This window comes from Phyllobacterium sp. YR620 (assembly GCF_900104165.1).
GTDB classification, from domain to species: domain Bacteria; phylum Pseudomonadota; class Alphaproteobacteria; order Rhizobiales; family Rhizobiaceae; genus Phyllobacterium; species Phyllobacterium pellucidum.
In genome coordinates, this window is record NZ_FNJP01000002.1 from 57,672 (window position 1) to 115,342 (window position 57,671).

The 57,671-nt window shown below is 59.9% G+C and carries 48 protein-coding genes and 2 pseudogenes (1 of these 50 only partly in view); 36 read left to right on the forward strand and 14 right to left on the reverse strand.

Features of this window, described 5'->3' with window-relative positions; all coding sequences use genetic code 11:
- Positions 1 to 78 precede the first annotated feature (78 nt).
- Entirely contained in the window at positions 79 to 780 is a 702-nt protein-coding gene (locus tag BLR72_RS07150) for a GntR family transcriptional regulator (RefSeq protein WP_244506653.1), read from the reverse strand.
- Entirely contained in the window at positions 777 to 2,159 is a 1,383-nt protein-coding gene (locus tag BLR72_RS07155; protein ID WP_091946826.1) for a formimidoylglutamate deiminase, read from the reverse strand. The genes BLR72_RS07150 and BLR72_RS07155 overlap by 4 nt, the downstream gene beginning before the upstream one ends.
- Before the next feature lie 84 nt (positions 2,160 to 2,243).
- On the opposite strand from BLR72_RS07155, the gene hutI reads away from it, so the two are divergent.
- From hutI to BLR72_RS07240, 17 genes are all read left to right on the forward strand, one after another.
- Entirely contained in the window at positions 2,244 to 3,437 is a 1,194-nt protein-coding gene (gene hutI / locus BLR72_RS07160) for an imidazolonepropionase (RefSeq protein ID WP_091946827.1), read from the forward strand.
- A gap of 2 nt (positions 3,438 to 3,439) precedes the next feature.
- Complete coding sequence (gene hutH / locus BLR72_RS07165; protein ID WP_091946830.1) at positions 3,440 to 4,981, forward strand: histidine ammonia-lyase; 1,542 nt, start codon at positions 3,440 to 3,442, stop codon at positions 4,979 to 4,981.
- The gene (gene hutG, locus BLR72_RS07170) at positions 4,978 to 5,781 is read left to right on the forward strand and encodes an N-formylglutamate deformylase (protein ID WP_027230606.1); all 804 of its coding nucleotides are present in this window, start codon (positions 4,978 to 4,980) and stop codon (positions 5,779 to 5,781) included. The genes hutH and hutG overlap by 4 nt, the downstream gene beginning before the upstream one ends.
- Positions 5,781 to 7,451: a urocanate hydratase gene (gene hutU, locus BLR72_RS07175; protein WP_091946833.1), complete on the forward strand. Its 1,671-nt coding sequence runs from the start codon at positions 5,781 to 5,783 to the stop codon at positions 7,449 to 7,451. Before hutG ends, hutU begins: the two co-directional genes overlap by 1 nt.
- The gene (locus BLR72_RS07180; RefSeq protein ID WP_091946836.1) at positions 7,451 to 7,996 is read left to right on the forward strand and encodes a HutD/Ves family protein; all 546 of its coding nucleotides are present in this window, start codon (positions 7,451 to 7,453) and stop codon (positions 7,994 to 7,996) included. Before hutU ends, BLR72_RS07180 begins: the two co-directional genes overlap by 1 nt.
- A gap of 78 nt (positions 7,997 to 8,074) precedes the next feature.
- Positions 8,075 to 8,455: a hypothetical protein gene (locus BLR72_RS07185; protein ID WP_027230608.1), complete on the forward strand. Its 381-nt coding sequence runs from the start codon at positions 8,075 to 8,077 to the stop codon at positions 8,453 to 8,455.
- Between the two features lie 81 nt (positions 8,456 to 8,536).
- The gene (locus BLR72_RS07190; protein ID WP_091946839.1) at positions 8,537 to 9,898 is read left to right on the forward strand and encodes a PepSY-associated TM helix domain-containing protein; all 1,362 of its coding nucleotides are present in this window, start codon (positions 8,537 to 8,539) and stop codon (positions 9,896 to 9,898) included.
- A 23-nt stretch (positions 9,899 to 9,921) separates the two neighbouring features.
- Positions 9,922 to 10,446, forward strand: a complete 525-nt coding sequence (locus BLR72_RS07195) for a copper chaperone PCu(A)C (RefSeq protein WP_091946842.1) — start codon at positions 9,922 to 9,924, stop codon at positions 10,444 to 10,446.
- A 1-nt stretch (position 10,447) separates the two neighbouring features.
- A complete protein-coding gene (locus BLR72_RS07200) occupies positions 10,448 to 11,038 on the forward strand; it encodes an SCO family protein (protein ID WP_091946846.1) in 591 nt (196 codons plus the stop codon).
- A 429-nt stretch (positions 11,039 to 11,467) separates the two neighbouring features.
- Positions 11,468 to 11,974, forward strand: a complete 507-nt coding sequence (locus BLR72_RS07205; protein WP_091946848.1) for a hypothetical protein — start codon at positions 11,468 to 11,470, stop codon at positions 11,972 to 11,974.
- A 12-nt stretch (positions 11,975 to 11,986) separates the two neighbouring features.
- Positions 11,987 to 12,181, forward strand: coding sequence for a hypothetical protein (locus BLR72_RS07210; RefSeq protein WP_091946851.1), 195 nt, complete (start codon positions 11,987 to 11,989; stop codon positions 12,179 to 12,181).
- Positions 12,182 to 12,481: 300 nt separating this feature from the next.
- Positions 12,482 to 13,513: a sulfate ABC transporter substrate-binding protein gene (locus BLR72_RS07215; protein WP_091946853.1), complete on the forward strand. Its 1,032-nt coding sequence runs from the start codon at positions 12,482 to 12,484 to the stop codon at positions 13,511 to 13,513.
- 4 nt (positions 13,514 to 13,517) lie between these two features.
- Complete coding sequence (gene cysT, locus BLR72_RS07220; protein ID WP_027230615.1) at positions 13,518 to 14,378, forward strand: sulfate ABC transporter permease subunit CysT; 861 nt, start codon at positions 13,518 to 13,520, stop codon at positions 14,376 to 14,378.
- On the forward strand, positions 14,362 to 15,252 hold the full coding sequence (cysW, locus tag BLR72_RS07225) for a sulfate ABC transporter permease subunit CysW (RefSeq protein WP_051614651.1): 891 nt from the start codon (positions 14,362 to 14,364) through the stop codon (positions 15,250 to 15,252). The genes cysT and cysW overlap by 17 nt, the downstream gene beginning before the upstream one ends.
- An 11-nt stretch (positions 15,253 to 15,263) precedes the next feature.
- Positions 15,264 to 16,301, forward strand: a complete 1,038-nt coding sequence (locus BLR72_RS07230; protein WP_091946855.1) for a sulfate/molybdate ABC transporter ATP-binding protein — start codon at positions 15,264 to 15,266, stop codon at positions 16,299 to 16,301.
- A gap of 282 nt (positions 16,302 to 16,583) precedes the next feature.
- Positions 16,584 to 25,217 carry a GH36-type glycosyl hydrolase domain-containing protein gene (locus tag BLR72_RS07235; RefSeq protein WP_091946857.1) on the forward strand — a complete coding sequence of 2,878 codons (8,634 nt, stop codon included), beginning with the start codon at positions 16,584 to 16,586 and terminating at the stop codon, positions 25,215 to 25,217.
- Positions 25,218 to 25,346: 129 nt separating this feature from the next.
- Positions 25,347 to 25,769, forward strand: coding sequence for a Fur family transcriptional regulator (locus BLR72_RS07240; protein ID WP_228017347.1), 423 nt, complete (start codon positions 25,347 to 25,349; stop codon positions 25,767 to 25,769).
- Positions 25,770 to 25,848: 79 nt separating this feature from the next.
- On the opposite strand, the gene ptsN is transcribed toward BLR72_RS07240, so the two are convergent.
- The 6 genes and pseudogenes from ptsN to lptC all read right to left on the reverse strand — a co-directional run bounded on the left by ptsN (position 25,849) and on the right by lptC (position 31,216).
- On the reverse strand, positions 25,849 to 26,313 hold the full coding sequence (gene ptsN, locus BLR72_RS07245; protein WP_027230619.1) for a PTS IIA-like nitrogen regulatory protein PtsN: 465 nt from the start codon (positions 26,311 to 26,313) through the stop codon (positions 25,849 to 25,851).
- Positions 26,314 to 26,376: 63 nt separating this feature from the next.
- Positions 26,377 to 26,970: a ribosome hibernation-promoting factor, HPF/YfiA family gene (gene raiA, locus BLR72_RS07250; RefSeq protein WP_036813481.1), complete on the reverse strand. Its 594-nt coding sequence runs from the start codon at positions 26,968 to 26,970 to the stop codon at positions 26,377 to 26,379.
- Between the two features lie 215 nt (positions 26,971 to 27,185).
- Positions 27,186 to 28,823: an RNA polymerase factor sigma-54 gene (gene rpoN, locus BLR72_RS07255; RefSeq protein WP_091948532.1), complete on the reverse strand. Its 1,638-nt coding sequence runs from the start codon at positions 28,821 to 28,823 to the stop codon at positions 27,186 to 27,188.
- A 155-nt stretch (positions 28,824 to 28,978) separates the two neighbouring features.
- Positions 28,979 to 29,707, reverse strand: a pseudogene (gene lptB / locus BLR72_RS07260) (LPS export ABC transporter ATP-binding protein); the annotation flags it as partial.
- Positions 29,708 to 29,825: 118 nt separating this feature from the next.
- The gene (locus BLR72_RS07265; protein WP_027230622.1) at positions 29,826 to 30,422 is read right to left on the reverse strand and encodes an LptA/OstA family protein; all 597 of its coding nucleotides are present in this window, start codon (positions 30,420 to 30,422) and stop codon (positions 29,826 to 29,828) included.
- A 56-nt stretch (positions 30,423 to 30,478) separates the two neighbouring features.
- The gene (gene lptC, locus BLR72_RS07270; RefSeq protein ID WP_091946859.1) at positions 30,479 to 31,216 is read right to left on the reverse strand and encodes an LPS export ABC transporter periplasmic protein LptC; all 738 of its coding nucleotides are present in this window, start codon (positions 31,214 to 31,216) and stop codon (positions 30,479 to 30,481) included.
- A 258-nt stretch (positions 31,217 to 31,474) separates the two neighbouring features.
- Here lptC and sppA point away from each other — a divergent pair, with 258 nt between their 5' ends.
- The 15 genes and pseudogenes from sppA to BLR72_RS07345 all read left to right on the forward strand — a co-directional run bounded on the left by sppA (position 31,475) and on the right by BLR72_RS07345 (position 47,984).
- On the forward strand, positions 31,475 to 32,461 hold the full coding sequence (gene sppA, locus BLR72_RS07275) for a signal peptide peptidase SppA (protein WP_027230623.1): 987 nt from the start codon (positions 31,475 to 31,477) through the stop codon (positions 32,459 to 32,461).
- A gap of 85 nt (positions 32,462 to 32,546) precedes the next feature.
- Positions 32,547 to 32,831: an integration host factor subunit beta gene (locus BLR72_RS07280; RefSeq protein WP_027230624.1), complete on the forward strand. Its 285-nt coding sequence runs from the start codon at positions 32,547 to 32,549 to the stop codon at positions 32,829 to 32,831.
- Positions 32,832 to 32,872: 41 nt separating this feature from the next.
- A complete protein-coding gene (locus BLR72_RS07285) occupies positions 32,873 to 33,205 on the forward strand; it encodes a lipopolysaccharide assembly protein LapA domain-containing protein (RefSeq protein WP_027230625.1) in 333 nt (110 codons plus the stop codon).
- A gap of 33 nt (positions 33,206 to 33,238) precedes the next feature.
- A complete protein-coding gene (locus BLR72_RS07290) occupies positions 33,239 to 34,216 on the forward strand; it encodes a bifunctional Delta(1)-pyrroline-2-carboxylate/Delta(1)-piperideine-2-carboxylate reductase (RefSeq protein WP_091946863.1) in 978 nt (325 codons plus the stop codon).
- Between the two features lie 72 nt (positions 34,217 to 34,288).
- Complete coding sequence (locus tag BLR72_RS07295) at positions 34,289 to 35,395, forward strand: class I SAM-dependent rRNA methyltransferase (protein ID WP_175492307.1); 1,107 nt, start codon at positions 34,289 to 34,291, stop codon at positions 35,393 to 35,395.
- On the forward strand, positions 35,392 to 36,261 hold the full coding sequence (locus BLR72_RS07300; RefSeq protein WP_091946866.1) for a TrmH family RNA methyltransferase: 870 nt from the start codon (positions 35,392 to 35,394) through the stop codon (positions 36,259 to 36,261). Before BLR72_RS07295 ends, BLR72_RS07300 begins: the two co-directional genes overlap by 4 nt.
- A gap of 12 nt (positions 36,262 to 36,273) precedes the next feature.
- Entirely contained in the window at positions 36,274 to 36,777 is a 504-nt protein-coding gene (gene lspA / locus BLR72_RS07305) for a signal peptidase II (protein WP_091946869.1), read from the forward strand.
- 303 nt (positions 36,778 to 37,080) lie between these two features.
- Positions 37,081 to 37,866, forward strand: a pseudogene (locus tag BLR72_RS07310) (GNAT family N-acetyltransferase); the annotation flags it as partial.
- A gap of 175 nt (positions 37,867 to 38,041) precedes the next feature.
- Positions 38,042 to 40,699 (forward strand): DNA mismatch repair protein MutS, encoded by a 2,658-nt coding sequence (mutS, locus tag BLR72_RS07315; RefSeq protein ID WP_091948538.1) that lies wholly within the window; start codon positions 38,042 to 38,044, stop codon positions 40,697 to 40,699.
- A gap of 87 nt (positions 40,700 to 40,786) precedes the next feature.
- Positions 40,787 to 43,600, forward strand: a complete 2,814-nt coding sequence (locus BLR72_RS07320; protein ID WP_091946875.1) for a [protein-PII] uridylyltransferase — start codon at positions 40,787 to 40,789, stop codon at positions 43,598 to 43,600.
- A complete protein-coding gene (gene murJ, locus BLR72_RS07325; RefSeq protein ID WP_091946878.1) occupies positions 43,601 to 45,199 on the forward strand; it encodes a murein biosynthesis integral membrane protein MurJ in 1,599 nt (532 codons plus the stop codon).
- Positions 45,196 to 45,594, forward strand: coding sequence for a VOC family protein (locus tag BLR72_RS07330; protein WP_091946881.1), 399 nt, complete (start codon positions 45,196 to 45,198; stop codon positions 45,592 to 45,594). Before murJ ends, BLR72_RS07330 begins: the two co-directional genes overlap by 4 nt.
- 90 nt (positions 45,595 to 45,684) lie before the next feature.
- Entirely contained in the window at positions 45,685 to 46,764 is a 1,080-nt protein-coding gene (gene trpS / locus BLR72_RS07335; RefSeq protein WP_091946884.1) for a tryptophan--tRNA ligase, read from the forward strand.
- Positions 46,765 to 46,818: 54 nt separating this feature from the next.
- Positions 46,819 to 47,307 (forward strand): universal stress protein, encoded by a 489-nt coding sequence (locus BLR72_RS07340; RefSeq protein WP_027230636.1) that lies wholly within the window; start codon positions 46,819 to 46,821, stop codon positions 47,305 to 47,307.
- A gap of 98 nt (positions 47,308 to 47,405) precedes the next feature.
- Positions 47,406 to 47,984 (forward strand): NifU family protein, encoded by a 579-nt coding sequence (locus BLR72_RS07345; RefSeq protein WP_091946887.1) that lies wholly within the window; start codon positions 47,406 to 47,408, stop codon positions 47,982 to 47,984.
- Positions 47,985 to 48,029: 45 nt separating this feature from the next.
- Here the strand turns inward: BLR72_RS07345 and BLR72_RS07350 are convergent, their stop codons facing one another.
- The 5 genes from BLR72_RS07350 to xylF form a co-directional block, all read right to left on the reverse strand.
- Positions 48,030 to 48,449: a type II toxin-antitoxin system VapC family toxin gene (locus BLR72_RS07350; protein WP_091946890.1), complete on the reverse strand. Its 420-nt coding sequence runs from the start codon at positions 48,447 to 48,449 to the stop codon at positions 48,030 to 48,032.
- On the reverse strand, positions 48,446 to 48,694 hold the full coding sequence (locus BLR72_RS07355; protein WP_091946893.1) for a FitA-like ribbon-helix-helix domain-containing protein: 249 nt from the start codon (positions 48,692 to 48,694) through the stop codon (positions 48,446 to 48,448). The genes BLR72_RS07350 and BLR72_RS07355 overlap by 4 nt, the downstream gene beginning before the upstream one ends.
- Positions 48,695 to 48,797: 103 nt before the next feature.
- Positions 48,798 to 49,577 carry an ATP-binding cassette domain-containing protein gene (locus BLR72_RS07360; RefSeq protein ID WP_027230638.1) on the reverse strand — a complete coding sequence of 260 codons (780 nt, stop codon included), beginning with the start codon at positions 49,575 to 49,577 and terminating at the stop codon, positions 48,798 to 48,800.
- Between the two features lie 13 nt (positions 49,578 to 49,590).
- The gene (locus BLR72_RS07365; RefSeq protein ID WP_051614660.1) at positions 49,591 to 50,910 is read right to left on the reverse strand and encodes a sugar ABC transporter permease; all 1,320 of its coding nucleotides are present in this window, start codon (positions 50,908 to 50,910) and stop codon (positions 49,591 to 49,593) included.
- An 83-nt stretch (positions 50,911 to 50,993) separates the two neighbouring features.
- Positions 50,994 to 52,037, reverse strand: coding sequence for a D-xylose ABC transporter substrate-binding protein (gene xylF / locus BLR72_RS07370; protein ID WP_091946897.1), 1,044 nt, complete (start codon positions 52,035 to 52,037; stop codon positions 50,994 to 50,996).
- A gap of 213 nt (positions 52,038 to 52,250) precedes the next feature.
- Between xylF and BLR72_RS07375 the strand changes: the two genes are divergently transcribed.
- The 3 genes from BLR72_RS07375 to xylA are packed head-to-tail and all read left to right on the forward strand — an operon-like array spanning position 52,251 to position 56,279.
- A complete protein-coding gene (locus BLR72_RS07375; RefSeq protein WP_091948541.1) occupies positions 52,251 to 53,495 on the forward strand; it encodes an ROK family transcriptional regulator in 1,245 nt (414 codons plus the stop codon).
- 22 nt (positions 53,496 to 53,517) lie between these two features.
- Positions 53,518 to 54,972: a xylulokinase gene (gene xylB, locus BLR72_RS07380; protein WP_091946900.1), complete on the forward strand. Its 1,455-nt coding sequence runs from the start codon at positions 53,518 to 53,520 to the stop codon at positions 54,970 to 54,972.
- Positions 54,969 to 56,279, forward strand: a complete 1,311-nt coding sequence (xylA, locus tag BLR72_RS07385) for a xylose isomerase (RefSeq protein ID WP_091946903.1) — start codon at positions 54,969 to 54,971, stop codon at positions 56,277 to 56,279. The genes xylB and xylA overlap by 4 nt, the downstream gene beginning before the upstream one ends.
- Before the next feature lie 120 nt (positions 56,280 to 56,399).
- Here the strand turns inward: xylA and BLR72_RS07390 are convergent, their stop codons facing one another.
- Positions 56,400 to 57,149 carry an SDR family NAD(P)-dependent oxidoreductase gene (locus BLR72_RS07390; protein WP_027230644.1) on the reverse strand — a complete coding sequence of 250 codons (750 nt, stop codon included), beginning with the start codon at positions 57,147 to 57,149 and terminating at the stop codon, positions 56,400 to 56,402.
- A 120-nt stretch (positions 57,150 to 57,269) separates the two neighbouring features.
- On the opposite strand from BLR72_RS07390, the gene glpK reads away from it, so the two are divergent.
- Positions 57,270 to 57,671, forward strand: partial view of a glycerol kinase GlpK gene (gene glpK / locus BLR72_RS07395; RefSeq protein ID WP_091920331.1) — the start only. Its footprint extends 1,089 nt past the window's final position; only the first 402 of its 1,491 coding nucleotides appear in the window; it begins with the start codon at positions 57,270 to 57,272; its stop codon lies beyond the right edge, outside the window.

The following is a 57,671-nucleotide window of genomic DNA, read 5'->3' on the forward strand; positions in this document are numbered from 1 at the left end:
GTTCCTTGGGGACTCAAATAGTGCAGTTGGGACCAAACGCCAATGATCATTTGCATTCCAGCGACGCGGCGGCGCCGATCAGAGTTGTGTCACCATGCGGTGCGAGCCGGGATGGATCATGCGAACGAAAGTGATTGGCTTTTGCGGCAGGTAGGTCAGGCGCTCAATGACGAACACGGGATCGTTCACGCCAAGATCGAGCATTTCGGCTTCGTCCGGGTCGGCGAGCCCAGCATGGAACACGATTTCAGCCTGCGAAAACGGTGAGTGAGTGACAAGCCATTCGTTCGGGCTGACGGTCTCGAAAGTCTCGTGGCGAATGGCCGGCACTGCGTCCAGATTGATCCAGCGGTCTTCATACTGGTAGGGCTTTTCATCGGAAAGGTGCAGACAGCGCACATGCAGCATGTCCTTGGCCTTGGTGATGCCAAGGCGCTTCGTCACGCATGCCGGCGCCTTTTCCACGGCATTGGAAACGAGGCGAAACTGATAGGCGCCGCCCTTGTTCTCGATCTCCTGGCGCACGATCGGGATGACGAAACGTGCCTCGCGCATGGGATGCAGCGCAACACGCGTGCCGGCCTTGCGCTTGCGCACCAGAACGCCGCCGCGCGCCAGCTCCTGCAGCGCCCGGTTTACGGTGGCACGGGCACAGCCAAACTCGATTGCAAGCACCTCCTCGCCGGGTATCAGCGCGCCTGGCGCCCAGACGCGCTCTGCAATGCGGCGCGCCATCTCAGCCTTGATCGCGTGGAACGATTTGCGCGCGGTTGCCGTCACACTCTCTCCAGAATCGACGCGAGGCGCGCCTTGTAGGACTTGAATATCGAAGCGCGATCGCGATGCCTGCCTTCGCGCACGACATGGCGTCCGGCCGACCAGACGTCGCTTACCGCATCTCTGTCGCCAGCAAATATCCAGCCGTCAAGCAGCCTGTCGCCGGTAAGGCCTAAAACCGCTGCGTTATCAACATCAAGGGCAATCATATCCGCCCATTTGCCGGCTTCAAGGCTGCCGCTCGCGCGCCCGAGTGCCTGAGCTCCGCCCAGCAAAGCGGCGTCGTAAAGCGTGCGGCCGCAGGATTTTCCGTCGCGCGAAAGCATGACGCGCGAGACGTCGCGCAGACGCTGGCTGTATTCGAGCTGGCGCAACTCCTCGGAAGGCGCAATACGAATATTGGAATCGGATCCGGTGCCGAACCGTCCGTCAGCGTTCAGATACTGGACGCCGTTGAAAATGCCGTCGCCAAGATTGGCTTCGGTGATCGGACACAGGCCGACCACCGCCCCGCTCGCCGCGACGCGCAGGGTCTCTTCCTCATTCATGTGGGTCGAATGGATGAGGCACCAGCGCTCATCGACGGGCAGATGATCAAGCAACCAGCTCATCGAGCGCTGGCCATAGGCGGCCTCGACTTCCTGAAGTTCCGGTATCTGCTCGGCAATATGGATATGGAAGGGAACGCCCGGAAAATGCTGTTCCAGCGCCTTCAAATCGCCTTCGTTCACAGCGCGGATGGAATGCGGCGCGACACCGAAACCGGCATCGGGGCTGACGCTGGCCGCAGCTTTCTTTGCCTCTTCAGCCAGCCGCTCATAGCGGTCGAGATCATTTCCGAACCGAAGCTGACCGCCGGCGAGCGCACGGCCGTCGACGCCGCCCTGCATATAGGCGACCGGTAAAATCGTCAGCCCGATGCCGGTTGCGCTGGCGGCGGCGGCGATGCGTTCCGACAATTCCCCGAGCTTTGCATAAGTCGCGCCGCCGGGCTGATGGTGCACATAATGAAACTCGGCGACGCTGGAATAACCGGACTCCAGCATTTCGACGAAAGCGAAGGCGGCAATCGCCTCAATCTCCTCAGGATCAAGAATATCGAGAAAGCGATACATGACTTCGCGCCACGTCCAGAAGCTGTCGCGTCCGGCGGGGCTGCGTGCTTCCGACAAGCCCGCCATAGCGCGCTGAAAGGTGTGACTGTGCAGGTTGCTTTGCGCGGGGAGCAACGTGTCGACGGTATAAGCATCTGATTCTGCGATGGTTTCCGGTGTCGCCGACGCGATGCGTCCAATCGCGTCGACGCGGATGAGCACGTTGTTTTCCCAGCCATTGGCCGTCAGGGCCCTGCGCGCAAAAACTGATTTCGTGGGCTCGCTCATTTCTTCTCCTGCACCCGATTGACATAATATGTATATACATAATAATGGTATGAGCAAGACCATAATGGGACACGGCCAACGCCAATGAGAAAAATCCTTTCGGGACTTCGGATCGCAACGCTGGAAGACATCGGCGCGCCTTACGGCTTGATCGAGGATGGCGTAATCGGCGTGGAAGGCGACCGCATCGCCTGGGTTGGCAAAGACGTTCCGGGCGACTGGAACCATGTAGAAATCGAGAATTTCGGTGGCAGGCTGGCAACGCCGGCGCTTGTCGATTGTCACACCCACCTCGTTTTCGGCGGCAACCGCGCCCGCGAGTTCGAAATGCGCCTTGAGGGCGCAACCTATGAGGAAATCGCGCGCGCCGGTGGCGGCATCGTATCATCGGTCAAGTCAACCAATGCGCTCAGCGAGGATGAACTGGTGGCGCAAAGCCTGCCGCGGCTCGACACCCTGCTGGCCGAGGGGATTTCGACGATCGAGATCAAATCCGGTTACGGCCTGAATATCGAAGCCGAACTCAAGATGCTGCGCGTTGCGCGAAGGCTTGCGACGCTGCGCCCGGTCCGGATCAAGACGAGCCATCTCGGCGCGCACGCCGTGCCGCCTGAATACAAGGGGCGCGCGGACGATTACATCGCCGAAGTCGCCCTGCCGGGTCTCGAAGCAGCGCACGCGGAAGGACTGGTCGATGCGGTGGACGGTTTTTGCGAGGGCATCGCCTTTTCGCCGGCACAGATCGCGCGCGTGTTCGACAAGGCCAAAAGCCTTGGCCTGCCAGTAAAACTTCATGCCGAGCAATTGTCCAACCTCGGTGGCGCAAAGCTTGCGGCATCCTACGGCGCCCTGTCGGCCGACCATCTTGAATATCTCGACGCCGAGGGCGCCAATGCCATGGCCGAAGCCGGTACCGTTGCCGTGCTCCTGCCCGGCGCGTTCTACGCCCTGCGCGAGGAACGGGCTCCTCCCGTGAAGCTGCTACGCGAAACAGGCGTGCGCATCGCCGTCGCCACCGACTGCAATCCCGGCACGTCGCCGCTCACCTCCTTGCTTTTGACGATGAACATGGCGTGCACTCTGTTCCGCCTCACCGTCGAGGAAGCACTCGCCGGCGCAACCCGCGAGGCAGCGCGCGCACTCGGCCTTCACAAGGATATCGGCACGATCGCGCCCGGAAAACGGGCCGAGATTGCGATCTGGAATGCAGAGCAACCGGCGGAGCTCTGTTACCGCATTGGCTTCAACCCGCTTCACCAGCTCTTCTTGAAAGCGTAACCATGACTGTTGTTCTCCACCCCGGCTCCGTGCCTATTTCAGTATTGGAAACCATCTATTGGCAGGGCGAGGCCGTACGGCTGGACCAATCGTTCAAGGCCGGGATCGAGGCTGCAGCGGCACGCATCGCCGAAATTGCGCGGGGCAACGCTCCCGTTTACGGGATCAATACGGGCTTCGGAAAGCTTGCCAGCATCAAGATCGATGCGGCCGATGTGGCGACCCTGCAACGTAATCTCATCCTTTCCCATTGCTGCGGCGTCGGCAATGCGCTGCCCGAAAACATCGTGCGACTGATCATGGCGCTGAAGCTTATCTCGCTCGGCCGCGGCGCTTCCGGCGTCCGTCCCGAACTCGTCAGCCTGATTGAGGGAATGCTCGACAAGGGCGTCATCCCAGTCATTCCGGAAAAGGGCTCTGTCGGCGCATCGGGCGATCTCGCTCCCCTCGCGCACATGGCCGCAGCCATGATCGGCGAAGGCGACGTCGTCTTCGGCGGCGAGCGGATGCCGGCGGGCGATGGGCTTGCGAAGGCCGGGCTGAAGCCGGTCGTTCTTGCCGCCAAGGAAGGGCTTGCCCTGATCAACGGTACCCAGGTTTCCACCGCGCTCGCCCTTGCAGGTTTGTTCCGTGCTCACCGGGCTGCCCAGTCGGCCTTGATCACCGGAGCGCTCTCGACCGACGCGGCGATGGGCTCGTCCGCGCCGTTTCACCCTGATATCCATACCTTGCGCGGGCATCGCGGCCAGATCGACACCGGGGCAGCGCTGCGACGCCTCCTCGAAAATTCACCGATCCGCGAAAGTCACATCGAAGGCGACGAGCGCGTGCAGGACCCCTATTGCATCCGCTGCCAGCCGCAGGTTGACGGGGCGTGCCTCGATCTCTTGCGCATGGCCGCGCGCACGCTCGAAATCGAGGCCAATGCCGTGACCGACAACCCGCTGGTCCTCAGCGATGGCTCCGTCGTCTCGGGCGGCAACTTCCATGCTGAGCCGGTCGCGTTCGCTGCGGACCAGATCGCACTTGCCATCTGCGAAATCGGCGCAATCGCCCAGCGCCGTATCGCATTGCTGGTCGATCCAGCCTTGAGCTACGGCCTGCCGGCATTTCTTGCGCGCAAGCCCGGCCTCAACTCCGGATTGATGATCGCGGAGGTCACTTCCGCTGCGCTCATGTCAGAGAACAAGCAGATGTCGCATCCGGCTTCGGTAGATTCGACGCCAACGTCGGCCAACCAGGAAGATCACGTTTCCATGGCCTGCCATGGAGCCCGACGGCTTCTGCAGATGACCGACAATCTGTTCTCGATCATCGGCATCGAGGCACTGACGGCGGCGCAAGGCATCGACCTGCGCAGTCCGCTCGCAACCAGCCCGGAACTCACCCGCGCCCACGGCGTTATCCGCTTAGCGGTGCCGACACTTGACGACGACCGCTATATGGCGCCGGACCTTCAGGCCGCAAGCGAGCTTGTTGCCTCAGGCGCACTGAACGCCGCGATTTCGGCCGAAATTCTCCCAGTTCTGGATACGCGTCTATGAGCATTGTCGAGGTCAAACAGGGATCGCTGCCGATCATCCTCGGATTTCCGCACACAGGCACGGATGTGCCTGCCGAAATCTGGTCGCGTCTCAACGAGAACGGCCAGCGTCTCGCCGACACCGATTGGCATGTGGACCAGCTCTATGATGGCCTCCTGCCAGGCGTCTCGACCGTCAGGGCGACGTTCCACCGCTACGTCATCGATGCGAACCGCGATCCTGCGGGTGGCAGTCTCTATCCAGGCCAGAACACCACGGCGCTCATTCCGGAAACCGATTTTGACGGGAAAGCCATCTGGCGCGACGGCGAAATGCCGACGTCAGCCGATACGAAGCTGAGACTCGAACGGTTTCATCGCCCGTATCATGAGGCTCTGTTCGACGAAATCCAGCGGGTGCGCAAGACGCATGGGCTAGCCATCCTCTACGATTGCCATTCCATCCGCTCGCATATCCCGTTCCTGTTTGCAGGGAAGCTGCCGGATTTCAACATCGGGACCAATGAGGGCACCAGTTGCTCGCCGGAAATTGCCTCTGCGGTTGGCCGCATTGCTTTTGCCGCCCGCGGCTACGACGCCGTGATCAATGGCCGTTTCAAAGGCGGCTGGACGACGCGTCATTATGGCAAACCTTCCTCCAATATTCACGCCATCCAGATGGAGCTGACGCAATCGTCGCATCTTGCGACCGAAGCGCCACCCTTCGACTACGACGAAGGCAAGGCCGAGAAGTTGCGCAGGCACCTCAAGGACATACTCGAAATCATCGCACAGACCGCCATTAAACTGGGGAGCAAGTAATGAACAATCCTAGGCACAATATCCGGGAAATCCGCAGTCCCCGGGGCAATGAGCTCAACACCAAATCCTGGATGACCGAAGCGCCCCTGCGGATGCTGATGAACAATCTCGATCCGGACGTTGCCGAGAACCCCAACGAACTCGTCGTCTACGGCGGCATTGGTCGCGCTGCGCGCACCTGGGACGATTTCGACAAGATCGTTTCGACGCTGAAGACCCTCAACGAGGATGAAACGCTGCTCGTCCAGTCCGGCAAGCCCGTCGGCGTATTCAAGACGCACTCCAACGCGCCGCGTGTTCTCATTGCCAATTCAAATCTGGTGCCACATTGGGCAACCTGGGATCATTTCAACGAACTCGACAAGAAGGGTCTCGCCATGTACGGGCAGATGACCGCGGGTTCGTGGATCTACATTGGCACGCAGGGCATCGTGCAGGGGACCTATGAAACCTTCGTCGAGGCCGGCCGACAGCATTATGACGGCAACCTCAAGGGCAAATGGATTCTCACGGGTGGTCTTGGCGGCATGGGCGGCGCACAACCGCTCGCCGCGGTCATGGCCGGCGCCTGCTGCCTTGCCGTCGAATGCAATCCGGATTCGATCGATTTCCGCCTACGCACCCGCTATGTCGACGCCAAGGCGGAGACGCTCGACGAGGCGCTGGAAATGATCGACCGCTGGACCAAGGCTGGCGAAGCCAAATCGGTTGGTCTTCTTGGCAATGCCGCGGATGTTCTGCCGGAACTCGTACGTCGCGGCGTACGGCCTGATATGGTGACCGACCAGACCTCGGCGCACGATCCGATCAACGGTTATCTGCCCAAGGGCTGGACCCTTGCCGAATGGCGCGAGAAGCGCGAGAGCGACCCGAAGGCCGTAGAAAAGGCCGCGCGGGCCTCCATGCGCGTGCATGTGGAAGCCATGCTCGCGTTCTGGAACCAGGGCATTCCCACGCTCGACTACGGCAATAATATCCGGCAGGTCGCCAAGGATGAAGGCCTTGAAAACGCCTTTGCTTTCCCCGGCTTCGTGCCGGCCTATATCCGTCCGCTCTTCTGCCGCGGCATCGGTCCGTTCCGCTGGGCCGCCCTGTCGGGTGATCCGGAAGACATCTACAAGACGGACGCCAAGGTGAAGGAGCTGACGCCAGGCAATACGCACCTGCACAACTGGCTCGACATGGCACGCGATCGCATCGCCTTCCAGGGGCTACCGGCGCGCATCTGCTGGGTCGGCCTCGGCGATCGCCACCGCCTCGGCCTCGCCTTCAACGAAATGGTACGAAACGGCGAACTAAAAGCACCTATCGTCATCGGCCGCGATCACCTCGATTCCGGTTCCGTCGCTTCGCCCAACCGCGAGACGGAAGCGATGAAGGACGGCTCGGACGCCGTCTCCGACTGGCCGCTGCTCAATGCGCTCCTCAACACCGCGTCGGGCGCGACCTGGGTGTCGTTGCATCACGGCGGCGGTGTCGGGATGGGCTATTCTCAGCATTCCGGCATGGTGATCTGCTGTGACGGCACGGACGATGCCGCCGAGCGGATCGGCCGCGTGCTCTGGAACGACCCGGCCACCGGCGTCATGCGCCATGCCGATGCGGGCTACGAGATCGCAATCGAATGCGCCAAGGAAAAGGGCCTAAACCTGCCCGGCATCCTCGGCTGATGCGTATATTGCGCGCCGGCGCCCACAAGCGCATGCCGTGGAAGAATGGCGCCGGCGTTACCACCGAGATCGCCATAGCGCCAGAAGGGGCTGCAATCGACAGCTTCGATTGGCGCATCAGCATGGCGAAGGTGCCGGATTCCGGCCCCTTCTCCGCCTTTGCCGGCATCGACAGGGTACTGGCGGTGCTTGACGGCGCCATGAATTTGCAAGTTGGCGCCGGCACGCCCGTGAAACTAGACTCGACCTCACCGGCACTACCATTTCCCGGTGATATTCCGACGCGCGCCGACGTCATCGAGACGGTAACCGATCTCAACGTCATGGTGCGCCGCGGCCGTTTTACCGCCCGTGTTACACCGCTCGAACGCCAGGAGCTGACAGTGGAAGCCAAGGAAACATTTCTGCTGCTTCGCTCAAAAGCTGCGTTGCATGCGGGCGAGACCGTCGAAATCGACGATGTGATCCACCTTGCTCGCGGTGAAACGCTGGCCTTCGTCCGCAAACCCGAAAGTTGCTGGCTGATCGAGATCGACGCCTCCTGATTTCATTGTCGCTTTGCCGCATAGATTTTGAGTTGACGCTGATGTATTTGATTGGCTCGAACTGGAATCGGGGCGTTGATGCGCGGAATTTGGCACGACTGGCGAACGGCATTGCGCATACTTTGCGCCATTGCGCTCGTATGCGTTGCCTTCGCGCATAAGCCGGTTGCCGCCGAAGCCCAGCCAATCGATCTTGCAGCCTATACGCTTCCCGACGGCACGGTTCCTGTCCTCTGCCTCCCCGGCAGCGGCGGCGAGGACAGCCATAAGAGCGTCTGGCATGGCACGGGCTGCGAAGCGTGCCGGCTCGCCGCATCGTTCATCCTGGCAGTTCCGCCATTTGTATCCGAAGCAAAATTCCAGCCGGAGCAATCGATAGCGATAGCGCGCAAATCGATCCTGATCGCGCGCAGCCTCTACCCGCCTTCGGCGCCGCCGCAAGCCCCACCTTTCGCCTGACACAGTTCGTGCCGTAGGGCACGTCACGACGGCCTGCGTTTGCAGATCGTCATGCTTTATCGTCAGACGATTGGATTACCAATGACCATTTCGAGCGTGGCTTCCGCGAAGCCCAATACAATTAGCCTATCCCTTTACCGAGCCGTGTGGCGCTGGCATTTCTTTGCCGGCCTGCTGGTCATCCCCTTCATGCTCAACCTCGCCATCACCGGCGGCCTTTATCTGTTCAATGACGAGATCGACAATACGGTCTTTGCCTATCGCAATGTCGTCGAGCCGAATGGGACCGCGCTTGCGCCCTCGCTCCTGACTGAAACCGCCAAAGCAGCCCTGCCGGGCTCCAAGGTCCTGCGCTATCGCGCCCCGGCCGAGCCAAGCCAGTCCGTACGCGTCATCGTTGGCACGAAAGCCGGAAAAACCTACGTCTTTCTCAACCCATATACCGGCGCTGTTCTCGGCACGGTTGCAGAGAAGGAAGAGTTCAACTGGGTCGTCAAGAAGATCCACAGCCTCGAATATTTCGGCCTCCCCTTCAACCGTATCGTCGAAGCGGTGGGCGGACTTGCCCTCATTCTCGTCGTCACCGGTTTCTATCTCTGGTGGCCGCGCAAACAGACCGGCGGCGTCGTCAGTGTTCGCGGCACACCGCAGAAGCGCGTGTTCTGGCGCGACCTGCATGCCGTAACCGGAGCTGGCGCAGGGGCGCTGATCTTCTTCCTTGCGATCTCCGGCATGCCCTGGTCCGGCTATTGGGGCGATAAAGCCAACTCCGTGCTTGCCAATGCCGGCCTCGGTTATCCGACCCAGCTTTGGGACGAGGTTCCGACCTCCGAGGTGCCGACCAAGGATGTCCTGACCAATGCCGGCTGGACGGTCGAAAACGCGCCAGTTCCGACATCCTCGCCGAGCAGTGCTTCGCCGGTAGGTCTCGACAGCATCGTGGCGTCGGCCAACGCGGCTGGCCTGACCCCGGGATTCGAGGTGTCGCTGCCCTCAGGCAAAACCGGCGTCTACACCGCTGCGATCTTCCCAGACGATATCGCAAAGCAGCGGACCATTCACTACGACCAGTACAGCGGCAAGCCCCTCATCGACCTGAAATTCGGCGATTATGGCGCGGGCGCCAAGGCGATGGAATTCGGCATCGGCGTTCACATGGGCCAGTATTACGGGGTCGCCAACCAGATCGTCATGCTCATGACCTGCCTTGCCATCGTCCTGACCTCGGTGACCGCTGTCGTCATGTGGTGGAAGCGCCGCCCGTCCGGTCGGCTGGGCGTGCCGCCCATGCCCACGCAGAAAAGTGTTTTCGCTGTCCTGACCCTTGTGATCCTTGGCTTCGGCGTACTCTTTCCCCTCACCGGGTTCGCCATTCTCGCAATGTTGATCCTGGATCAGTTGCTCACGCGCATACCCTCGCCCCTCAAACGTGTATTCTCTTGAAATCCGAAGTGGAGACCCTTTCCATGAAAACACTGTCAACAATTGCCGCGGCGCTTCTCGTGTCCGCTTCTTTCGCCCTCGCTGCGGCCGCCCATGATCACTCGGCAATGCAGGCCGGCACGGAAATGACTGACGCCGGCGGGATGGAGCCGGTAAAGGCCGGCGACCTCACCTTGAGCGATGCCTTCACCCGCGCCACGCTGCCCGGAGCCAAGGTTGGCGGCGGCTATGTGACGATCGCCAACGGATCGAAGGAAGCCGACCGCCTCATCGGCGGCTCCACGCCTGTTGCGGAGCGGGTCGAGGTCCATGAAATGAAAATGGATGGCAGCGTCATGAAGATGCGCCAACTGAAGGAAGGCCTCGATATTCCGGCTGGCGAGACGGTAAAGCTGGCGCCGGGCGGCCTGCACCTCATGATGATGGGGCTGAAATCGCCGCTCAAGGAGGGCGACATGGTTCCTGTTACCCTGGAGTTCGCCAAGGCCGGCAAGGTGGACCTGCAATTGATGGTCGGCGCGGCCAACGCCACCGACATGGGACACTGAAATGGGAATTCGGCTTCTGCGCTATGGGCTGTGGGCGGCTATTGCCGTCCTTTCCCTTTTGCTGGTCATCACCTATGTCAATCCCCGTCTCGGCAGCCAATCTGCGGGGGTGAAACTCGGCACGCCCTTCAACCTCATCGACCAGAATGGAGCACCCATCACTGAAGCCGCATTCGAGGGCCATCCAAGCGTGCTCTTTTTTGGATTCACGCATTGTCCCGAAGTCTGCCCGACAACGCTTTTCGAGATGTCGGGCTGGCTGAAGGACCTTGGCGACGAGGGCAAGGACCTGCGGGTTTTCTTCATCTCCGTCGATCCGGAGCGTGACACGCCGGATGTCATGAAAGGCTACACCACGGCTTTCACTGACAGGATCACCGGCATTACCGGCAAGCCGGACGAAATCGAGAAGGTGCTGAAAGCATGGAAGATTTATGCTCGCAAGGTGCCGACCGAGAACGGCGACTACACGATGGACCATACCGCCTCGGTGATCCTGCTTGATCGCGATGGAAGACTGAAGAGCACGATTGACTATAAGGAGAGCAAGGACGTCGCCCTCAAGAAGTTGCGCCTGCTCATCGAAAGCTGATGGCACGTGGTTTCTCGTCGCGCTTTTTCTGGCCCGGCGAGAAACCCTGCCACAGGAAGACCGTTCCAGATTTTGTGGCGTTTGGAACAATTGTATACTAAAAAACTCATAATTTCCTAGAATAATTCTAACCTATTGATATTTTTAATAGTTTTAAAGATTTAGTGTTTGACTTTATCAGGTTCGCCAGCCTTTATGCGAACTGGCGCGAGGTGCGCCGGCATCCCACGGATGCATCCCTTTGATGTCTGGGCCTTGAACCCTTTCGATTGGAGGACCTTATGATTGGTCTTTTTCTGCCACGCCTGCGCGTGGTTTCCCTGCTGCCACGGCAGCAACTGCTTTTGTCCTCCAAGCGGCTGGCCGATATTGTTCCAGGTCGCCGCAAAGGCTCTTTCGCTGCAACACGCAATCACGAAAGGGCAGGCGATGTATCCGCATTTGACTGAATCGCATGGCGGCAACGGCTGCTATTTCGACCGAACTCCCGAGAAGCTCGTTCTCGAAGGTTATCGCCGTTGGACTGCGGGCTTTGAAACCGGATCGGTAGTCGCCTGGGAGATGGCTTTCGGTCTCTACAGCGAGCTGCTCGGCCGCCGCAACGGCAATCGGGCGCTGTCGGAACTGTCGTATTTCATCCGCACCCTGCGCCATTGCGCACTGTGCCCGTTGAAGACATTTCCATTCGGTTCGCACCATGTATGCCGGGAGGAATGCCTGACTTTGGGACTGATCGCGGGCCTACAAAATTGTGACATGGTTGCGGCCAGAACTTGCCTCAATGCCATGGCATGTCCTTCCCGTCAGGAGGATGTGGAGAACGCTGCGATCGCCTTTGCCGAAACGCTTGTCGAATTGGACCAGGTGCTTTTGCCGATACCGAAATTCGCAATCGACGACATTATTTCGCGCCCGCAGCGCGCGAGCCTGCACTAAAGGGACGAGACAATGATCATCAGTTCACGGCTGGAACGCCGCCTTTCCATCACTGCGACTGCGCTTCTGACGGCAGCCGCGTTCGCCATGCCGATCAAGACCCGGACATTTACTGAAAGCCGGCCATCCGCAAAGTATGTGAATGTCGCCGAGGCCGGGACGATCGATAGAACCTACCGCGACCACGGCAGGGCGCGCCCTCGTTAAAAGTGGTTCGGCCCCGTGAATTGCGGGGCCGCTCCCGTAACGTCCGCCATCCCGTTAGACAACTATTCCACGATAGTATGATTTTTCAGGAAAGGGGCGAAATCGGGCGCGCATTCCCAATTTTCCGATCGTGCCCGGCCCATCAGGAATCCTGTGCTCCGGCCCATTAGACGACCGTTTCGATAGACTAAGGTGCTTGCGGTAGAATATTCTAATTTTCCCCTGTAAAAGGAATTCTTTCTAACGCCCCTAATTTTGGGGCCTCTGCTACGCTTCAGTTCTCATCATACGGAGGCAGGCATGAAAAATTCCCGATTTTCCCTAACATTCGCGGCAGCGTTGCTTACAGCAACGATCGCCGTTCAGCCGATGTCTGCTGCCTTTGCGGACACCACCCTTCTCAACGTCTCCTACGATCCGACCCGCGAGTTCTACAAGGATTTCAACGCGGCGTTCGCGGCGAAGTGGAAAGCCGACACCGGCGAGACGATCACCATCCAGAGTTCACACGGCGGATCGGGCAAGCAGGCCCGCGCCGTGATCGACGGACTCGATGCCGATGTTGTGACGCTCGCACTCGAAAGCGACATCACGGCGATTGCCGAGGCGACGAAAAAAATCAATCCCGATTGGCGCACCAAATATCCGCACAATGCGGCGCCCTACACCTCGACCATCGTGTTTCTGGTTCGCAAGGGAAACCCCAAGGGCATCAAGGACTGGGGTGACCTGATCAAGGATGACGTTCAAGTCATCACCCCAAATCCAAAGACCTCGGGCGGCGCCCGCTGGAATTATCTGGCAGCCTGGGCCTGGGCCTATGGCCAGTACGGCGGCGACGAAGCCAAGATCAAGGAATATATCGCGACGCTGTTCCAGCACGTTCCGGTCCTCGATACCGGCGCCCGCGGCTCGACGACGACCTTCGCCCAGCGCGAACTTGGCGACGTCCTGCTTGCCTGGGAAAACGAAGCCTATTTGTCGCTGGCTGAATTCGGCGAGGACAAATTCGATATCGTCGTTCCCCCGCAGTCGATCCTTGCCGAACCGCCCGTTGCTATCGTCGACGGCAATGTCGATGCCAAGGGCACGCGTAAGGCTGCCGCGGCCTATCTCCAGTATCTCTACTCGGAAGAGGGCCAGACCCTCGCCGCGAAGCATTTCTATCGTCCGGCAGAACCGGAACTGGTCGCTCCAGACCTCATCAAGAAATTGCCGGAGTTGAAACTGGTGAAGATCGATGATCCTATCTTCGGCGGATGGGCCAAGGCGCAGCCCTACCACTTCGGAGATGGCGGAACGTTTGACCAGATTTACAAGCCGAAACAATAACAGCATGATTTCCAACCTCGCGAAAGCAGGTTGGCGGTTTAAGAGGCCGAGTGTCATTCCGGGATTTGGAATGACACTCGGCTTCACTCTTGCCTACCTCGCATTAATTGTTCTTATTCCTTTAACGGGTCTCGCATGGCGTTCCGCATCCCTTGGCTGGGCCGGGCTATGGCATGTCGCGACCGATCCCCGCACCCTCAACGCACTCAAGATCAGCTTTGGCACGGCCTTTGTCGCGGCGCTGATCAACGTCTTTTTCGGCGTCGTCGTTGCCTGGGTGCTGGTGCGCTATCGTTTTCCGGGTCGTCGCATCATCGATGCGATTGTCGATCTCCCCTTCGCCCTGCCGACTGCCGTGGCCGGTATCGCGCTGACGTCGATCTACGCCAAGAATGGCTGGATCGGGCGCTGGCTTGATCCGCTCGGCATCAAGGTTGCGTTCACGCCGATCGGCATCACCATCGCGTTGATCTTCGTCGGCCTGCCTTTCGTGGTGCGCACGGTGCAGCCGGTGATGGAAGAAATCCGCACGGAGGTCGAGGAGGCTGCGGCCACGCTCGGCGCCAACCGGTTCCAGACGATCACGCGTGTGTTGCTGCCCGGTCTCCAGCCGGCGATCCTCACCGGGTTCGCCCTCGCCTTCGCCCGGGCAGTCGGCGAATACGGTTCGGTGATCTTCATCGCGGGCAACCTGCCTTACGTGTCAGAGATAGCGCCGCTCCTCATCGTCATCCGGCTTGAGGAATTCGACTATGCCGGCGCGACGGCGATCGCAGCAATCATGCTGCTGATCTCATTTGCCATGCTCTTCATCATCAATCTTATTCAGGCGTGGAGCCGCAGGAGGTATGGCTATGGTACATGACCTGTCCCAGACCGCAGCCCCCGCAGCGGCGACCTGGCACCCGGCAACGACCGAGAGCCGCGGCTCACGCTATGTGCTGATCGGCATCACACTGGTGTTTCTCGGATTGTTCCTCGTCCTGCCGCTCGTTTCGGTTTTCGTCGAGGCATTCCGCAAGGGACCGGCCGAATATTTCACCGCGCTCATAGAACCCGACGCGCAGGCTGCCATCCGCCTGACGCTGCTCGTCGCCGCTATCGCCGTGCCGCTTAATCTCGTCTTCGGCGTGGTCGCCGCATGGACCATCGCCAAGTTCGAATTCAAGGGCAAGGCGTTCCTGACGACGCTCATCGACCTGCCGTTCTCGGTCTCGCCGGTAATTTCGGGCCTGGTTTATGTGCTGCTATTCAGCTCGCACAGCTTGCTTGGACCTTGGTTCAAATCGCATGGCATCGAAATCCTCTTTGCCGTGCCCGGTATCGTGCTTGCGACGGTTTTCGTGACCTTTCCCTTCGTTGCCCGTGAATTGATCCCGCTGATGCAGCATCAGGGCACGACTGACGAGGAAGCCGCGCTCTCGCTCGGGGCCAATGGCTGGCAGACTTTCTGGCACGTGACATTGCCGAACATCAAATGGGGCTTGCTCTACGGCGTGCTTTTGTGCAACGCCCGCGCCATGGGGGAATTCGGCGCCGTGTCCGTCGTATCAGGCCACATTCGTGGGCTGACCAATACGATGCCGCTGCATGTCGAAATTCTTTACAACGAATATAATTTTGTCGCTGCGTTCGCGGTGGCTTCGCTTCTGGCGCTGCTGGCGCTGGTCACGCTTATTCTCAAGTCATTGCTTGAGATGCGATACGGCGCGGAGCTGCGAGCAGCAGGCGGACACTGAGAGGGTTTGAAATGGATGTTCGCGTAAGTGGTGTGCGCAAGGAATTCGATCGCTTTCCGGCGCTGCACGACGTTTCACTGGAAATAAAGTCGGGCGAACTTATCGCCCTGCTTGGCCCGTCCGGGTCGGGCAAGACAACTCTGCTGCGCCTGATCGCCGGGCTGGAATCCCCCACCGAGGGCAAGGTGTTCTTCGGCGATGAAGACGCATCGCTGAAGTCGGTCCAGGAGCGCAATGTCGGTTTCGTGTTCCAGCATTATGCTCTGTTCCGGCACATGACGGTGATCGACAATGTTGGTTTCGGGCTGAAGGTACGGCCCTCGAACACGCGGCCCGCCAAGGACGAGATCCGGCGCCGTTCATCGGAGCTTCTCGACTTCGTCCAGCTTTCAGGTCTGGAAAAGCGCTACCCCGCGCAGCTGTCGGGCGGCCAGCGCCAGCGCGTCGCCCTCGCTCGCGCGATGGCAATTGAGCCGCGCGTTCTGCTGCTCGACGAGCCTTTCGGCGCCCTCGACGCCAAAGTTCGCAAGGAACTCCGGCGCTGGCTGCGCGAAATCCACGACAAGACCAAGCATACGACCGTCTTCGTGACCCATGATCAGGATGAGGCGCTTGAACTTGCCGATCGGGTCGTGGTGATGAGTCAGGGCAGCATCGAGCAGGTCGGCACGCCGGACGAAGTCTACGACAAGCCAAACTCGCCGTTCGTCTATGGCTTCATCGGTGAATCGAGCCGCCTGCCGGTTCGCATCGAGAGCGGAACTGTCTGGATCGGCGAGAAGTCACTTGGCCTTAAGGCCGACCGGCCCGATGGCAACGGCATGCTCTATTTCCGCCCGCACGATGTCGAGCTGGTCGACGGCTCGAATGGCTGCATCGTGGGTACGGTCGTCGCGAGCCGCCGTGTCGGCGCAACGCGGCGCGTCGAACTGATGGTCGCGGGTGCTGAGGAGCGTATCGAAATCGGCATCGATGCCGACCACCCTGCGACTGAACTCTCCGGCATCGCTTTCAGGCCAAGACATTTTCGCGTCTTTGCCCGCGATTGAAGCAGGTAATGCGGCGTTGGCGGGATCATCGCGATCCCGCTTTTTTGTTTGGGGCCACCCCTTGCAACCAAAGCCCGCCTTAACAGTTTCCGGCTGAAATACGCCAAAAGCCCAATGGAAATCTGACTCATTTTCATCAAAACTGATCGCTAGAGGCGAAAGTGCTTCTAGCGTCATTGCCTTGAGCCGATTAGATCGTAAACTGTTCGTGAGGGGGAACGATCCCGAGCGAACCTTGTGCTGCAATCAGAAGATTATTTCTTCCAACCGAAATGATGGCAAATGCCCGCATTGAGTTTCATTCAAGCTTTCACATCCCAGAAAAATACAGCCGGCCAGGTCCTTTCTGCCCAGCCGAACCCTATCAGGGCTCATTACAAATCAATCGATGACTTGCGGGATCTGGGAGCGCGGGTAGCGAAGGGCGAAGACGTCCGCCTGCCCGACTATGAACCGATGGTGTTCGAGCAGCGCACCGTCGAAAACGCCAAGCTCATTCTGCATTCCTATCGCTCGTCCGATGCGGCAGCACGCAAAGGTGAAACGATCACGCCAGCCGCTCAGTGGCTGCTCGATAATTATTATCTCGTCGACCAGAATATTCAGCAGGTTGAGCGCGATCTGCCGAAGAAGTTCTTCCGGCAACTGCCGCCGCTCGCCAACAATCCCGGCATTCCGCGCGTCATGGCGCTTGCCTGGCTCTATGTCGCCCATACGGACAGCCAGTTTTCGCTGAACAGTCTCAGCGCAATCGTCGAAGGCTTCCAGACGGTCGAGCCGCTGCATATCGGCGAACTCTGGGCCTTGCCCTCCGCGGTGCGGTTCATCCTTATCGAAAATGCCCGCCGGCTCTCCCTGCGCGTCGAGCGCGCCCGCCGCATGCGCGCCTTCGCCAACACGGTTGCCGACGAGATCACCCTTTACGCTGACAAGGACGCGCTGCCGCAGCTGCTTGCGCAATATGCGCCGGCGGCACGTGACAGCACCTTCGCCACGCACCTCCTCTATCGTCTGCGCGGCGGCGCGACCCATTCGGGCGCCGCTGTTGCATGGCTCGAAGAAGAGCTCGAGAAGAACGGCAGCGACGCCGAAGACGCTATCATCCAGGAACATACACGCCAGTCCACCGGCGGCGTGACCATGGGCAACCTGATCCGAAGCCTCAAGTCCATCGACGATGTCGACTGGATCACATGGTTCGAGACGGTCAGCGGCGTCGATGCCGTCCTGCGCGAGAATTCGAATTTCGACGCGCTCGACTTCCATTCACGCAATGCCTACCGCGTCGCCATCGAAAAAATCGCGCGGCGGTCCGGCAAGAGCGAGCATGATATCACCCTCGAAGCGCTGGACCTTGCCCAAAAGAGCGCCGAAGAGACCGGTGGTGGCGATGCCGTCACCGAACAGCGCAAGCGCGACGTTGGCTACTACCTCTCCGGCGATGGCCGGCCCGAACTCGAGGCGAAGTGCGATTATTCACCGACGGTGCTTGAGCGCTGGGTCCGCTTCTATCGGAAGCTCGGCCTTGCCGGGCTCTGGGTGCCGGCATCTTTCTTTTCGATCGCCATCCTGCTTCTGATCCACTACTGGCTCCGTCAGGCCGGTCTGTCGCACGGCATGACGCTGCTTTTCACGGTGCTTGCGGTTTTCCCGGCGATGGAAACGGCCAACGGCTTCGTCAACTGGATCATACCGATGTTCATGCCGCCGACGCGGCTTATCGGCTTCGAATACAAGAACGGACTGCCGCCCGAGGCAAAAACCCTTGTCGCCGTGCCGACATTGATCACCTCGCGCGACTCCGTCGACGAGCATATCCGCAACCTCGAAGTGCACTACCTTACCAACCCGCGCGGCGAGGTCTATTTTGCTCTCCTTACCGACTGGAAGGACAGCCAGAACGAGCAGACGGACGACGATCTCGACATATTCGACTATGCGCGCGAGAAGATCACCGCGCTTAACGAACATTATACGCAGGCCAATCCGCGCTTCTTCCTGCTTCACCGCAAGCGGCTCTACAACCCGCAGGAAGTCTGCTGGATGGGCTGGGAGCGCAAGCGCGGCAAGTTGCACGAACTCAACTTGCTGCTGCGCGGCGATAAGGACACGACCTATTTCCCCTCCAACGAGGAACTGCCGACCGACATCAAGTTTGTCATGACGCTCGATTCCGACACGCGCCTGACGCCGGATTCGGTCAATCGTCTCGCCGGCAAGCTGGTGCATCCGCTCAATCGCCCGATCTACCGGGCAAAATCCGGCCGTGTCGTCAGCGGCTATTCGGTTCTGCAACCGCGCGTGACGCCCTCGCTCACCACCGGTGACGACGCCTCGTTCCTGCAGCGCGTCTTTTCGGTCAACCGCGGCATCGACCCTTATGTCTTCGCGGTATCAGACGTCTATCAGGACGTGCTCGGCGAAGGCACCTTCACGGGCAAGGGCCTCTATGATGTCGATTTCTTCGAAGCGTCGCTCGACGGCAAGATCGGCGAGAACTCGGTGCTCAGCCACGATCTTCTCGAGGGCGGCTACGCGCGTGCCGCGCTCGTCAGCGACGTCGAAGTCGTGGAAGATTATCCCACCGGCTACAATGTCGATATTTCGCGCCATCATCGCTGGACCCGCGGCGACTGGCAGCTGTTGCCCTATCTCTTCAGCGCCAAGCCGGGCGTCACGGCCGTCACGCGCTGGAAGATGGTCGACAATTTGCGCCGTTCGCTTGCGCCGATCTTCTGGCTGATTGCTGCCATTGCCGGCTGGACGTTGCTGCCGCCCGGTCTTGCCACGCTCTGGCTGTGCTTCCTCATCTTCAGCATGTTCATCGTGCCGACGATGATCCTTTTCACCAATCTTGTGCCGACGGACATGAACCTGTCGCTCAAGGGCCACTTCCAGGCGATTCTGACTGACATCTTCTCCGGCGCCGCCGATATCGCGCTTCGCATCACCTTCCTCGCCAATATGGCGGTTTTGATGGGCGATGCGATCGTGCGCACGCTCTATCGCCTCTTCGTCACGCGCAAGCACCTCCTCGAATGGCGGGCCGCCGCCCAGGCGAAGACGAGTTCGCCCGACACGCTTCAGTACTACATGCAACTGATGTGGCCGGCGACGGTCGTCGCCATCATCGCCATCGGCTTGCCCCTCGCCGGCCATAGCCGCGCATGGTTCCTGGCAGTGCCTTTCGCCTTAATCTGGTTCCTGTCACCGATGATCGCCTGGCTCGTCAGCCGTTCCGCCAAGCCACTCGACGATCTCGCCGTCCGATCGTCCGACAAGAGCGAGCTGCGCCGCATCGCGCGCCGCACATGGCACTACTACGATACGTTCGTGACCAAGGAGCAGAACTACATTCCGCCGGACAATTTCCAGGAGGATCCGCATCCGGTCATCGCAACGCGCACGTCTCCGACCAATATCGGCATGTATCTGCTGTCGACGGTTGCGGCACGCGATTTCGGCTGGATCGGCTTCCATGAAACGCTGACGCGGATCGACCAGACGCTCAGCACGCTCGAGAAGATGGAGAAGTATCGCGGCCATCTCTACAACTGGTACGAGACGACGACATTGCGGCCGCTGCTGCCGCTTTACGTCTCGGCCGTCGATAGCGGCAATCTCGCCGGCCATCTGGTTGCGCTTTCGTCGGCCCTCGAAAAATGGGCGGAAGCGCCTTCCGTCTATCTCCAGAGCGATCTCGACGGCATTCTCGATGTAAGCGACATTCTCGAAGAGGCGATCAACGATATTCCAGATGATCGCCGCGTGCTGCGGCCGCTGCGCCGCCGCCTTGAGGAGCGCGTCGCAAACTTCCGCCGTGCCATCACCACCATCAAGGAGGAGCCGGAGACGGCTTCGCTGCGCACCATCAACCTTTCCCTCTTTGCCGGCGATATTCAGCGCCTCACCGAGGAGTTGCATGGCGAGCTCGAAAGCCCCGCCAGCGTCACCGCCAACGAATGGGCGCTGCTTCTCGTCAAGACCTGCCAGGCCCACACGGACGACGCCATCGGCTCGCATGAGGGCACGGACGTCCTGCGCGAACGGCTGGTGACGCTCGCAACCCGCGCGCGCCAGCTGGCGTTCGACACCGACTTCACCTTCCTCGAGCGCAAGGAGCGCCGCCTGCTGTCGATCGGTTTCCGCGTCGAAAGCAACGAACTCGACGCAAGCTGCTACGACCTGTTGGCCTCGGAAGCCCGACTTGCGAGCCTCTTTGCTATTGCCAAGGGCGATATACCCGTCGACCACTGGTTCCGTCTTGGACGCCTGCTGGTTCCCGTCGGCTGGCGCGGCGCCCTGATTTCGTGGTCGGGCTCGATGTTCGAATATCTCATGCCGCCGCTCGTCATGATCGAGCCGCTCGGCAGCATGCTCGACCAGACCAATAAGCTGATCGTCCAGCGCCAGATCGAATATGGCGCGTCGAAAGACCTGCCGTGGGGTATATCGGAAGCCGCCTATAATGCGCGCGACCCGGAGATGAACTACCAGTACACCAACTTCGGCGTGCCGACGCTCGGTTTGAAGCGCGGCCTGTCGAAGAACTATGTGGTGGCGCCCTATGCCAGCATCATGGCCAGCCAATATCAGCCGGCAGAAGCTGTAAAGAACCTGAAGCGTCTGCGCGCGCTTGGCGCCCTTGGCCAGTACGGTTTCTACGATGCCGTCGACTTCACCAAGTCGCGCGTTCGCGAAGGCGAGGACTACGCTGTGGTGCGCAACTACATGGCTCACCATCACGGCATGTCGATCGTCGCGGTGAACAATGTCGTATTCGAAGGGCGTATGCGCGAACGCTTCCACTCGGACCCGGTCATTGAAGCCGCCGAACTCCTGCTCCAGGAAAAGGCGCCGCGGGAAATCCCGGTTCTCCAGGCCAAGGCCGAGAACCCGATGCGCAAGGCCGTGGAAAGCAGCGAAGAAACTCCCTCGATCCACATCATCGACAATCCGCTCGGCGCTCCGCGCGCAACGCAGGTCATGTCCAACGGCCATTATTCAGTGATGGTCACCGCCAATGGTGGCGGTTACAGCCGCTGGAACGGGCTCGCAATAACACGTTTCCAGCCGGATATTCTCGAAAGCGGCTATGGCACCTTCCTCTTCCTGCGCGATATGGAGAGCGGCGACTGGTGGTCGGCGACTGGCGATCCCGTGCGGGCCACCGGCGAAAAGAGCATGACGATCTTCGCCGACTATAAGGCCGAATTCATCAAGGAAGCGGGCACGCTGCACACGACGGTGGAAACCATCGTCGCGTCGGATTCCGACGGCGAAGGCCGGCGCATCGTCATCACCAATACGGGCAGCAAGGACCGCATCATCGAAGTGACCTCCTATGCCGAACTCGTATTGACCAATGACGACGCGGATACGGCCCACCCGGCATTCGCCAAGATGTTCGTCGAGACCGAGATCGACAAGCGCGGCGATACTATCTATGCGACACGTCGCAAGCGCAACAATGACGAACCGGACATCCACGTCGCCCACATGGTCAGCGACAGTTCCGGAACCATGCGCGAAGTTCAGGCGGAAACCGACCGGCGGGCCTTCATCGGCCGCGGCCGTACGCTGCGCAACCCCGCCGCATTCGACGAGGGCGCGACGCTTACCGGCTCGCAGGGCTTCGTGCTCGATCCCATCGCGTCGCTGCGCTGCCGCGTCCGCGTGCCTGCCCACAAGAAGGTGACGCTCGTCTTCTGGACGCTGGTGCGCCCCAACCGCCAGGAACTCGAGGACGTCGTCGGCCGCTTCCGCCATCCGGATTGCTTCGCACGCGAATTCTCGCTGTCATGGACGAGTTCGCAGGTGCGTCTGCATCACATCGGCATCAACCCCGATGAAGCGCAGGTTTTCCAGCGTGTCGCAACCAGCCTGATCTATCCGGACAAGGCACTGCGGATGCCATCCGAAAGCATCGCCAGCGGCCTCGGCAGCCAGTCCGAACTTTGGCCGATGTCCATCTCCGGCGACTTCCCCATCCTTGCCCTGCGCATCGATGACGAAGCCGACATGGAAACGCTCAAAAATCTGCTGCGCGCCCACGAGTACTGGCGCGCGAAGGGCCTGGTCGTCGATGTCGTCGTCATCAACGAACGCTCCTTCTCTTATGCGCAGGATTTCCAGCGAGGTCTTGAAGCAATCTGCGAGAACAGCCGGGCGCGCGGCGCGCAGCTCGGACCGCGCGTTCATATATTCACGGTCCGCCGCGACCAGATGAGCGATGCCAGCTATAATACATTGCTCGCCTCGGCGCGCATCGTCATGCATGCGCAGAACGGCTCCCTGTCCGAACAGCTGAAGCGCATGGAGGGCCTCAGCGCGGACCTCGCGCCCACAGCGGACGCAGCCGCCGGCAGGGTCAACGCGACGGTCGACACGGGCAGCATCGAGGAGATGCGCAATATCGCGCCGGCGCCGACGCAATTGATGCGGACGCGCAACCCGAAGATATCGGGCGACGATCTGGCATTCTGGAACGGCTTTGGCGGTTTTGACCTTGCAAGCGGTGAATATGTCGTCCGCCTCGGAGGGATCACCCAGACGCCGCAACCCTGGATCAACGTCATTTCGAATTCGAGCTTCGGCTTCCACGTTGCCGCGGAGGGTGCTGGCTTCACCTGGTCCGGCAACAGCCGCGATTATCAGTTGACCCAGTGGTCGAACGACCCCGTCAGCAACCGTTCCGGCGAAGCGATCTATATTGTCGATCTTGACAAGAATATCGCGTTCGCTCCCACGGCTTCGGTGCTGCGCGACCCGTCCGTCCAGTACGAAGCGCGCCATGGGCAGGGCTATTCGACGTTCACGTCGCGCCACGGCAATGTCGGGCTTGAACTTACCCACACCATCCATGTCGAACTGCCCGTGCGCGTGTCGCGGCTCAAGCTGACCAACCATGGCGGCTCGGCGAAGCGCCTGCGCGTCTACGGCTTTGTCGAATGGATGCTCGGCAACTCCCGCGCCAAGACCGCTCCGTTTATCGTACCGTCCTGGGATGCAGAAACCGGCGTGCTCATGGCGCGCAACCCCTATGGCACCGACCGTCGCAACAATGTCGCCTTCTATGCAACGAGCGTGAAGCCGAATTCAGTGACGTCGGATCGCGCCGAGTTCTTTGGAACGCTCGGCTCCGTCGATCGCCCGGCTGCGGTTCTGCAGGCAAGGACGCTCTCCAACGTCGTCGAGGCAGGCGGAGACCCCTGCGCTGCGCTCAACGTCGATATCACGCTTGCGGCCGGCGAGACGAAGGAACTGCTGTTCTATATGGGCGATGCCGGTAGTGCCGACGAGGCACGGCGTATCCTGCGCGAACAAAGCAAACAGGGCTTCGACGAGACGCTCGGCGCCTCCCGAGCGCTGTGGTCGAACTTTCTCGGCGGCCTGCAGGTCGAAACGCCCGACGAAGCTTTCAACCTGATCGTCAATCGCTGGCTGCCCTACCAGAGCCTTGCGTGCCGTATCTGGGCGCGATCGGCTTTCTATCAGGCAAGCGGCGCCTTCGGCTTCCGCGACCAGCTGCAGGATACCCTGTCGATGCTGATCCTCGATCCGTCGTTGGCGAGGAAGCAGATTCTCAACGTATCGGCGCGCCAGTTCAAGGAGGGAGATGTCCAGCATTGGTGGCTGCCGACGAGCGGCGCCGGCGTTAGAACGAAAATCTCCGACGATGTCGTCTGGCTCGGCTATGCGATCGCCCACTACACGACGGTCACCGGCGACATGAGCATTCTCAACGAGCAGGTTGCCTTCATCGACGGTCCGGCGCTTAACGAGGGCCAGCACGACGCCTTCTACCAGCCCACGATCACCAGCGAGAAGGTAAGCGTCTACGAACATGCTGCGCGCGCGCTCGATCTCGCTGTGGCGCGGACCGGCGCACATGGCCTGCCGCTGATGCTCACCGGCGACTGGAACGACGGCATGAACCGGGTCGGCGAAGACGGCAAGGGCGAGAGCGTCTGGCTCGGCTGGTTCCTCATCAGCACGCTGCGCGACGTGATCCCGATTGCCAGAACCTTCAAGGATACGGCCCGCATCGAGCGTTGGGAGGCCCACATAGAGCGCCTCAAGGCAGCACTAGAAAAGGATGGCTGGGACGGCGAATGGTATCGCCGCGGCTATTTCGATGACGGTGCGCCGCTCGGCTCCAAGAAGAGTGAGGAATGCAGGATCGACTCGATCGCGCAATCCTGGAGCGTTCTCTCAGGTTTTGGGGATCCGTCCCGGGCGCGCCAAGCCATGAAATCGGTGGCCACGCATCTGATCGATGACGAAGCCGAAATCATCAAGCTGTTCACTCCGCCGTTCAACAAGTCGCGGCATGATCCCGGCTATATCAAGAGCTATCCCGTCGGCGTTCGCGAAAACGGCGGCCAGTACACGCATGCCGCGACCTGGGCGGTGCTTGCCATGGCGAAACTCGGCGACGCCGACGAAGCCTATCGCTGGTTCAAGAAGCTTAACCCTGTGAACCATGCGCTGAGCGCCGAAAAGGCCGAGTTCTACCGTGTGGAACCCTATGTCGTCGCAGCTGATGTCTATTCGGTCGATCCAATGCGCGGACGCGGCGGCTGGACCTGGTATACCGGTTCGGCCGGCTGGCTCTACCGCGTTGCTACCGAGGGAATCCTCGGCATCACGCGGCAGAACGACCGCCTGTTCGTCGATCCTGCCCTTCCCTCAGATTGGGATGGTTTCAGCTTCGTGCTGCGTAATGGCGACGCCCGGTACTCGATCGAGGTCCGGCCTGCGGGCAAGGGTGGCAAGAAGATTACGGTCAACGGCAAGAAACTCACCAAGGCAGAAGGCGGCATTCCGCTTGAGACCAAGGGCGAACACAAGGTCGTTGTCGAGGTCCCTGCGGGCGGCGTATCGATCGACGCCGTCTCGACCGCGGCAAAATGAATTCTGACGTGCCGCCGGCCCAGCGCCGGCGGCACAGCCACGTGCTCTGCGGTACACCCGCAAAATTCCAGTTGAGAATCTTTGCAACTGACGCGGATCTGACGCATAATCGCGGCCATGAAAAATATCATGAATCAGAAGCCGGATTACGAAAAGGAGTTGCGCAACGCTGGCATCCGCATCACCCGCCCGCGGCGTATCATTCTCGATATCCTGACATCGACCGAAGACCATCCGGACGCGATGAAGATTTTCCATCGCGCCAGCGAGATCGACGACAGCATCTCGCTCTCGACTGTCTATCGAACGATGAACTTGCTCGAAGAGATGGGTGCGATACACCGGCACGCATTCAGCGGTGGCCCATCACGTTTCGAACAGGCGCATGGCGAGCATCACGACCACCTGATCGATATCGATACGGGTGCCGTCATCGAGTTCAAATCGGAGAAAATCGAGCAGTTGCAGGAAGAAATCGCCCGCTCGCTCGGATACGATATCGTGCATCACCGGCTTGAGCTTTACGCGCGCAAGATCAACCGATCTTCATAGGAAATTGCTCAGCACTTCCCACCAGCGTGGTCGACCGCGTTAGTCGGCGATTACCGCAATCCATTTGAGATCATTGCGATCACGCCGCGTTCGACGTTGGCTGGTCCGTGAGCAGCTCATAGAGCAGGCTTGCATCGTGGGCCGTGCGCAGCTTGGCGACACGTTCCGGGTCGCGCAGCGTCCGGGCAATGCGCGACAGGGCCTTCAGGTGATCCGCGCCGGCATTTTCCGGGGCAAGCAGCAGAAAGACAATATCAACGGGCTGGTCGTCCAGCGCCTCGAAATCGATCGGGGCATCGAGCTGCGCAAAGACGCCGGTGATACGCTTCACGCTATTGAGCTTGCCGTGAGGGATCGCAATTCCGTTGCCGACGCCGGTCGAACCGAGGCGCTCGCGCTGCAAGACCGTATCAAACACTTCACGCTCGCTCAGGCCAGTCAAGGCGGCTGCCTTTTCCGACATGGCTTGCAGGAGTTGCTTCTTGGAGTTGACTTTCAATGCGGGCAGGACAGCATCGGGCTGAATGAGATCACCCAGATCCATTATCTCTCTTCCTTCCAGTTACCGTCCGCGCCCATTTCGGGCGCGGGCAGTAGTTCACGTTTGTTATCCACGGGCCGCACTTTGACCCGCTACGGTCGATGGATCGATCCAACCGATATTTCCGTCAGGGCGGCGATATACGATATTTACCTGCGTACTTCCAGAGTTGCGGAAGACGACCACAGGGCTGTCCTTCAAATCGAGCTCGACCACCGCCGAAGCCACACTCATGCTGCGAAGCGCCATCGACGTTTCGGCTACGATCGTCGGCGCGTAATCTTCAGGAAATTCCTCGTCATCGTCGGGTACCGGCGCCATGACGCGATAAGACACGTCGTCGAAGACACCATTCGATCCCGGCGCCTGATGTGACTTCAAGCGGCGCTTGTAGCGGCGCAGCCGCTTGTCCACGCGTTCGCCCGCAGCGTCGAAGGCAAGCAATGGATCCTGGGCTTCACCGGCCGCCTGGAGAACCGTGCCGGTATCCAGACGGACAAGGCAGTCTGCGATGAATCTCGAACCCTGTTTTTCCACTGTGACGTGGCCGGTATATCCGCCATCGAAGTACTTGGCCACCATCTCTCCGATCCGCTCTTCGATGCGGATGCGGAATGCGTCGCCAATGTCCATATGTTTCCCAGATACACGCAGACTCATGATAGCTCACCTTCATTGTGATTTCCGTTTACCAAATCAATCTACACCGATGTTGGAAGACGAGCAAAGCCATCCCGCACAATCCGTGCGAGCGCTCCATCACATTTCGCTTGCTGATTCTTCATGTCCAAACGCGCGCTTTCGCTCCGACCGTCGCAAAGTACCGGCGCTTCTCTCTCCCTGACCAGGCTTCTTTGGCCCAGTTCATTGCCCACTCAAAAGGAGTCTACACCCGAGTGATGGAGTAATCTAGAGCCAGGATCTTTCTTGCGCACAGAAGCCTGCGCTTTCTTCTCGCGCCGTCTTTGCACCGAGGAGGCAATGTTCATCGCCTCGCGATACTTGGCGACCGTGCGCCGGGCGATGTCGATCCCCTGCTCCTTCAGCAGATCCACAAGCGTATCGTCTGAAAGGATCTCGTTTGGCGTCTCGGCATCGATGAGCTGGCGAATCTGGTGTCGAACCGACTGCGAGGAATGCTGCTCCCCGCCCTCCGTCGCCGATATGCCGGCGTTGAAGAAATAGCGAAGCTCGAAAACGCCGCGCTTGGTCAGCATGTATTTATTCGCGGTAACACGGCTTACCGTCGATTCGTGCATGCCGATGGCGTCGGCCACGGTACGCAGGTTCAAGGGCCGCAAACATGCGATACCCTGGAGAAGAAACTGTTCCTGCTGCCGCACGATTTCGCTCGCAACCTTGAGGATCGTCTGGGCACGCTGATCGAGGCTACGGGTCAACCAGTTGGCGGTCTGCAGGCATTCGCTCAGGAACGTCTTTTCCAGCGGCGAAGCCTTGGCCTTCGACAGGGTTGCGTAATAACTGTTGTTGACCAGTACGCGCGGCAGTGCGTCAGGGTTGAGCTCGATCCGCCAGGTTCCATCGGCCGCCATATCGACGATGACGTCCGGGACAATGCTGTCGGCGATTCCCGACGAAAAGGCCGTGCCCGGCTTCGGGTCAAGCTGCTGGATTTCCCGGAGCATATCGAGAATGTCAGCTTCGCTGACCTGGCAGAGCTTCTTCAAGGTGTGGAAATCGCGCTTGGCCAGGAGTTCAAGATTTTGCAGAAGCGCCTGCATGGCGGGATCAAAGCGATTTTTTGCGCGGAGCTGGATCGCAAGGCATTCGGCGAGGTCGCGGGCAAACAATCCGACCGGCTCGAAGCCCTGCATGGCGCCGATCAGTCGCTCCACATGCGCCACCTTGACACCCAGCCGCTCGGCGATCTCGTCGATATCGGCGCGCAGATAACCCATTTCATCGAGATGGTCGACAAGTTCCGCGGCAATGAGGCGGTCGGCGACGCTCTCGAAGGTAAAAATAATCTGCTCGCCGACATGATCCCTGAGCGTCAGCGGCGATGCCGTTACCTGTTCGATATTGTAGCCCTCGCCGGAAGACACATAGCCGTCTCCCACCGATGACTTCCACTGGGAGGCAAGATCGCCGCCGATCAGATCATGCGTACCGGGATCATCCGGGAAAATATTCTCAAGCGAACTATCAAAGGTCTCGGACATGGAGCCGGCGCTGATCGTTTCGCCGCTTTCGAGCCAATGATCGCCCTGACCGTGGGAGTGTTCGCCCGCGTCCCCATCTCCGGTGAGGCTCTTGCCAAATTCGCCGTCGTCACCAGAACTACGCTCAGAACTACTGGCGCGCTCCTCCATGCCAAGGTAGTCGCCGTTGGCGTCATCGCGATCAAGTAGAGGGTTCTTCTCGATCTCCTGTTCGATGAATTGTTCGAGCTCGACATGGGTCAGCTGCAGCAGTCGAATCGACTGCATAAGCAGCGGTGTCATCACCAGTGCCTGGGTTTGCCGGAGATCGAGTTTTGGCGATAAAGCCATGAGGATGGGAGCACTCCTGTACCGCAGTACAAAACTGGCCCAATCCTTGCTTGTCAATCGCAAGGCGCTCAAAAAATCGCTGGCTGCGGCATTTTTGAAGCGGCGAAAAGGCAGTACGACAAAATTTTGCGCTGAATCGCGCAAAAGTTGAAGCGTCAAAGACTGAACTGGTCGCCGAGGTAAAGCCGCCGGACGTCCGGATTGGCAATAATTTCGTCCGGGCGCCCATGAGTCAGCACTTGCCCGGCGTGGATGATATAGGCCCGGTCGATCAGCTTCAGTGTCTCGCGCACATTGTGGTCTGTAATCAGCACACCGATGCCACGTCCCGTGAGATGTCGCACCAATTGCTGAATATCCGCCACGGCAATTGGATCGACGCCGGCAAACGGTTCGTCGAGCAGCATGAAATTCGGGCGGGATGCCAATGCACGGGCGATTTCGAGACGACGTCGCTCGCCGCCGGAAAGTGAAATGGCGGGTGCCTTGCGTAGATGGGCAATATGAAACTCTTCGAGCAGGGAATCGAGTTCCTGCGCGCGGGCGCTACGATCCTTCTCGACAATCTCGAGCACAGCCTTGATGTTGTTCTCTACCGAAAGGCCCCGAAAGATCGACGCTTCCTGCGGCAGGTAACCGATGCCAAGGCGGGAGCGGCGATACATCGGCATGGTCGTAACATCAAAGCCATCGATCTCGATCGTGCCCTTATCGACCGGAACAAGCCCGGTCACCATATAGAAGCATGTGGTCTTGCCCGCGCCGTTTGGACCAAGAATGCCGACCGCCTCACCCGCGCGCACGCCGAACGACACGCCGTTAACGACCTGACGGCCATTATAGCCCTTGGTTATGCCGCGCGCGACGAGCGTGCCCTTCATGCGGTCGATGGCTGCCGGATCGGCAGGACGCATCTCATGCGAAAGACTGGATTCCGGCCGCGCGGCGCTGTTGGCTTTTGTGCGACGTGAAAAAAATGACACTTACAGCTGTTCCGCCGGTTCAGTTCTTTGGTTGGTTGTTGGGGGCGACCACAATCGAGACGCGCCCGGTCTGGCCGCTTTTGCAGCTTTCAAGCTGGGCTTCGCCGGTCTTGAGTTGCGCGGTCAGCTTGCAGCCTACGGCGACATTGTCGCCCTGGGTCAGAACCACCTTGTTGCCCGTCAGCACAAGCACCTCCGACTTCATGTCGAACGTGCCGTGATCGCCGGTGGCCACCTGGTCGTTGGATTTGACGTAGACCTTGTCGTTGACCTCGAGGTGATCGATATCCTGCGAGCCGCCAAGCCCGCCCGTCTTCGGCGCATCCGCGGCGGGGGCGGGATCGCCCTCTTTCTTCTTGACATAGTAGACGATCATGGAGCCGGCCTTGAGCAGGGTCGCGCCCTGGACGACGGTGACGTTGCCCGTGAAGGTAGCCGTTCCCTCCTTGTCGTGGACGACGAGTTTGTCGGCGTCGATCTGGATCGGCTGATCGCCGGAGAGTTTGATGCCGCCGCCGGGCGCATTTTCCTGCGCGACGGCGGATACGACCATCGATGATGCCAACAATCCCAATGCAACAGTCGAAATGCCTATCAGTCTTGCCCCGCGCGACATCGTTCTCTCCTAAAAATTCGGATATTCCCACAACTCTCAGTGAGCGAGCACCAATACTACTCGACTGATTTGACTGCGTCTGTACCTTCTTGCCGTTTTGTGGGCTGAATGACAAGCCTTACTCGCTTCTCAAAGGTCATTACCTTGCCGCTTTCGCTGATCTGCATCGTATCGGCGGTAATACTTGAAGTGCCGTTGCGTATAGTGACCGGATCTTTGGTGGACATGGAATTGCCGGCAATATCGATATCCGCCGATTTCATCTGGGCACTGATGCCATCAGACGTCGTGAAATTGATCTCGCTGTCGAGTTTCAACTGCCGGTTGGCATTATCGAACACGCCGGACTTGGCCTGGACATTGGCGCGCATATCCTTACCGAGCGGAAGCTCCGCGCTGATGCCCTGCAGCGAGATGACGTTGGTGTTGCCGACTTCCTGCAACGCCTTGACCGCGCTCATCTTGTAGGGAAGCTTGTCCTTGGTGAAGCCGTCGAGTTTGGGGTTCGTCATGACGAGCTTGCCGTTTTCCAGCGCGGCATTCTCCAGCGAGATATTGCTCGGCATGTTGGTCGTCGAAAAGAACGTGAACCACGAAAAGATGGCTGCGCCGACGATCGCCGCGGCAGGAAGCGCAAATTTCAGGATTCGCACGCGGCGCGAATGGCGTTCCGCGGCACGAAAAACACCGGAATCCTTGTCGGACGCCGCAAATTGACGTGCCACCTCTGCGTGGTGATCGGCACCAGCGGCAGCCTGGACGTGCGGATGCGTATCGTTTCTCTGAACTGACATGGCCTGGCTGTTACTACGTAATGACAATAGTATGGCTACTTGGCGCCAATATGGTTATTTTTCGATGAAACGGGCGAATAGATAAACGCGCGAGTTGCACCGCACCACAAGTATGACGTTGGCGTGCGAGATACAAGGTCCTAGCGCATTTCTAATGAAGCGCGAGGAAATGCCGGCGCAGGAACCTTACCCTAGACTTCCCTCTCGTGATGTCGCAGAGATTGTTTTTACCGACGTTGAGAACGAATGGACAAATCGATGGCAAACACGGCTGACGCGATTATTGACAGACGGCGCCTGCGCCGAAAACTGACATTCTGGCGCATCCTGGCGCTGTTGATTGTCGCTCTCGCACTGATTTTGTTTTATTTTTCGGTGGCAGGATCGGATGCGTTTTCCAGCAGGTCATCGCCGCATATCGCCAAGGTCCGCATTGAAGGCACGATCTTCGAGAACGAGGAACTGCTGAAGCGGCTCAAGGACGTGACCGATTCCAACGCCGTAAGGGGCGTCATCCTGTCGGTCGATTCCCCCGGCGGAACGACAGCGGGCGGAGAGGCTATCTATGAGGCCGTGCGCAAGCTTGCCGTTAAAAAGCCGGTGGTCGCGCAAGTCGGAACGCTCGCAGCGTCGGCGGGCTACATGATCGCCAGCGCATCCGACCATATCGTAGCACGCCAATCGTCGATCGTCGGCTCTATTGGCGTTTTGTTCCAATACCCCGATATTTCGCAGCTTCTGACCAAGCTCGGCGTCAAAGTCGAGACCATCAAGTCGAGTCCACTGAAGGCCGAACCCAATTTCTTCAATCCGGCAAGCGATGAAGCCAAGGAAATGATCCACCGCATGATCATCGATTCCTATGACTGGTTCGTCGGCCTCGTGCAGGAAAGACGCAAGTTCACGCATGAGCAGGCGCTGGCGCTAGCGGATGGATCGGTCTTCACCGGCCGGCAGGCCATCGCCAACAAGCTCATTGACGAACTCGGCGGCGAGGATACGGCGATCGCCTGGCTGAAGACCAAAGGCGTCAACGACAAACTGCCGGTTGTCGAATGGAAGCCCGTGGAAAAATCCTCGCTCGGCCTGTTCTTCTCAAATTCAGCGACAAAAATGCTCGCCCGCTATCTCGGCCTGCCGGAGGAGAGCGCCGGAATGCTGAATCAGCTCACCGGAGACCGCATGTTCCTTGACGGACTCGTTTCTGTTTGGCACGTTGACGGCAAGCCTGCCGGGGCGCAATAAAAGAATATTAAACATATAAGATCAGTGACATAGTCTTGAGGTGGGGCCTATGTCCTCCTGGTCTTGAACCGAAAGGGAACTCGCTGTGATCAAATCAGAGCTCGTGCAGATCATTGCCAACCGCAACCCGCATCTGTTTCAGCGCGACGTCGAGAATATAGTCGGCGCGATCTTCGATGAGATCACGGACGCACTGGCAGAGGGCAATCGCGTCGAGCTTCGTGGTTTCGGTGCATTCTCGGTCAAAAACCGCCCTGCACGCAGTGGCCGAAACCCGCGTACCGGCGAAAGCGTCGAGGTTGAAGAAAAATGGGTGCCCTTTTTCAAGACCGGCAAGGAACTTCGCGACCGTCTCAATGCCAATAGCTGAGGTTCATCGAACGGGCGGGTGAAGCGCGCCGGGAGGAATACATGATCAATCGCATTATCATCGTCCTCGTGCTGGTGCCGCTTGCAATCGTTCTCATAGCGCTGTCGGTTGCGAACCGCGGGCCAGTTCAACTGACGATCGATCCGTTCAATCCCGGAAACCCCGCGCTTTCCTACACGGCCCCGCTCTTCGTTTGGCTGTTCGCTGCCTTGATCGCCGGACTCATCCTCGGCAGTTTCGCTACCTGGTTCAACCAAGGAAAACATAGGAAACTGTCGCGCCAGCGTAAACTCGAAGCGGAACTCCTGCGCAAGGAAGCCAAGAAAGCATCGGTCGATAGTGGTGCGACGCCGAACCTGCCCTCGCTCCACTAGGGCACAATTACAAGAAAACCCAAGGAACAAGACATGAAACTGATCTCCCCGGCCGAGGTCGACAGGCTATTGAATTGGCCGGATATGATCGACGCCATCGAACAGGCGTTCCGCCAGGGCGTTATTCAGCCCGTGCGCCATCACCACACAGTCGAGCGGCCGGATGGCGCGGCATCGACCTTACTGCTCATGCCGGCTTGGTCGGATTTCGATGCCCTCGGCGACTCCTCCAAGGGCTATATGGGGGTCAAGATCGTCACCGTATCGCCCGATAACGGCGCAGTGGCGAAGCCCGCAGTCATGGGCGTCTACCTGCTTCTCGACGGCAAGACCGGCGAACCCAAGGCACTCATAGATGGGCAGCGGCTCACCATCTGGCGCACGGCAGGGGCATCGGCGCTCGCCGCACGTTACCTTGCGCGCGAAGATGCATCGAAGCTCGTCGTCCTCGGGGCTGGCGCGCTGTCGGGCTTTCTTGCCCGCGCCCACAGCGCCGTGCGGCCGATCAAGGAAATCTCGATCTGGAACCGCAACCTTGCCAATGCCGAAAAAGTGGCGGCGGACCTTACCGCTGACGGCTTCAATGCAAAAGCCGTTTCGGACAAGGATGCGGCAATCGCCGAGGCGGACATCATCACCGCGGGAACGCTCTCGACCGAACCGCTTGTCCTCGGCAGGCACCTGAAGCCAGGCGCGCATGTCGATCTCATTGGTGCGTTCACCCCGACCATGCGCGAGAGCGACGATGAGTGCGTCCGCCGCGCCCGGGTGTTTGTCGACACGAAGGATGGCGCGCTCAAGGAAGGCGGCGACATCGTACAGCCGATCAAAGCTGGTGTTGTGAGCAAGGAGCATGTCATCGGCGACCTGTTCGACCTGACGCGCGGCACGATGAAGGGCCGTCAGTCCGCCGAGGAAATCACGCTGTTCAAATCGGTCGGTGCCGCCCTTGAGGATTTGGCGGCCGGAATCCTTGTTTTTGAGAAGGCAAACGCTGCATCACAAGCCTAACGGCTCGGATTTCGCTTTCGCCCTGCAACATCTTGGCTTAGAGCGTTCTAGCCAAGACAGGGAAAGCGAGATTTGAAACCATCCGGCGGAAAAACGAGAAAGACCAAGGGCGCTGCCAGCAAGGCCAACCCCGCGAAGGGCGCTGTGCAATGGCAAAGCCCGGTAAAGCCGCGGCCGCAATTTGCCAAGCAGGTGCGCACGCCCGCCGTCGACGGTTCCGCGCAGGGTGGCGCACGTCAAGAGGCGTCGACACGACGCGTGCTTGTGCGCCGGTCCGGATCACGTCCTGAGGAGCGAACGGGCCTTATCCTCGAAACCCTGCCTTCGGAGGACTACGCGCTCCTCGATAGTGGCAATGGCCTGAAGCTGGAGCAATACGGCCCCTATCGCATCGTGCGCCCCGAAGGCCAGGCGATCTGGTTGCCGGCCTGGGCCAAGGCCGAATGGGACAAGGCGGATGCAGTCTTTACCGGCAATACGGATGAGGAAGGCGTCGGCCGCTGGCACTTTCCGAAAGTGCCGCTCGGTGAAACCTGGCCGCTCGCTTTCGACGGACTGCCGTTCTATGGCCGTTTCACTTCCTTCCGGCATGTTGGCGTTTTCCCCGAGCAGGGCACCCATTGGGCGCATATGGACAGGCTGATCCGAAACGCGAAACGGCCGGTCAAGGTGCTCAATCTCTTCGGCTATACCGGCGTTGCCTCGCTCGTTGCCGCGCGGGCCGGGGCAGAGGTCACCCATGTGGATGCCTCGAAGAAAGCCATCGCCTGGGCGCGCGAAAACCAGGAAATGGCCGGCCTTTCCAGCAAGCCCATCCGCTGGATCTGCGAGGATGCGATGAAATTCGTCATGCGCGAGGAACGGCGCGGCAGCACCTACGACATCATCCTGCTCGACCCCCCGGCCTATGGCCGCGGGCCGGGCGGCGAGGTGTGGCAACTTTTCGACAATCTCCCCGACATGGTCGATATCTGCCGCGCCATCCTTTCCCCCAATGCGCTCAGTGTCGTGTTGACCGCCTATTCGATCCGCGCCTCGTTTTTCGCGATTCATGAATTGATGCGCGATGCGCTCACCGGCCTCGGCGGTACGGTGGAGTCGGGCGAACTTATCCTGCGCGAACGTTCATCCGGACGCGCGCTTTCCACCTCGCTGTTCAGCCGTTGGGAAAATACATGACGCGACACGACGACCACACCCGAGGCACCGGACTCGCGCGACCCGGCAGGGTTAAGGAAGTGACCAGCCTCACCAACCCGATCGTGAAGGATCTGCGCGCACTCGCGATGAAAAAATATCGCGATCAGGAGGGAGTCTTTCTCGCCGAGGGGCTGAAGCTGATCATCGACGCACTCGATCTCGGCTGGACGATCCGCACGCTCGTCTTTTCCAAGGCAGGCAAGGGCAATTCACTTGTCGAACAGGTGGCGGTACGCACCATCGCCAAAGGCGGGGATGTCCTCGAAGTCAATGAGAAGGTCATTGCCGCCATTACCCGGCGCGACAATCCGCAAATGGTGGTCGGCGTCCTCGAACAGCGGAGCCAGCCGCTTGCTACACTGAGGCCGCAAGGCAACGAGGTCTATGTGGCGCTGGACCGGGTCCGCGATCCCGGCAATCTCGGGACGATCATTCGCACCGCCGACGCCGTCGGCGCCAAGGGCATCATCCTGATCGGCGATACAACCGATCCATTCTCGCTCGAAGCCGTGCGCGCCACCATGGGTTCGGTCTTCGCGGTACCGCTCATGCGCGCCACAGAGGCCGAGTTCCTGGCCTGGCGCAAAGGCTTTGCCGGGCTCGTCGTTGGTACGCACCTCAAAGGCGCAGTCGATTACCGCACCATTCCTTATGCGAACCGCCCCGTTGTGCTCTTGATGGGCAATGAGCAGCAGGGACTGCCGGACCAACTGGCGGCCGGCTGCGACAAGCTTGCCCGGATACCGCAGGATGGCCGCGCGGATTCGCTTAATCTTGCCATTGCAACCGGGATCATGCTGTTCGAGATAAGGCGCGACGCGCTCAAGCTCGATAGCGGAAACTGAAACAAGAGAACGATGAAAACCAAAGCCCTTTACAATCTGTTGGCCGTCGTCGCCTTTGCGGTCGTCAGCGACCAGATCATCAAAAATCTGGTCGAGACCGGCATGGACTACCAGCAGCAGATCGACGTGTTGCCGTTCCTCGCACTGTTTCGCGTTCACAACAATGGCATTGCCTTTTCCATGCTCAGCGGGCTGCACGACCTTGCGCTGATTGCGCTGACGCTCGTCATCATCTGCTTCGTCAGCTATCTCTGGTGGACGACGGCGGCAACCCGCTGGATTTCCCGCTTCGGCTTCGCCCTGATCATCGGTGGCGCGCTCGGCAATCTGATCGACAGGAGCATTCACGGTTACGTTATTGATTATGTTCTTTTCCATCTGCCGACCTGGTCGTTTGCCGTCTTCAATCTCGCCGATGCCTATATTTCAGTCGGCGCGGCGCTGGTCGTGCTTGAGGAAGTGCTCGCCTGGCTGCGCGAACGCCGGGCTTCGAAGGGTGAACCCGGGAAGAACTGAGATAAGGCGGGTTGTCGCGCTTGGCCCAAGGATCCGGGCTGGTGCTCTGGGGTCATCTTCCGATGCCACCTTCTCCGTATTCCTTCGACTGCACGAGAGGCCCCAAGCCGCCACCGTCACGTCATGCTGCCGTCATCGATTTGTAGTATTCAGGAGGCGACCGAACCACCGATCAACCTCTCTTAAGAGCGAATCGACATGAGCATCGCCTTGCTTGAACGTGCTTCACCTACTAAAGATCAGCGCATGGTCTCGCAGGTTGATTCAACGCCCTCGCCTCTTGTGGCGCCTCACCTTGTTTCGGTGCTCGGTCGCATCGGCACGATGGAGGTCTGCCTTGCCCAGACCGAGGACGAGATCGAGTCGGCGCAGCAGCTCCGCTTCAAGGTTTTCTTCGACGAACTCGGCGCCAAGGGATCGGCGACGCTCGAACAGCGCGATGCAGACCGTTTCGATCCAGTCTGCGACCATCTTCTTGTCTACGATACCTCGATCGCCGGCCCCAAGCACAAGCAGATCGTCGGGACATACCGCCTGCTTCGTTCAGAGCGGGCTTCTGCATCGGGTGGATTCTATTCAGCCAGCGAATATTCAATCGAAAGCCTCGTCAGCGCCAAGCCGGATTTGCGCTTCCTTGAACTCGGGCGCTCCTGCGTTCTGCCGGAGTACCGCTCGAAACGCACCGTCGAGCTGCTCTGGCAGGGGATCTGGACCTATTGCCGCCATCATTCGATCGGGGTCATGTTCGGATGCGCCTCATTCCAGGGGACCGTTCCTGCAGCCCACGCGCTGCAACTTTCGTTCCTGCAGCACAATTTCCGCGCGACTCCTGATTGGGACGTGTGCGCCTTGCCTGACCGTTACCAGGCAATGGACCTCGTTCCGGCCGAGGCGATCAACCCGCGTGTCGCCATGTTTGCCATGCCGCCGCTCATCAAGGGCTACCTTCGCCTTGGCGCAATGATCGGGGACGGCGCCGTCATCGATCACGATTTCGGCACGACGGATGTCTTGATCATCCTGCCGGTCAGCCGCATCGCTGAACGCTATGTCAGCCACTATGCCGCGGAAGCAAAGCGTTTCGCTTGAGATCATCTGTGGAGAAGAACGCAGGATACTCGCTACAGAGGTGGGTAAAGCCTGCGTTTGCGCATAGATTGCTCCAGACTGGACAAGGGTCTATCAGGAGAGCGCATTGGCGGAACTTGCAACCATAATCGAAACGCCTGCCTACGATGCCGAGCCATCGGCGCGGCTGACGCCGATGATGGAGCAATATATCGAGATCAAGGCGACGAATCCTGACAGCCTCCTGTTCTATCGGATGGGCGATTTCTACGAGTTGTTCTTCGACGATGCCGTCGCAGCATCGCGGGCGCTCGGCATTACGCTGACCAAGCGCGGCAAGCACCTCGGCGACGACATCCCGATGTGCGGCGTGCCGGTCCATGCCGCCGACGATTATTTGCAGAAGCTCATCGCGCGCGGCTTTCGCGTCGCCGTCTGCGAGCAGATCGAAGATCCAGCCGAAGCGAAGAAACGCGGCTCGAAATCGGTCGTCAAGCGCGATGTCGTCCGTCTGGTAACGCCGGGGACCATCACCGAGGAAAAGCTGCTCGATCCATCCGAGGCCAATTATCTGATGACGCTCGGCCGTGTGAAGGGCGCAGGCCAAGGCCAGTTCGCGCTCGCCTGGATCGATATTTCCACCGGGACCTTCCGCGTCGGCGAAACCGACCCGTCCCGCATGCTCGCCGATATATTGCGGGTCGAACCACGCGAACTGATCGTCGCCGATCCCGTCTTTCACGATCCGGACCTTCGTCCGATCTTCGACATTCTCGGTCGGTCAGTCACGCCGCAGCCGCCAGGCCTCTTCGACAGCGCAACGGCGGAAAACCGCATCCAGCGCTATTTCGATGTCGGCACGCTCGACGGGTTCGGCCAGTTTTCGCGGGCCGAACTTTCGGCGATTTCCGGCGCCATCGCCTACGTGGAAAAGACGCAGATCGCGGAGCGTCCGCCGCTGATGCGCCCGGAGCGCGAGTCGGAAGGCTCCTCGCTCTTCATCGATCCTGCGACGCGTGCAAACCTCGAACTCCTGCGCACCCTTTCCGGCAATCGCGACGGCAGTTTGCTCAAGGCGATCGACCGGACGGTTACCGGCGGGGGCGCCCGGTTGCTGTCCGAACGGCTCACCGCGCCGCTGACCGACCCGGACGCCATTTCCACGCGCCTCGATTCTGTCTCCTTCTTTCTGCTGCAGCAATCGCTTGCCGACATTGTCCGGGAAACGCTCAAAGGGGTGCCGGATATGCCGCGCGCCCTCTCGCGGCTTGCCGTCGGACGGGGCGGGCCTCGGGACCTCGGCGCGCTCGCCCGCGGGTTTGAGGCCGCCGACGAGATTGGCCGCGTGATCGGAACAGAGATCCTGCCGAGCGAGCTTGCCAGGGTCCGCGATTGCCTCGCCGGGTTGCCGCGTAATTTCCTAAGCCATCTTGAAGCAGCGCTTGCCGATGAACTGCCGCTCCTCAAGCGCGATGGCGGTTTCTTGCGGCCCGGCTATAATGCCGAGCTTGATGAAATGCGCGCCCTTCGCGACCACTCACGCCGCATCATCGCCGGCCTTCAGGCCGACTATATGGAGACGACGGGCATCAGGTCGCTGAAGATCAAGCATAATAATGTGCTGGGTTATTTCATCGAGGTGACGGCCAACAATGCGTCGGTGATGACCGATACGGATGCGGCCAAGGCAAAGTTCATTCATCGCCAGACCATCGCCAATGCGATGCGCTTCACGACGACCGAGCTTGCGGAACTCGAAACCAAGATCGCCAATGCGGCGGACCGCGCGCTCGGCATCGAACTTGATGTTTTCGAACTGTTGACGCGGGAGACCGTCGAAAATGCCGAGGCGATACGCGCCGGGGCGGCGGCACTGGCGGCGCTCGACGTCTCGGTGTCGCTCGCGGTCCTTGCGGAGGAACAGGGCTATTGCCGTCCGTTGGTCGATGACAGCCTTGCCTTCGCGATCATCGCCGGACGCCACCCCGTCGTCGAACAGTCGCTACGGCGGCAGGCCGCAAACCCGTTTGTGGCCAATGACTGTACGCTATCTCCCGAGGGAACCGGCAAAGGCGCGATCTGGTTGCTGACCGGACCGAACATGGGCGGTAAATCGACGTTCCTGCGCCAGAACGCGCTGATCGCGATCCTAGCCCAGATGGGCTCGTTCGTGCCAGCGGGCTCGGCCCATATCGGCATCGTCGACCGCCTGTTTTCGCGGGTCGGCGCATCCGATGATCTTGCCCGCGGCCGCTCGACCTTCATGGTGGAGATGGTGGAAACCGCAGCGATCCTCAATCAGGCGAGCGACCGCTCGCTCGTTATTCTCGATGAGATCGGGCGCGGTACGGCGACCTTCGACGGCCTGTCCATCGCCTGGGCCGCGGTCGAATATCTGCACGAGAAAAACCAGTGCCGGGCGATCTTCGCCACGCATTTTCATGAGATGACAGCGCTTTCCGAGAAGCTCCCGCGCCTTGGCAACGTCACGATGCGGGTCAAGGAATGGGACGGCGATGTCGTCTTCCTGCACGAGGTGGCCAAGGGCGCGGCTGACCGCTCCTATGGCGTTCAGGTCGCCCGCCTTGCCGGCCTGCCGGAAGCGGTCGTCAGCCGGGCCCGCGACGTGCTGCACCAGCTCGAGGCCGGCAATACGTCCGGCAAAGCCGACAAGCTGATCGACGATCTGCCGCTGTTTTCTGTTGAAGTGAAGCGCCAGGCGCCCAAGCCGGCACAGGGAAAAGACAGCGCCCTGCTCGCCGCGCTCACCGACGTAAATCCCGATGAGATGACGCCGCGCGAGGCGCTGGAAGTGCTCTACCGCCTGAAAGGCATTGCAGCAACGAATTCATGAAGGGCGTGTTTGACCTGCTTCAAATGAAGTCATTCCGTTTGAATTGATTTCGCGCTATAGCGAGCCATCATCCATAAAGTCGTGTTCATGAACGCCTCAGACCTGAAACTGGAACAGATCGTCAACCCCACCATACTTCATCGGCAGTTTGAAGATCTGGTCAAGGCGGCGAAGGACAATGGGGCAGCATCCGTCGATCGCAACGACGTGCTGCAGCTTGTCAAGCAAACGCTCGCATCCGGCCGCAAGAAGGCGGAAGAGCTGCTGATGAAAGATGCCGGGGGCACGCGTTGCGCCATGCGGATTTCCTTTCTGATGGATCAGATCATTTCGGCGCTCTACGAATTCGCGGTCGCCCATGTCTATCCTGCGGTAAACCCTTCGACAGCCGAGCGCATGAGTATTGTCGCAGTCGGCGGCTATGGGCGCGGCGCCCTGGCGCCGGGCTCGGATATCGATCTTCTGTTTCTCTTGCCCTACAAGCAAACGCCGTGGGGCGAACAGGTTGTCGAGTATATCCTCTACATGCTGTGGGACGCCGGGCTCAAGGTCGGGCACGCCACCCGCAATCTCGATGAATGCATTCGTCTGTCGCTGGCGGACATGACTATACGCACCAGCATTCTCGAGGCCCGTTATGTTTGTGGCAATGAGGAGCTGTTCACTTCGCTGGAAAAGCGGTTTGACGACGAAGTGGTCAAGGGAACGGGTCCGCAATTCATCGAGGCCAAGCTTGCCGAACGCGATGCGCGCAACCGCAAGGCCGGTGCCACGCGCTACCTCGTCGAGCCCAACGTCAAGGAGGGCAAGGGCGGCCAGCGCGACCTGCATACGCTGTTTTGGATCGCCAAATACTACTACCGCGTCAAAACCAGCGATGAGCTGGTCAAGCTCGGCGTGCTGTCGCGGTCGGAGCACAACAAGTTCCGCAAGGCCGAGGACCTTCTATGGGCGGTGCGCTGCCACATGCATTTTTTGACCGGCAAGGCCGAGGAACGGCTCTCTTTCGATATCCAGAGCGAGATCGCCCGGCGTCTTGGCTATACGGCGCATCCCGGCCAGCGTGACGTCGAACGCTTCATGAAGCACTACTTCCTCGTTGCCAAGGAGGTCGGCGACCTGACGCGCATCATTTGCGCGGCGCTAGAGGAAGAACAGGCCAAGCACGTGCCGGGCTTCAACAGGATTTTCCTGACCTTTTCCCGTCGCAAGCGCAAGATTGCCGGGACAAGCGATTTCGTCATCGACAACCATCGCATCACCATCGCCGATGACGGTGTCTTCGAGAAGGACCCGGTCAACCTCATCCGCCTTTTTCACTATGCGGACCAGCAGGGCCTCGAGTTTCATCCCGATGCGATGCAGCTCGTCACCCGTTCGCTGTCACTGATCAATGGCGAATTGCGGGAAAACCCGGAAGCGAACCGGCTCTTTCTCGAAATTCTGACTTCCGAGCGCAATCCCGAGCTGATCTTGCGGCGCATGAACGAATCCGGCGTGCTCGGCAAATTCATCCCGGATTTTGGCAAGATCGTCGCGATGATGCAGTTCAACATGTATCATCACTATACGGTCGACGAACACCTCCTGCGCTGCATCGCGGTGATGTCGGAGATCGACCATGGCGATCTCGGCCAGGAACACCCGCTGGCCAACCAGATCATGCCGGGGCTCAAGAAGGATCGCAAAATCCTCTACGTGGCGCTGCTCCTGCACGACATCGCCAAGGGACGTCCCGAAGATCATTCGACTGCAGGCGCCCGCATCGCAAGGCGGCTTGGACCCCGGCTTGGCCTCTCCAAGGCCGATACGGAGACGGTCGCATGGCTCGTCGAGCAGCACCTGACCATGAGCCGGGTTGCGCAATCGCGCGATCTCAACGATCGGAAGACAATCGAGGATTTCGCCGAAATCGTGCAATCGCTCGACCGCATGAAGCTGCTGCTGATCCTCACCATCTGCGACATCAAGGCGGTGGGTCCGGGCGTATGGAACGGCTGGAAGGGCCAGCTGCTCCGCAATCTCTTCTATGAGACGGAATTGCTGCTGACCGGAGGCTTCTCGGAGGTTCCGCGCAAGGAACGCACCGAACATGCACGGTCTCAGCTCGAACACGCACTGTCTTCCTGGCCGCAGATCGAGCGCCAGTCCTACCTGGCGCTGCATTACCAGAACTATCTCCTGACGGTCAGCCTCGACGACCAGATCCGCCACGCGAACTTCATTCGCGAATCCGATGCGGCCGGCAAGACGCTGTCCACCATGATCAAGACCCATGATTTTGAAGGCGTCACCGAGATTACAGTTCTATCGCCGGATCATCCACGCCTGCTCTCGATCATTGCCGGCGCCTGCGCCGCGGCGGGCGCCAACATCGTCGATGCGCAGATCTTCACCACCAGCGACGGGCGGGCGCTCGATACGATCCTGATCAGCCGCGAATTTCCGACCGATGACGACGAGCGGAGGCGGGCGAAGAATGTCGGCCGCCTGATCGAGGATGTGCTTTCCGGCCGCAGCTATCTTCCCGAAATGCTGGCGGCGCGCACCAAGCCGAAGCGGGCGGTTCGCGCCTTCCGTATCGAGCCCGGCGTCGAAATCAACAATACGCTCTCCAACAAGTTCACCGTCATCGAGGTGGAGGGGCTCGACCGGCCCGGCCTTCTTTCAGAGATAACCGGGATCATTTCCGATCTTTCGCTCGATATCGCCTCGGCGCATGTGACGACTTTCGGCGAAAAGGTCATCGACGTGTTTTACGTGACGGACCTCGTCGGCCAGAAAGTCACCAACACGGCGCGGCAAAACCGCATTCGTAAGAAGCTGCTCGCGCTCTTCGGCGAAGGCGATATAACCACCGCCCAGCCACAGCGGCAAAACATCCTCATGACGGCGGAATAAATGAGTCTCGTCAAGAAATTTGCAACTGTCGCATCCGGCACGCTGATGAGCCGCGTCTTCGGCTTCACCCGCGAAATGCTGATGGCGAGCGCGCTCGGCACTGGGCCGATCGCCGACGCTTTCAACGCCGCCTTCCGCTTTCCCAATACATTTCGCCGGCTTTTTGCCGAAGGCGCTTTCAACGCTGCCTTCGTTCCGCTTTTTGCCAAGGAGATTGAGGCAAACGGTCTTGATGGGGCGCGGCGCTTCTCCGAAGAGGTGTTCGGCGTCCTCTTCACCGTATTGCTGACGCTGACGATCCTGATGGAAGTGTCGATGCCGCTGATCGTGCGCTATGTCATCGCGCCGGGCTTCGTCGAGGATCCGATGAAGTTCGACAATACGGTGCGCATGGCGATCATCATGTTCCCATATCTCGCCTGTATGTCGCTGGCGGCGATGATGAGCGGGATGCTGAATTCGCTGCACCGCTATTTTGCCGCTGCGATCGCGCCGGTCTTCCTCAATGTCATTCTGATCGGTGTGCTTGCCTATGCCTGGTATACGGGCCAGGACGGCAGGCATGTCGGCTACGCCCTGTCCTGGGGTGTCATGGTCTCCGGACTCGTGCAACTTGCGATCGTCTGGATTGCGGTGCGCAATGCCGGCATCACCATCGGCTTTCGCCTTCCGCATCTCACCAAGAACGTGAAACGCCTGCTGGTTCTGGCGCTTCCCGCGGCGGTAACCGGCGGCATCACGCAGATCAACCTTCTGATCAACACCAACATCGCTTCGGCGAAATCTGGCGCCATTTCCTCGCTCGCATATGCCGACCGCATCTACCAGCTGCCGCTCGGCGTCGTGGGCATTGCCGTCGCTACCGTGCTTTTGCCGGAACTCGCCCGCGCGCTGCGCTCCGGCAACCTCAAGGAAGCGTCGAGCCTGCAGAACCGCTCGGTGGAATTCACCCTGTTTCTGACGCTGCCGGCAGCAGCGGCACTGCTCGTCATGTCCGAACCGATCGTTCGCATGCTTTACGAGCGCGGCAATTTCTCCCCCACCTCGACGCATACGGTCGGCAATATCCTCGCCGTCTACGGGTTGGGGCTTCCGGCCTTCGTGCTGATCAAGGCGTTCCTTCCCGGGTTCTTTGCCCGCGAGGACACTCGTACACCGATGATCTTTGCCGCAATTGCCGTGGCGGTGAATGTCTCGCTCGCGCTCACGCTCTTCCCGATCATGTACGAGACCGGCATCGCCACCGCCGAGATCGTTGCTGGTTGGGTCAACGCCATCCTGCTCTTTGCGACCTTGGTATGGCGCGGCCACTGGGGACGCGACATCCCTCTCCTCACCCGCATTCCGCGACTGTTCATATCCGCGGCAATCATGGCGATCGGCCTTCATTATGCGATTATATGGATGGGCCCTGCACTTGCACCGCATGCGCCGCTCCACACACAAGCCGTTGCCGTGCTGACGCTCGTCATCCTTGCGATGATCTCCTACTTTGCCCTTGCCTTCGGCACGGGCGGCGCCAGCCTTGCCATGATCCGTCGCAACGTGAAGCGCGGCGCGAAGGCCGCTGAAGCAACGCCGACAGATGCCGCACCATGAGCCGCCGCATCGGATTGATCACGCTTGTCGTGCGCGACTATGATGAAGCCATCGCCTGGTACACGCAAAAGCTTGGTTTTCGCCTCGTCGAAGATACCGCGCTTTCTGAAACAAAGCGCTGGGTGGTCGTGGCGCCTGGCGACGACGGAACGCGTATCCTCCTTGCAAAAGCGGACGGACAAGCCCAAGAAGCCGCCACCGGCAACCAGACGGGCGGGCGGGTTGCTTTCTTTCTTCACACGGACGACTTCGAGCGCGATCATTCGGCGATGGTCAAATCAGGCGTCATCTTCCTTGAAGAGCCACGGCATGAGCCATATGGCAGCGTCGCCGTGTTTCAGGATCTCTACGGCAACAAGTGGGACTTGCTCGAACTGAAGCAGCCAACGATATAGGGCTTGAATACTGCGTGTGGCTCTGCCAAAACCGCGCTTCACTGCCATCGGCGCCTGCAAGCCCGATCCCCGAACGATCAAGGACGATTAATGAGCACGTTTGAACAGCTCGTCTTTTCCGGTGTCCAGCCAACCGGCAACCTGCATCTCGGCAATTATCTGGGGGCTATCCGGCGCTGGGTCGCTCTGCAGGAAGACTATAACTGCATCTATTGCGTGGTCGACCAGCATGCGATCACGCAGGCCATGTCCGTGTGGGGCGGCCCGGCCGAGCTGATGCGCAACACGCGCGAGGTGACGGCGGCTTTTCTGGCTTCCGGTATCGACCCGAAGAAGCACATCGTCTTCAACCAGAGCCGCGTGCGCCAGCACGCCGAGCTCGCCTGGGTGTTCAATTGTATTGCCCGCATGGGGTGGCTCAACCGGATGACCCAGTTCAAGGACAAGGCCGGCAAGGATCGCGAGAACGCATCCGTCGGGCTCTTCACCTATCCGAACCTGATGGCGGCCGACATCCTCGCCTATCGCGCTACCCATGTGCCGGTCGGCGAAGACCAGAAACAGCACCTCGAACTCACGCGCGACATTGCGCAGAAATTCAATACGGATTTCTCCGACCGCATCGCCGAACTCGGTCTCGGCGTCGAGACGCAATCGGGCGACGAGACCATTGCCAGCTTCTTCCCGCTGACGGAACCCGTCATCGGCGGGCCGGCTGCGCGCGTCATGAGCCTGCGCGATGGCACCAAAAAGATGTCCAAATCCGATCCCTCGGATCTGTCCCGCATCAATCTCATCGACGATGCAGATACGATCTCGAAGAAGATCCGCAAAGCCAAGACCGACGCCGAACCGCTGCCCTCCGATGTCGAGGGTCTCAAGGATCGCCCGGAAGCAGACAACCTCGTCGGCATCTATGCAGCCTTGATCGATGCGGACAAGGAAAAGGTAATCGGCGATTTCCGCGGCCAGCAATTTTCCGTGTTCAAGCCGGCACTGGCCGACCTCGCAGTGGAGCGTCTCGCGCCGATTGCCGCGGAGATGCGGCGTATTTCGGCCGATCCGAGCTATGTCGATTCCGTCTTGAAGGACGGCGGTGAGCGGGCAGCCGTTCTCGCCGAGAAGACGCTGCGCAATGTGCGTGATATTATCGGCTTCCTGCAGGACTAGGACCGGGTGCTGCAAGGGGTGGACGATTACATCGGTTAGGGCAGGAACGGGCACATGGTATCGAAACGTCTTAGCCGGGAAGCGGGCCATCGCCGCAAATTTCTAGCCGTTATCGACGAGACGCCCGAGTGCGAGCGGGCGGTAGCCTATGCCTCGCGCCGCGCCAAGACGACTGGCGGAGTGTTGCTCCTCCTTTTCGTCATCGACACGGCCGATTTCCAGGCTTTTCTCGGCGTCGAGCAGATCATGCGGGCCGAAGCGCAGGAACGTGCAAGCGCGACGCTGAGCAAGTTCGCGGCCAATGTGCGCGGGACGATCGGCATCGAATCCGAACTCGTCGTGCGCGAAGGGCTGACATCGGAAGAGATCCAGAAGCTGATCGAGGAAGACCAGGACATTGCCATCCTCGTCCTTGCGGCAGGCTCGGGCAAGGAAGGCCCGGGGCCCCTCGTTCAGTCGCTGGCGGGACGCGAATCCTTCCCCATTCCTGTCACGGTTGTCCCATACAATCTCTCCGACGAGGATATCGACGCGATTACGTGATCCCGCCGCGAAACGTGATACAATCCTGACTTGAACAGTTGAGTTTTAAGGCCTATATCGCCTTTGAACAATTCTAAACTAGACACGCGAGATCCGTCATGTTTATCCAGACCGAAGCAACGCCCAATCCGGCGACCCTCAAGTTCCTGCCTGGGAAGGTGGTTCTCGACCAGGGGACGGCCGATTTCCGCGATGCTCAAAGCGCGGGCGCAGCTTCTCCGCTTGCCGGCAAGATCTTTGCAATCCCCGGCGTATCCGGTGTCTTCTTCGGCTATGACTTCGTCACCGTTACCAAGAGCGACGGTCCGGAATGGCAACATCTGAAGCCGGCCATCCTCGGCGCCATCATGGAGCATTTCATGTCCGGCGCGCCGATCATGACGAGCGCCACGCAGGTTGCCGACGATGCTGAACGCGATTCCGAAGACGAGTTTTTCGACAGCGCCGACGCCGAAATCGTCGATACCATCAAGGAACTGCTTGAGACGCGCGTACGCCCGGCAGTTGCGCAGGACGGCGGCGACATCACCTTCCGCGGCTATGAAAACGGAACTGTCTTCCTCAATATGCGCGGTGCATGCTCCGGCTGCCCCTCATCGACGGCAACCCTGAAGCACGGCATCCAGAACCTGCTCAAGCATTTCGTACCGGAAGTCCAGCACGTCGAATCCGTCTGAGCTTTCACGCTTCAATGTAAAAAAGGCCGCTTCGAGCGGCCTTTTTTATCTGCGCCACGGATCGACGATGTCGATGCCGGAATCAATAAAATCTTTGACGTTCCTTGTCGCAAGCTTCGCTCCCCGCGACTGCGCGATGGCCGCAATTTGTGCGTTAAATTGGGACATGGTCTTACCCGCACGGCGACGTTCACCAAGAATGTCGGAATACGACATCGCCGCGGACGCATCGAACGACAAAATCCGGTCGGCCAGGTCTTCGATGAACATAAGGTTGGCCGCTTCCAAAAGCGCCTGCTTCCTCCTGCCCTCGGGCAAGAGCGAGAGCCCGTAAAAGATTTCGGCCTGTGTGATGGTCGTCGTAAAGAGGGAAGCGACGGGCTGTTGGCCGAGCCAGGCAATTACCTGCTCGTCAGGTTCAGCCTTCATCAACTCCGAAACGACATTCGTATCGAGGATAATCATTCGCTGAAATCGATAGGCTTTCGCACGCCCTCACGGGGAACAACAGGCAAATCCACCCCGCCGAGCCCTTTGAAGCGTTCAGCGATAATCTCCGCGAGATTTTTCGAAGGATTGCTTTCCTGTGCGAGGGCCGCGCGCAATATATCGCGCGCCTCATCTTCCATGGATTTCCCATGCTGGGCAGCGCGAATGCGGAGACGAGATTTCAACTTCTCATCGAGGTTTCTGATCGTCATGCTCGTCACGTCTGCCACCTCTCATGCGATATTAATCATTGATTGCAAATCAATCAATGATTGCATTTGCGTGGGAGACAGGCCGTCACTGGCCTCAGACGGGGGGCTTGAGCTAGTTCACCGCGCCTGGCCCCGGAATCGCACCGGGTGGGCATTTGCCGAGAATGATCATGCCAAGGACTTCATCCTCGGTCACGTCGGTGACCTTCGCCGTGCCGACGACCTGACCATTCTTCATCACCGCCACGCGATCGGCGAGGTGGAACACGTCGTGAATATCGTGGCTGATCAGGAAAATGCCGATACCCTCGCTCTTAAGCTGCTTGATGAGTTCCCCGACCTGCGCCGTCTCCTGCGGCCCCAGGGCCGCCGTCGGCTCATCCATAATCAGAATGCGGGCATTGAAGAGGATGGCGCGGGCAATCGCCACCGATTGGCGCTGGCCGCCTGAAAGCGCCTTGACCGGGTCCTTGAAGCGTTGGAACCGCGGATTGAGCCGGCCCATCACTTCGCGGGCGCTGTGTTCCATTGCCACATCGTCGAGCGTTCCCCACGGCGTCATCAACTCGCGGCCAAGATAGAGATTGGCAGCCGTATCGACGTTGTCGGCAAGAGCCAGCGTCTGGTAGATCGTCTCGATGCCATAGGCCTTGGCGTCGCGCGGATTGTTGATCGTCGCTTCCTCGCCATTGACGCGGATTGTGCCACTGTCGCGCTTGTAGGCGCCGGAGAGGACCTTGATCAGCGTCGACTTGCCGGCGCCATTGTGGCCAAGCAGTGCCACGACTTCGCCCGGATACAGGTCGACCGAGGCGCCATCGACGGCGCGTATGCCGCCAAAGGCGATCGAGACGTTTTCGATATCGACGAGAGGGGTTTGTGCATCGGTCATGTTTCAATCTCCCTCAAGCGGTACGGCGGCGATAGATCGTGTCGAGCCAGACGGCAACGACGAGCACGATGCCGACAACGATATTCTGCAGCGGCGTTTCGAGACCGAGCATGACCATGCCCGAATTCAGCGACTGCATCAGCAGCGCGCCGATCATCGCGCCGGCAATGGTGCCGACGCCGCCGGCGAGCGAGGTTCCGCCGATGACAGCCGCTGCGATCGTCATCAGTTCATCGAGCGTGCCTTGCGCATTGGTGGCAGCGTTGAGGCGGGCGGTCGATATCGCGCCCGCGATGGCGCACAGAATGCCCATGATGATGAAGATCTTCATCGTCACCCAGCGCGTGTTGATGCCGGCAAGATCAGCGGCCTCCGGGTTGCCGCCCATGGCGAAAACGTAGCGGCCGAAACGCGTGCGCGTCGTCACGAAGGTCATGATGATCCCCGTTGCGACCGCGATCAGCACGGGGATGGCGATGCCATGCGGGATGAACAGGCCGCCATCCGGAATGGTGATGTTGTTGGCCTCGGCATATTTGCGGACGATACCGATCGGCCAATAGTAATGATTGGCGATCGAAACTGCGCCGAGGACGAGAAAACAGGCGATCGCCGCCATAAAGGCCTCGGCCCAGACCGGACGGCGGGGAAAGTTGAAACGCTTGCGCTGGCGCCGGCCGTTGACGATCATGCCGACAATGGCAAGGCAGGCGACAATGCCGACAACCCAGCTCCAGGTCGCCCCGATCGACCCTTCCGGCCCGCCGCCCATGAGGCGGAAGGTCGAATCCATCGGTGCGACCGTGCGACCTGACGTGACCCACCAGGCAGCGCCGCGCCAAACGAGCAAGCCGCCCAGCGTAACGATGAAGGCCGGAACGCCGAGGAAGGCGATGACGAAGCCCTGAAAGCCGCCGATGAGCGCGCCGACGACAATGCCGAGCCCGAGCGCAATAACCCAGGTGAACGGCTGTTCGAAGCCGATCAGCTTCGGCAGGATTTCGGCCTGCGTCACGCCCATCACCATGCCGACAAACCCGAGCACCGAGCCTACGGAAAGATCGATATTGCGTGTGACGATGATAAGGACCATGCCGGTCGCCATGACCGCGATGGAAGAGGTCTGGACCGACAGGTTCCAAAGATTGCGCGGTGTCAGAAATTGGCCGTTGACGAGGCCGCCGGTTAAAAACTGGAAGGCAAGCCAGATGATGACGAGCGCTCCGATCATGCCGAGGAGGCGGGTATCGAGCTCGGTCGCCTTGAAGAACCTGGCAACGAGACCGAGTTCGGAAGCGCGAGCCCGGTCAAGACTGATGGCCGGATCACTCATGTTAATCTCCCAGTTTTATTTTCTTTTAGAACGCCGCCGATCCAGTGGACCAGCGGCGCTCAATCCTATCAGACTTGAAAGTGTTAGTTGCAGGCCGGTACCGAGCCAGCCTTCACGCCCTGGCAGACGACGTCCTTCGTTACCCAGCCGGCATCGATGACGACGCCGAGATTATCCTTGGTGACCGGAACGGGCGTCAGGAACACGGCGCTGACCTCGACCTTGTTGGCGCCGCCGGCAAACTTCTGAACGTTCGGGATCTCTTCCATCTTCTTGCCGTCGGCAAGAGCCGAAGCAATGCCGGCAGCCTGCTTGCCGAGTTCGCGGGAGTCCTTCCAGATCGTTACCGTCTGGGTGCCGAGGGCAACGCGGTTGAGCGCGGCAAAGTCGGCATCCTGGCCCGAGACCGGCACGGTGCCGGCAAGGCCCTGCGCCTGGAGAGCGGCAATGGCGCCGCCTGCGGTACCATCATTTGCCGCAACGACTGCGTCGATCTTGTTGTCGTTAGCGGTCAGGAACTGCTCCATGTTCTTCTGGGCATTGGCCGGCAGCCAGCCGTCGGTATAGGCTTCGCCGACATTCTTGATCTTGCCGCTGTCGATCGCTTCCTTCAGCACTTCCTGCGCGCCGGAAAAGAGGAAATCGGCATTCGGGTCAGCCGAAGAACCCTTGATGAAGACGTAGTTGCCTTCCGGCTTGACGGCGAAGACACCGCGCGCCTGCATGCGGCCGACTTCCTTGTTGTCGAAGGTGATGTAGAAGGCATCCTTGTTCTCGATGAGACGGTCATAGCCGACCACCGGAATACCTTCCGCAACCGCCTTTTCGACGGCCGGTCCGATGGCGCTCGAATCCTGTGCAAGGATGATCAGCGCGTTGGCGCCCTGCGAGATCAGGCTCTCGACATCGGTAAGCTGCTTGGCGGCAGAGGATTGCGCGTCGGCGGAAATGTACTTGTCGCCATTTGCCTCGAGCGCCTTCCTGATCGCTGCCTCGTCGGTCTTCCAACGCTCTTCCTGGAAATTCGACCAGGACACACCGACGATCTTGTCTTTGGCCAGAACGGGCCCCGCGAAAGAGACAGCAAGGATAGCAGCGCCCGTGAGAGCGGTTGCATATTTCTTCATGGTAATCCTCCCAGTGCACACAGCACGATGACTGATGAACGAGGGCCTACACCTCCGACCCGCGTCTAAACCTCTTTTATTTCGAGGCTCGAAAAAAATAGTGACTTAAAAGCATTTCCATGTCAACATGGATTTTGCTAGGCATAACCCATTGCAACGCAACAACATTTTTGCATTGCACAAAAAGAGGGTTATGGGGAGGAGTGGAGTTTGTTGATCGATGAGATCGCGCGTCCCGACGATGTCAGGCGCCAGAATCGGAGACTTGCGCTGGCGGCTTTGCGCCGTCACGGCCTCCTGTCGCGCACCGATATCGTGGCCCAGACCGGGCTCAGCCCCTCGACTGTTTCCGCCATCACGACCTCGCTGATTTCCGAGGGCATCATCATCGAAGCGCGCGAGGGCGACCTCGGTTCCAACCGGCGCGGGCGCCCGCAAATTGCCTTGGTGCTCAATCCAGACGTTGCAAGCGTGGTGACCGTGGAGCTCGCGCTTAACTTCGTCCATGCGGTTCTCTACGATTACAAGGGCCAGGTCGTCGCTGAAATTTCGGAGCGGGTGCCAACCCTTGCAATGTCGGCGGACGCGCTGTTTCAATCGATATTCGCCATGCTGGACAGCCTCATCGATACACGTCCCTCAGGGACCGGCCCGTTGATGCACATTTCCATGGGGGTGCAGGGCGTTACCGACGCCACGGGCGCCACCATGCTGTGGTCGCCGATCACGCCGGACACGAACATCGCCTTTGGCAAGGTCCTTTCGCGGCGTTATGGCGTGGATGTTTCGGTCGCCAATGATTGCAACATGATAGCCGAAGCGTTGCGCTGGACCGATCCGGAACACTACAGGGAGAATTTCGCAGCAATCCTGCTGTCGCATGGCATCGGCATGGGCCTCTATCTCAAGGGCAAGCCCTTCGTCGGGGCGCACTCTTCGGCTGCGGAGTTCGGGCACATGTTGCACATCCCTAAAGGCGCGCTGTGCCGATGTGGCCGGCGGGGTTGCATCGAAGCCTATGCCAGCGACTATGCCATATTGCGGACGATAACGGGCGAGAACGAATCCACCCCGCCGCCGCAGGATATAGATCCCTCGACGTTCGCGGCCGCCACCGGCCGGGCCCGTAGCGGTGACGGCGATGAGGGTGCGGCCTTCCGCAAGGCCGGCCAGGCGATCGGCGCAGGCCTTCGCAGCCTGTTTTCATTGATCGATCCCGTGCCGGTGGCATTGGTTGGACCCGGGGCCGGTGTGTTCGATCTCATGGAAGAGGAATTGCGCGGCGTCATTTCCGGCACTTCCGGCTGGGGCGCGACGCAGGATCTCAGCATACGCTGTTATCCGGACGAACATCCGCTTATCGTACAAGGCTGCCTGATGACGTCCTTGCTTCACCTCGACACGCAAATCTTCGCGCCGGGCGACCTCAAGGACCCTCAATTGAAGCACGCCCTCTAACACCCCAAGGAAGGAAGCCAGCATGTATCTCGGGCTCGACCTCGGCACATCCGGTGTCAAAGCACTTCTGATCGACGAGAACCAAAAAATTGTCGGCTCCGGCACGGGACATCTCGACGTTTCGCGCCCGCATTCAGGCTGGTCGGAACAGGATCCTTCGCACTGGATCCGGGCGACGGAAGACGCTGTTGCCGCGCTCAAGACAACCCATGGGAGGGAGCTCGCTGCCGTCAAGGGTATTGGCCTCTCCGGACAGATGCACGGCGCCACACTACTCGATGCCGGCGATCAGGTGCTGCGTCCCTGCATCCTTTGGAACGACACACGCAGCCACGCGGAAGCGGCCGAGCTCGACGCCAACCCGAAATTCCGTAACCTAAGCGGCAACATCGTCTTCCCCGGTTTCACCGCCCCGAAGATCGCCTGGGTTCGCAACAACGAGCCCGATATTTTTGCGCGGCTGCAGCGCGTTCTGTTGCCGAAGGATTATTTGCGTTTCTGGCTGACGGGCGAACATGTGTCCGAAATGTCCGACGCGGCCGGCACGTCCTGGCTCGATGTCGGCAAGCGCGCGTGGTCGCCGGAACTGCTTGCCGCAACCGGCCTCGATGAACGCTACATGCCCTCGCTGGTCGAGGGAACCGAGGTGTCCGGCATCCTGAAGCCCGATGTTGCGGCGCGCTGGGGCATGGGCGACAAGGTGGTGGTAGCAGGCGGAGCCGGTGACAATGCGGCATCGGCCTGCGGCATGGGCACTGTCGGAGAAGGCCATGCCTTCGTTTCGCTCGGAACTTCCGGGGTGCTGTTTGCCGCCAACCGCGCCTATCTGCCAAACCCTGAAAGCGCCGTGCACACATTCTGCCATGCCCTGCCGGACACATGGCACCAGATGGGCGTTATTCTTTCGGCAACCGACGCCCTGAACTGGTATGCCGGGATCGTTTCCCGCAAAGCCGCCGAACTCACGGACGAACTTGGAGCAGGTCTGCGCACTCCATCGGGCGTGACGTTCCTGCCCTATCTTTCAGGTGAACGCACCCCGCTCAACGATTCAGCGATCCGCGGGTCGTTCCAGGGGCTCGAACATGCGAGCGACCGGGCGGCTCTGACACAGGCCGTGCTCGAAGGTGTCGCCTTCGCCTTCCGCGATTGCCTTCATGCCCTGGCCGCCGCCGGCACCAGGCTTAAGCGCGTCACGGCTGTCGGCGGCGGATCGCGCTCCACCTACTGGCTGAAAGCCATCGCCACCGCGCTCAACATACCGGTCGACGTACCGGCGGATGGGGATTTCGGCGCGGCCTTTGGCGCTGCTCGTCTCGGGCTTATCGCTGCCGAAGACGCTGACCCGCATGCCATCTGCGTCGCCCCCGCAACGGATACGACCATCGAACCGGACGCGAACCTGATCGGGGCCTTCGACGCGGCCTACAATCGCTATCACAACCTCTATCCAGCACTTAAGGGAGTTCAATCATGAGCAGCGGATTTTTCGGAGATATCAAGCCAGTCAAATATGAGGGGCCGGACAGCAACAATCCGCTCGCCTACCGCTTTTACAACCCCGACGAGAAGGTACTTGGCAAGCGCCTTGAGGACCATCTTCGCTTCGCCGTCGCCTACTGGCACTCCTTCGTCTGGCCAGGCGGCGATCCTTTCGGCGGTCAGACCTTCGAACGCCCCTGGTTCAACGACACGATGGAAGGCGCCAAACTGAAGGCCGACGTTGCCTTCGAAATGTTCTCTATCCTCGGCGCGCCCTATTTCTGCTTCCATGACGCGGATGTGCGTCCCGAAGGCGACACGATCAACGAGAGCAACAGCCGCCTGCAAGAGATCGCCGACTATTTCGCCGGCAAGATGGAAAAGACCGGCACCAAATTGCTCTGGGGCACGGCCAACCTCTTCTCCAACCGCCGGTATATGTCGGGCGCAGCCACAAACCCCGATCCGGATGTCTTCGCCTATGCGGCAGCCACGGTCAAAAGCTGTATCGACGTGACGCAGAAGCTTGGCGGCGAAAATTACGTGCTGTGGGGCGGACGCGAGGGCTATGAGACCCTGCTCAACACCGACATGAAGCGTGAACTCGACCAGATGGGCCGGTTTCTAAGCCTCGTCGTAGAGTACAAGCACAAGATCGGCTTCAAGGGCACGATCCTCATTGAACCCAAGCCCCAGGAACCCACCAAGCACCAGTACGATTACGATGCGGCGACGGTCTACGGCTTTCTGAAGCGTTTCGGCCTGGAGAACGAAGTGAAGGTCAACCTCGAACAGGGCCATGCCATCCTTGCCGGCCATTCGTTCGAACATGAGCTGGCGACAGCGGCGGCGCTCGGCATATTCGGCTCCATCGACATGAACCGCAACGACTACCAGTCGGGCTGGGACACGGACCAGTTCCCGAACAATGTTCCAGAAATCGCGCTCGCCTACTACGAGGTGCTGAAGGCCGGCGGCTTCACCACAGGCGGCACGAATTTCGACGCCAAGCTGCGCCGCCAGTCGATAGACCCGCAGGATCTTCTGATCGCCCATATTGGCGGCATGGATACCTGCGCGCGCGGCCTCAAGGCAGCGGCAAAGATGATCGAGGACAAGGCGCTGACGAGCTTCGTCGACGATCGCTATGCCGGATGGTCGACGCCGGAGGCGCAGGCGATGCTCTCGGGCAACGAATCGCTCGACGCGATCGCCAAACGGGTCGAGGACAAGAACATCCAGCCGCAGCCGCGCTCCGGCCGGCAGGAATATCTGGAAAACATCGTCAACCGCTACGTTTGACCGTTCGAAGCCTTCGGTACGGTTGGTCGCCGACAACACTGCGGTGCCCGCTCCCTTCCCTCCCCCTTGTGGGGAGGGTCGGGGTGGCGATGAAACTTCCGCCGCCCCATCGTACCTGCGCTAAACGTGCTGGCCGCCGTTGATATGAATCTCGGATCCGGTCACATAGGAAGAGGATTCAGTGCAGAGGAAATAGATCGTCTCGGCGACCTCGGCAGTCTTGCCCAGCCGGCGCAGCGGCAGTTGCTCGACGAGCTTATCCGTCCCCGGTGACAGGATGGCCGTGTCGATCTCGCCCGGCGCGATCGCATTGACCCTTATGCCGTGCGGTCCGAAATCCGAAGCCATTTCACGCGTCAGCGAAGCAAGCGCGGCCTTCGACGTGGCATAGGCCGTACCGGCAAACGGATGGACGCGGCTGCCAGCAATCGACGTGACGTTGACCACTGAACCTTGGGCAGCCTCGAGTTCATTGAACAAGCCTCGCGCGAGCATGATCGGCGCGAAGAAATTGACCTGGAACACCGTCATCCACGTCTGCATCGGCGTAACGATCGAATCGAGCCGGTCGCCGGCGCTGTTCTTCGGCGATATGCCGGCATTGTTGACGAGTGCGTTCAGCCTGCCGCCCTCGGCCGCGAGGCGGCTGCGGATCTCCGCGACAGCGTGATCGACGTCGGCAGGATCGGCAAGATCGACCTTGATATGGTCGTCAGGACCCGCAGGCCAAGGGCAGTTTTCGGAAAAATCCTGGCGTGAGCAAGTGATCACGCGCCAGCCGGCGCGCGAAAAGCGCTTGACAGTAGCGTGGCCGATACCGCGGCTTGCTCCGGTAAGGACAAGGACCTTGCGTGGCTCATCATTGGACATGGCGATACTCCGTTGCATCAGCCTTAGAGCAAGAACAGCCTAAATTCGAGGCTTATCATGTCGCAGCGATTGATCTGGCCCAACCAAGCAAATATCTTGGCGCCAAATCAGGGGGGAAGCATGAACGGATATGTTTTGGCCATCGACCAGGGCACGACTTCGAGTCGCGCCATCGTCTTCGATCACAATCGCCACGTGGTCGGCAAAAGCCAGCAGGAATTCACCCAAATCTACCCGCAGTCGGGCTGGGTCGAGCATGATCCCGACGAAATCTGGCAGTCGGTGCTCAGCACATGCGAAGTCGCCATCGAGAACGCCAGGATTCAGGCCGGCGACGTCGCCGCCATCGGCATAACCAACCAGCGCGAGACAGTTATCGTCTGGGATCGAACGACCGGCAAACCGATCCATAACGCCATCGTCTGGCAGGACCGCCGGACGGCGTCATTGTGCCAGAAGCTGAAGAAGCAGGGGCTGGAGAAGACGTTCACGCGCAAGACCGGGCTGCTGCTCGACCCCTAT

Bases quoted from the DNA above. Each gene is read 5' to 3' on its own strand.
- raiA (WP_036813481.1), bottom strand. From the start codon at position 26,970: ATGAGTCTGCGTGTATCTGGGAAACATATGGACATTGGCGACGCATTC.
- lptC (WP_091946859.1), bottom strand. From the start codon at position 31,216: ATGTCAGTTCAGAGAAACGATACGCATCCGCACGTCCAGGCTGCCGCT.
- murJ (WP_091946878.1), top strand. From the start codon at position 43,601: ATGAGTCTCGTCAAGAAATTTGCAACTGTCGCATCCGGCACGCTGATG.
- BLR72_RS07365 (WP_051614660.1), bottom strand. From the start codon at position 50,910: ATGAGTGATCCGGCCATCAGTCTTGACCGGGCTCGCGCTTCCGAACTC.
- BLR72_RS07340 (WP_027230636.1), top strand. From the start codon at position 46,819: ATGGTATCGAAACGTCTTAGCCGGGAAGCGGGCCATCGCCGCAAATTT.
- sppA (WP_027230623.1), top strand. From the start codon at position 31,475: ATGGCAAACACGGCTGACGCGATTATTGACAGACGGCGCCTGCGCCGA.
- BLR72_RS07190 (WP_091946839.1), top strand. From the start codon at position 8,537: ATGACCATTTCGAGCGTGGCTTCCGCGAAGCCCAATACAATTAGCCTA.
- mutS (WP_091948538.1), top strand. From the start codon at position 38,042: ATGATGGAGCAATATATCGAGATCAAGGCGACGAATCCTGACAGCCTC.
- BLR72_RS07155 (WP_091946826.1), bottom strand. From the start codon at position 2,159: ATGAGCGAGCCCACGAAATCAGTTTTTGCGCGCAGGGCCCTGACGGCC.
- BLR72_RS07330 (WP_091946881.1), top strand. From the start codon at position 45,196: ATGAGCCGCCGCATCGGATTGATCACGCTTGTCGTGCGCGACTATGAT.
- BLR72_RS07210 (WP_091946851.1), top strand. From the start codon at position 11,987: ATGATCATCAGTTCACGGCTGGAACGCCGCCTTTCCATCACTGCGACT.
- BLR72_RS07230 (WP_091946855.1), top strand. From the start codon at position 15,264: ATGGATGTTCGCGTAAGTGGTGTGCGCAAGGAATTCGATCGCTTTCCG.
- BLR72_RS07205 (WP_091946848.1), top strand. From the start codon at position 11,468: ATGTATCCGCATTTGACTGAATCGCATGGCGGCAACGGCTGCTATTTC.
- BLR72_RS07300 (WP_091946866.1), top strand. From the start codon at position 35,392: ATGACGCGACACGACGACCACACCCGAGGCACCGGACTCGCGCGACCC.
- BLR72_RS07345 (WP_091946887.1), top strand. From the start codon at position 47,406: ATGTTTATCCAGACCGAAGCAACGCCCAATCCGGCGACCCTCAAGTTC.
- BLR72_RS07240 (WP_228017347.1), top strand. From the start codon at position 25,347: ATGAATCAGAAGCCGGATTACGAAAAGGAGTTGCGCAACGCTGGCATC.
- BLR72_RS07235 (WP_091946857.1), top strand. From the start codon at position 16,584: ATGCCCGCATTGAGTTTCATTCAAGCTTTCACATCCCAGAAAAATACA.
- xylF (WP_091946897.1), bottom strand. From the start codon at position 52,037: ATGAAGAAATATGCAACCGCTCTCACGGGCGCTGCTATCCTTGCTGTC.
- BLR72_RS07285 (WP_027230625.1), top strand. From the start codon at position 32,873: ATGATCAATCGCATTATCATCGTCCTCGTGCTGGTGCCGCTTGCAATC.
- BLR72_RS07350 (WP_091946890.1), bottom strand. From the start codon at position 48,449: ATGATTATCCTCGATACGAATGTCGTTTCGGAGTTGATGAAGGCTGAA.
- BLR72_RS07200 (WP_091946846.1), top strand. From the start codon at position 10,448: ATGGGAATTCGGCTTCTGCGCTATGGGCTGTGGGCGGCTATTGCCGTC.
- BLR72_RS07360 (WP_027230638.1), bottom strand. From the start codon at position 49,577: ATGACCGATGCACAAACCCCTCTCGTCGATATCGAAAACGTCTCGATC.
- BLR72_RS07265 (WP_027230622.1), bottom strand. From the start codon at position 30,422: ATGTCGCGCGGGGCAAGACTGATAGGCATTTCGACTGTTGCATTGGGA.
- lspA (WP_091946869.1), top strand. From the start codon at position 36,274: ATGAAAACCAAAGCCCTTTACAATCTGTTGGCCGTCGTCGCCTTTGCG.
- hutI (WP_091946827.1), top strand. From the start codon at position 2,244: ATGAGAAAAATCCTTTCGGGACTTCGGATCGCAACGCTGGAAGACATC.
- BLR72_RS07215 (WP_091946853.1), top strand. From the start codon at position 12,482: ATGAAAAATTCCCGATTTTCCCTAACATTCGCGGCAGCGTTGCTTACA.
- hutG (WP_027230606.1), top strand. From the start codon at position 4,978: ATGAGCATTGTCGAGGTCAAACAGGGATCGCTGCCGATCATCCTCGGA.
- ptsN (WP_027230619.1), bottom strand. From the start codon at position 26,313: ATGGATCTGGGTGATCTCATTCAGCCCGATGCTGTCCTGCCCGCATTG.
- trpS (WP_091946884.1), top strand. From the start codon at position 45,685: ATGAGCACGTTTGAACAGCTCGTCTTTTCCGGTGTCCAGCCAACCGGC.
- BLR72_RS07290 (WP_091946863.1), top strand. From the start codon at position 33,239: ATGAAACTGATCTCCCCGGCCGAGGTCGACAGGCTATTGAATTGGCCG.
- BLR72_RS07185 (WP_027230608.1), top strand. From the start codon at position 8,075: ATGCGCGGAATTTGGCACGACTGGCGAACGGCATTGCGCATACTTTGC.
- cysW (WP_051614651.1), top strand. From the start codon at position 14,362: ATGGCTATGGTACATGACCTGTCCCAGACCGCAGCCCCCGCAGCGGCG.
- rpoN (WP_091948532.1), bottom strand. From the start codon at position 28,823: ATGGCTTTATCGCCAAAACTCGATCTCCGGCAAACCCAGGCACTGGTG.
- BLR72_RS07195 (WP_091946842.1), top strand. From the start codon at position 9,922: ATGAAAACACTGTCAACAATTGCCGCGGCGCTTCTCGTGTCCGCTTCT.
- hutH (WP_091946830.1), top strand. From the start codon at position 3,440: ATGACTGTTGTTCTCCACCCCGGCTCCGTGCCTATTTCAGTATTGGAA.
- cysT (WP_027230615.1), top strand. From the start codon at position 13,518: ATGATTTCCAACCTCGCGAAAGCAGGTTGGCGGTTTAAGAGGCCGAGT.
- BLR72_RS07390 (WP_027230644.1), bottom strand. From the start codon at position 57,149: ATGTCCAATGATGAGCCACGCAAGGTCCTTGTCCTTACCGGAGCAAGC.
- xylA (WP_091946903.1), top strand. From the start codon at position 54,969: ATGAGCAGCGGATTTTTCGGAGATATCAAGCCAGTCAAATATGAGGGG.
- BLR72_RS07320 (WP_091946875.1), top strand. From the start codon at position 40,787: ATGAACGCCTCAGACCTGAAACTGGAACAGATCGTCAACCCCACCATA.
- xylB (WP_091946900.1), top strand. From the start codon at position 53,518: ATGTATCTCGGGCTCGACCTCGGCACATCCGGTGTCAAAGCACTTCTG.
- hutU (WP_091946833.1), top strand. From the start codon at position 5,781: ATGAACAATCCTAGGCACAATATCCGGGAAATCCGCAGTCCCCGGGGC.
- BLR72_RS07180 (WP_091946836.1), top strand. From the start codon at position 7,451: ATGCGTATATTGCGCGCCGGCGCCCACAAGCGCATGCCGTGGAAGAAT.